Raw genomic sequence first — 56,968 nt, forward strand, 5'->3', positions numbered from 1 at the left:
AACAGCTCGCCGACCGTCTGAGGATGGACCCCGCCGTCCTCACCGGGGACGGTTTCGATTCCCAGCTGGCGGGCTCCGCCGACAGGTTCGCTGACCTGCTGCACACGGTGTTCGCCAGGGAAGGCGGCGCAGACGGAACGGACACGGACGCAGCTGACTACCCCGCGTCCCCGACCATCGGGGCATGGATCTCCCACGCCCGATCTGTGCTCACGAGTGCCGATCCGTACTCTGCAGGACCCGATCTCAGGCCTGTCGTCGACGATCTCTCCGTGGATCCGTTGACGACCACCACTCCGGCCGCGCTGGAGACAGTCGAGCTTCTCGACGCAATGGTCAGGGTCCGGGAGACCCCTGACCGTGCGACCGTGGAAGCCCTCACCGACACCCTCACCTGGACCACGGATGCTCCGGAGATGATCCGCAGGACCGCTCTGGTGACCGTGGTCGCAGGCCTGACCGGTGCCGGTATGCCGGTCGCCGCGCGGGGTGCGGTCACACGGGTCGATCCTCCCCGGATCAGTGCGACCACTGCGATACTGCTCGCCTGGGACAACTCTTACGGCAACGCATCCCCCGGCGGCCTGCCTCCGGTAGCTGCGGCCCGGAGTGCCCGTGACGTGGCCGTCAGTGTCCTCGCCCGTATACGGGACACCCCGGAAGAGATCCGCCGGACCGTCGCAGGCGCCGTGGTGGCGTCCTGTCCCGAGGACGGTCTCGTCAGGCGGTGGGCGCAGCGGCTCTGACGGAGCCTAGTCCTTCTCGACGCGGGCCCACTCCGGGCCGGTCTCCGCCAGCTCCGGATCGAGCTTCGTGAACAGCGGCACCGGCTTGGACAGCGGGGTGCCCGGGGTCAGGTCGGTCCTGTCCCAGTGCGCCTGCTGGTTGGCGTAGGCGCCCATGATGACGGGGTAGGCGCGGCCCTTGGCGGGCAGACCCGCACCGACCGGCTCCAGCGGGGAGTCGTCGGTGACCTCGACGACCTTCGGCTGGGCGGCCCACACACCGGCGCCGCCGAGCAGTTCGAAGATCTTCTGCGCGGAGAACGGCAGGTACGGGGTGAGCAGGGTGTTCGCGTCCGCGACGACCTGCAGGGCGGTGAACAGCACCGTGGACAGCCGCTCCCGGGCGGCCGGGTCGGCGGCAGTGTCCTCGGAACCCTTGGCCGCCTTGGCGAGCTTCCACGGCTCCTGGGCGGCGATGTACTGGTTCGCACGGGCGACGATGCGCATCGCCTCGGAGATACCCGCCTTGAACCGGGAGTGCTCCAGGTACTCACCGACGATGCCGAAGGCCGCGGCGGACTCGTCGAGCAGTGCCTGATCCTCGGCGGTGAACTCGCCGGGGGTCGGGATCTCGCCGAAGTTCTTGTGCGCCATCGACACGGTGCGGTTGACGAGGTTGCCCCACTCGTTGGCCAGCTCGGTGTTGATGCGGCGGACGAACTCGTCCCAGGTGAAGTCGGTGTCCATGTTCTCCGGGCCGGCGACGGCGATAAAGTACCGCAGCGCGTCCGGACCGAACTCCTGCAGGAAGTCTCGGACGTAGATGACCACGCCCTTCGAGGAGGAGAACTTCGAGCCGGACATGGTGAGGAACTCGGAGGAGACGACCTCGGTCGGCAGGTTCAGTTCGCCGTACTCGCCGGCCTCACCACCCTTGGCACCATTACCGGCGTAACCGAGCAGTTCGGCCGGCCAGATCTGGGAGTGGAAGGTGATGTTGTCCTTGCCCATGAAGTAGTAGGACAGGGCCTCCGGATCCGACCACCACTTCTTCCAGGCGTCCTTGTCACCGGTACGCCATGCCCACTCGATGGAGGCGGAGAGGTAGCCGACGACGGCGTCGAACCACACGTAGAGCTTCTTGGCCTCATTGTCCTGCCAGCCCTCGATCGGCACCGGGACGCCCCAGTCGATGTCGCGGCTCATCGCGCGCGGACGCATGTCCTTGAGCAGGTTGAGCGAGAAGTTCAGGACGTTGGGACGCCAGCCCTCGCGGGTGGACAGCCACTTCTCCAGGGCCTCGGCGAACGCCGGGAGGTCGAGCATGAAGTGCTCAGTCTCGACGAAGTCCGGAGTCGCACCGTCGATCTTGGACCGCGGGTCGATGAGGTCGGCCGGATCGAGCTGGTTGCCGCAGTTGTCGCACTGGTCACCACGGGCGTCGGTGGCGCCGCAGATCGGGCAGGTGCCCTCGATGAAGCGGTCAGGCAGGGTACGGCCGGTCTTCGGGTCGATCGCACCGACCGTGGTCTGGCGGATCATGTAGCCGTTGTCGTTGAGCCCGCGGAAGAGCTCCTGCACCACGGCGTAGTGGTTACGGGTGGTGGTGCGGGTGAACAGGTCGTAGGACAGGCCCAGGCCGGCGAGGTCCTCGACGATGATGCGGTTGTAGCGGTCGGCCAGTTCCTGGACCGGCACGCCCTCCTTCTGCGCCTGCACGAGCAGCGGAGTGCCGTGCTCGTCGGTGCCGGAGACCATCAGGACCTCGTTGCCCGACATTCGCTGGTACCGGGCGAAGACGTCCGAGGGGACGCCGAATCCGGCAACGTGTCCGATGTGGCGGGGGCCGTTGGCGTACGGCCAGGCAACGGAGGTGAGGACATGTTTCGACATGTCCCCCACCCTATTGCATCAGGACCCGGCCTGATCGCCCGACCCTGGATTCGTCGCGGTCTTCTTCGCGGTCTTCTTCGCGGTCTTCTGCGCGCTCTTCTCCGCCTTGCGCTCCAGCCGCTCATCCTCGCGGGCCTCCCACGGGCTGCGGGCGGACCCCGGCGGGACCTGGTGGCGGCGCTCACGGGCGAGCCGCAGGGCGAAGGACCGCTTCTCGTTCTCGTCGAGGAACATCGGGTCCTGTGACAGTCCCTTGTACAGCGACACACACATGAAGAGGATGAGGATCACGAACGGGCAGGCGGCGACGATCGTCACCGACTGGAGGTTGTTCAGGGAGTCCTCGCCACCGGACAGCAGGAGCACCACGGCGATGAGAGCGGTCAGCAGACCCCACAGGACAGTCAGCCTCCGGTCTGCGACGAGCTTGCCGTTCTGGCTCATGGTGCCCATCACCGTCGAGGCGGAGTCCGCCGAGGTGATGAAGAAGGTCGACAGCAGGATCATCGCGATCACCGAGCTGATGCCGGCGAGCGGAAGATCGTCGAGCAGGTTGAACAGCATCGTCTGTGCGTCACCGTCACCGTAGATCTCGCTGCCGGATTCCTCCGCGTGGATCGCGGATCCGCCGAAGATGGAGAACCAGACGATGGACACCGCGGTGGGGACCATGAGGACGACCACGACGAATTCACGGATCGTGCGGCCGCGGGAGATCCGGGCGATGAAGGTACCGACGAACGGGGACCAGGAGATCCACCATGCCCAGTAGAACAGGGTGGTTCCGGCGAGCCAGTCACCCATGCCTTCGGCGGAGTCCGCGGTGCGGGCAGACATGCCGAAGAAGTTCTGCAGGTAGTTGCCCAGGGAGGTCGGCATGGTGTTGAGGATGACGACCGTGGGGCCGACGATCAGCACGAACAGTGCCAGAAGACCGGCCAGCACCATGTTGAAGTTGGAGACGTACTGGATGCCCTTACCGACACCTGAGTAGGCGGACGCCAGGTAGCACAGTCCCAGAACGCCGATGATGACCATCATCCAGCCAGTCCCGGGATTGTGCACGATCCCGACCGCGTCCATTCCGGACCCGATCTGCAGGGCGCCGAGGCCGAGGGACGCTGCCGTTCCGAAGACGGTCGCGAAGATCGACAGCACGTCGATGAGCTTGCCGAGCCAGCCTTCGGCCCGACGGATGCCGATCAGCGGGATGAACGCCGAACTGAACAGCTGCTTGCGTCCCAGGCGGAAGGTTCCGTAGGCGATCGAGAGGCCGACGATGGCGTAGATCGCCCAGGGGTGCAGGCCCCAGTGGAAAATGGTGGAGGCCATCGAGTCAGGGACGTTCTTCGACCCTTCGCCGGGGATACCGTTCTCGAAGTAGTTCAACGGATCGGCGACGCCGTAGAACATCAGGCCGATGCCCATGCCGGCGGCGAACATCATCGCGATCCAGCTCGCCGTGTTGAACTCGGGTTCCTCGTTGTCCTGGCCGAGCCTGATACGGCCGAACCGGCTCAACCCGATGAACAGGATGAACAGCACGAAAATCGTGCCGGCGACGATGTAGACCCAGCCGAAATCGGTGACGATGACGTCCAGTGCACTGGACGCGAAGTCGGAAAAACTGTCCGGGGCGATGAGCCCCCACAGGACCACGGCAAGCACGAGGGCGGCCGCGAATCCCACGACCACCTTGTCCACGGGCGCGTGCTTGTCCTCCGAGGGAGGCGGCAGCATGCTGCCCACCACGACCGGTGACAGTTTCTCGGAGCTCAGTTGACTGTCATCGGTGACGATCTCAGGATCCGGCGGCTGCTTCTCTGTGTCTCTTGTCGCGTCAGTCATACCCACCCACTGTGCCAGATGCCGACCCTCCACGTTGACCGGAGTTCACCGGCGGCTCGCGAGCACCGCCTCATAGAGCTCCCGCCGAGACGCACCGTGGGCCTCGGCGACGGTCTTGCAGGCCTCCTTCATCCGGACGCCGGACGCCACCTGTTCCTCGACGAGACCGACCAGATCGGTCGGATCCGCCGGGCCAGACTCCGGAGCCGCGGACAGGACCACGGTGATCTCACCGCGGATCCCGGGCCCCTCCCCCTTCTCCGCGGTGGCGGTCGCCTCGGCGACCCACTGCGCCAACTCCCCCAGCGGCGCCCGGCGCACCTGCTCATAGGTCTTGGTCAGTTCACGGCATACCGCGGCTTCGCGGTCGGGACCGAGCACCTCCACCGCCGCATCAAGCGTGCGGCCCAGCCGGTGCGGGGACTCGAAGAAGGCCACCGCCCGCTTCTCGTCGACCAGGGTCTCCAGCCACCGTCGCCGGTCACCGTCCTTGCGCGGGGCGAACCCGTCGAAGGCAAAGTGCCCCACCCCCACCCCAGACAGGGCCAGGGCGGTGGGCACCGCGGAGGGACCGGGCAGGCAGGTCAACGGGACGCCCGCCTCCTGGGCCGCCTGGACCAGCGGCAACCCCGGGTCCGAGACCGCGGGCATCCCGGCGTCCGTCACGACGAGGACGCGGGCCCCGCCGGCCGCACTCTCGACCAGTCCCGCGGCACGGTCGGACTCGTTGTGGTCGTAGTTCGAGACCACCTTGCCGGTGATCTCCACGCCGAGGGCGTCCGCCAGGGCACGGGTACGGCGGGTGTCCTCCGCGGCGATGATGTCGGCGCTGCCCAGGGCGTCGATGAGGCGGACCGAAGCGTCCAGTGCGGTCCCCAGCGGAGTGGCCGCGAGAATGATCCCGCCGTGGGGGAAGGGTCGGTCGTCGGCGGCGCGGGACAGCAGGTCTGCGAACTCAGGGGTCTCCATGTCCTCCGACTCTAATGCGCCGGGCCCCGACGCCCCGCGTCCGCTTCCTACTAGGATGGCGCCCTGTGAAACCTTCCGTCGCCGTTCCCCGGGTCCGGCCGACTCGGTGGTCGGTGATCCTCACCGTGCTCGCCGTGCTCGGCGCGGTCACCCGGCTGACGGAACTCGGGTACCCCACCGATGAGGGCACCCCGGTCTTCGACGAGAAGCACTACGTCCCGCAGTCCTGGCAGATCCTCCGTGGCGGACTCTCCGGCGGTATCGAGGACAACCCCGCCTACGGCCTGGTCGTCCATCCCCCACTCGCCAAGCAGCTCGAGGCGCTGGGGATGTGGGTCTTCGGCGACACCCCGGTCGGGTGGCGGATCTCGGTCGCTCTGCTGGGCATCGGTGTCATCCTGCTCACCGCGGCGACCGCGCGGCGCCTGGCGTCCTCCACCGGCTACGGCGACTGGGTGGGGCTGTCCGCGGGCCTGCTCGCCCTGTGCGACGGCATCCTCTTCGTCACCGGCCGCTCGGCGATGCTGGACCAGTTCCAGACCTTCTTCGTCATTCTCGCCGCCTACCTTCTGGTCCGGGACCACGGGCAGATGGAGGCCACATTCCGTCGGGTCTTCGCCGAGGGTCGGATCGCCGACAACCCGCTGGGCCCGCGGGCCGGGTACCGTTGGTGGCGGTTCGCCGCGGGACTCGCCCTCGGTGGGGCACTGGCCGTGAAGTGGTCCGGGCTGTACTACATCGCCTTCTTCGGACTCGCCGTCGTCGGTGTCGACTGGTGGCGGCGTCGTCGGTTCGGTGTCCAGCGTCCACTGGCGGGAACCTTCGCCCGGGACTGCGTCCCCGCGTTCGCGTCGGTGGTCATCCTGCCGGCGGTGGTGTACCTGCTCAGCTGGCGCGCCTGGTTCGCCTCGGAGACCGGGGTCTTCCGCCACGAAGTCGAGGCAGGCAACGACCGGATCAGTTCGTGGGGCCTGGACTGGCTGCCGGATTCCTGGCTGAACTTCATCTACTACCACGTCTCCGTCCTCGACTTCCACGAGGAACTGACGAACTCCAACGGCCATCACCACCCGTGGGAGTCGAAGCCCTGGGAGTGGCTCGCCAGCACCCGCGGTCTGCTGTACTACAGCGAGACCGACGGCTCGGGGATGAAGCACGTCGTCCTACTCACCGGCACTCCGGTGATCTGGTTCCTCACCGTGCCGGTACTGCTCTGGGGGCTGTGGTGCCTGGTACGACGCCGCCAGATGGCATGGCTGGTGCCTGTGGTCGGCTACCTCGCCGGGTTCCTGCCGTGGCTGCTCAACGTCGACCGACAGATGTACCTCTTCTACGCGACGAACCTCGCACCGTTCCTCATCATCGGCCTCGCCCTCACACTGGGACAGCTCGCCGGCTGGTCGATCGCCGGTGACCGGCCCGTGGACCCCTCCCCCGGCCTCCGGGCGGCGGTGCGGCGGTTGTGGCTCACCCGGACCGGCATGCTCTTCGGCGTGTTCTACCTGGTGCTGGCGGTGTGGATGTTCCTGTTCTTCCTGCCGGTCTACTCGGGCCTGCCGCTGACCCATCAGCAGTGGCACTGGCGGATGTGGTTGCCCGGCTGGACCTGATCAGTCCCCGTCGCCCGGCCGCCAGGTGGAGTTCCGCTCGGCGTCCCCCGGACTGTACGCCACCGGGCGCGCCCCGAGCCCGCGCAGCGAATCGCGCAGCGGGTTGACCGCGTGGTGGCGCGCCAGCCACACCCCCACCACCGTCACGCAGGACGCCAGGTGCAGCAGCAGGCCGGCGACCGTCGGCACGTCGAGGTAGCCGAGCACCAGGTCACGGGTGGAGAACCCGGCCCCGAAACCCCACAGGGCGAGGAAGACCGGCAGCAGCCCCGGTGCGGCACGCGGCCGCCATGCTCCCCAGATCAGTCCACCCGCCAGGGCAAGGCGCACCGTCGCAGCATCCACGGACAGCCGGGCCAGGTCCGGATCGCCGGAGTTGGCGACCTCTCCACCGGCACCGGCGACCGACGGGGAGTCCGGCACATCGGTGGAGTTGACCAGCAGGACCACCGCCCAGGCGATGTAGAGCACCGCGAGCACCACCAGCACCACCCGACACAGGGTGAGTGGCAGCGACCGGCTACGCAGCCGCTGGGACAGTTCCGGGGTATTCTCCGCCAGCGCCGACATCTGGCGCGCCAGCTCCCCGGCGTCGCGGGGTTGTGGTTCCTCCGTCGGTGCCGCGCTCACCCGCAGTCGGCGGTTCAGGTCGGCGGCTGCGGCGAACCACACCGGGCAGTCCGGACAGGCGGCCAGGTGGGCGTCCACCGCGTCCGGGTCGGTACCCGCCGGCTCCGGTTCACCGTCGAGCCGGGCGGACAGCGCGGCGCGCGCCTCCTCGCACTCCACCCCGGGCCCCTAGGCGAACCGGGACAGTGCCCGGTCCAGGCTGGCCCGCCCCGAGCCGAAGACGACCAGGGTCACGCAGGCGACGCAGAGGACAAGCACGAGTTCCCAGCCGCCGTCACTGACGAAGAGACCGTTGTCGAGGTGGACGAAGTAGAAGGCCGCGACCATGTCGAGGGCGAGGACGCCGGCAGCTGCCGGGGTCAGCAGACCGAGCACGAGCATCGCGCCGCCGAGCATCTCCACGACGGAGACCACCCAGGCAGACAGGGTGGGCTGCGGGATGTGCAGGTTCCCCCACTGGTCGGCGGTGGCGTCGATACCGGTACCGAAGGCCTTGTCCCAGCCGTGTGCGATGAAGATGACGCCGAGGGCCAGCCGCAGCAGGAACAGGGCTGTGTCTCTGAGCGCAGGGTTGTTCATGATGGTGACAGCCTACCCCGGCGGTCTGTGGAAACAGACCGGGCCGGACCGGGGGTCAGACGACGCGGACCGTCGGCTGCCCGTCCCCGGGGTAGCCGTAGTCGTCGTCGTAGCCACTGTCGTATACCTCGTCCTGCACGTCGTCGTAACCGGCGAAGGTGACGTCCGCGTACTCCAGGACGGCGAACTCCGGGTCGTCGTCGTCACTCTCGACGACCACAGCGCCGGGGCGCCGCAGCCGGTCGGGGACACCCAGTTCACGGTCGTCGGTGTTGCGCACACCGAGCCGGGCACGGCGCATCCGCGCGAGCCGACGGCGCTGGAGCTCCCGCTCCGCGAGAGTCTGCTTGCGCAGCGAGTAGAGGTACATGCCGGTCAGTGCCGCACCCGCCAGGGTCACGATCCACAGGGCACCGGACAGCGCGACCGCCCCGATCAGGGACAGGACGGTCACCGCGACCAGCACCAAGAGGACGCGGCGACGACGGGCCTGACGCTGCTCGGCGAGCTGGCGGGACGCCACGGGGTTGTAGATGCCTCGGCCCTGGTGGCTCGCCAGGTAGTCGATGTCGTCCTCGGTGATCTCGTCATCGGAGTAGGCGGCGTCCTCGTCGGGCTCTTCCGCGGTGTCCTTGACGACGAGGAGTTCATCATCGGTGCCCACCGAGACGTCGATGTCGCCGCCGCGGGTGTAGGCCTCGTCCACCACGGTGAAGCGGCGGGCCGGCTCGTCGGGCACGATCTCGGCGACCTCAGCGAGATCGGCGACCTCGGCGACCTCGTCATCGCGCTCATCCTCGGCCACGGTGTCGGACTCAGCGTCGGAGTCCATCTCGGCGTCCTCGGCGGTCTCGGCGTCGGCGACTGTCGGCTCGACGAAGATCTCGTCGTCCCCGGCGTCCCCGTCCACCGGGAGGTCGTCGTCCCCGGCAGCGACCGGGGCGAATTCGCCGGTGTCGACGTCGTCCAGCGTCCGGTACTCCACCACGTCGCCCTCGATGACAGAGGGCACGGGGGGTACCGACAGCGGCGGGGCGGCGTCCGGGATGTCATCGGCATCGTCGCGGGTGTCGTCGATGACCACCTGCTCCGGCTCCGCCTCCACCAGCTCGAGGTCAGCGTCCGGATCGGCATGGTAGAGACTCTCCGCGGGCAGCGGGCGTCGTCGGGACCGCTCGATACCGGTTCCGCCCTCGTGCACCACCCGGGTCTCGGACAGTGCCTTCGACGTCCGGCGGACCGGAGAATGACGGCGGACGAACAGTGTGGTGATGATGAGGAGCCACACCACACCGATGAGGATGACGGAACTGAGGGAGCTGGACACGGGGGACGTATTCCTCTCACCGGGATCACGGACAGTGCGTCTGCACCGGATACAGGTCCGGCCTCAGACAGGGTGCCCCCGAGGGTACGTGTCCTCCACCACTCACGGCGTCAGGCGCGCCGGAGAAAATAAGTAACCGGTGTTGTCTCCCGTGACTCAGGGGGCGGGAAGGACCCCGGACGCCTGCAGTCCGGCCAGAACGCCACCGGAGGTCTCCTCCACGGTCTGTGCGACGAGGAGGTGGTCGCGCCACTGACCGTTGATGTGCAGGTTGCGCTGCAGTCTGCCCTCCTCGCGGTAGCCGGCGCGGGCCAGCACCTTGCGGGACGCCGCATTGCCCTCCAGGACCGTCGCCTCCACGCGGTGCATCCCGACCTGCCGCATCGCATGGTCGGTGCCGAGAGCGACCGCTGCCGTCGCCACGCCACGGCCGCCGAACCCCGAGTACACCCAGTACCCGATCCAGCAGCTGCAGACGACACCGTGCTGGACATTGCCCAGTGTGAGCTGGCCGGCGAACTCACCGTCGACTTCGATGGCGAACGGCAGGACGACACCGTGACGGGCCATGTCGAGCAGACCGCCCACGGTGGAGCGCCACATCTGCGGGGTGTGTGCCTCGTACCAGTCGCCCGGCACCGTCGGCTCCACCGGACGCAGCAGATGCTCGTCGGCGACCCGGTAGCGCGACCAGCGCCTGCCGTCGCGACGGTGCAGCGGGCGCAGCTGCACCTGGCCGGCGACGCAGCGTGCCTTGGGGGTTCGGGCGGGCCAGCCCGGATGCCGGTCGATCACGGTCGCCTCACGACCGGTTCGTCAGGAACATGACGTCGACGATCTCGCCCGGTTCTACCCTGGTGCGGTCCCCCGGCAGCACGACCAGGCAGTTCGCCTGGCCGTGGCTGCCGAGCAGATGGCCCGGTTCCCCACCGCCGACCGCACCGAGCGGATCGACGAGGAACTCGCGGGTACCGCGGTCACGCATGAGCTGACCGCGCAGGTAGCCGGTACGTCCCGGAGCGGACTCGATCGCGGTGATGGTGCGGGCCTGCACGGTCCGCCGCGTGGTCTCCCGGCGACCACGGAGGATCTGGATCAGCGGTCGGACGAGCACCTCGAAGGAGACCAGGGCCGCCGAGGGGTTGCCCGGCAGCAGGAACGTCGGGGTGCGGTCCGCGCCGAGCGTGCCGAAGCCCTGGACCGAGCCCGGATGCATCGCCACCCGCGAGATGTCCGTCTCCCCGAGATCCTCGAGGACCTCCCGCAGCCGGTCACTGGCGGCACCGCCCACGCCACCGGAGATCACGAGGATCTCCGAACGGATGAGCTGGCTCTCGATGATCTCGCGCAGTCGTCGTGGTTCACCGTTGAGGACGCCGACCCGGTTCACGTCCGCGCCGGCCTCCCGGCCGGCCGCGGCGAGTGCATAGGAGTTGACGTCGTAGACCTGGCCGAGAGCCGGGTCGCGGTCGATGTCGACGAGTTCCGGTCCGAAGGACAGCACCGAGACCCGCGGCCGCGGGTACACGAGGACCTTCGAGCGGCCGACGGCGGCAAGCAGTCCGACCTGGGCGGCGCCGATGACGGCACCGTCCTCGACGACGACGTCGCCGGGCTGCACGTCCGAGCCGGCACGGTGGACGAACTGGCCGGAGCTGACCCCGTAGAGAGGTTCGATGCGGCGTCCTGTCTGGGACGCCCAGTCCAGCGGCAGGACAGCATCCGCCAGTGTCGGCAGCGGGGCACCGGTCTGCACGCGGACAGCCTGACGCGGCTGCAGGCGCACGGGACGGTGGGAACCGGCGGTGACTTCACCGACCACCGGGAGCATCGGGGAGGACGCGTCGTCGGAGTCCCCGGACGCGGATCCTGTACCGGATCCGCCGTTGAGGATCTGGCGGATGTCGACCGAGCGAACGGCGAACCCGTCGACGGCGGCCTGGTCGAAGCCGGGGAAAAGGGACTCCGACTCGACCTGTTCAGCGCACCGGAGGCCCAGAGCCTCGGAAATCGCGGTACGCACCGGCTCCGGGGTGACTGCCGCAGCGGTCACCGCCGCCAACTGCTCCTCAACGCTCTTCACGGTCCTCGAACTTTCCTGTGGCCGACACTGTTCCGGTGGACGGTCCGTCCACCTTCTGCACCATCCTAGAGAGGACCGCTACTCGGCGGGCACCTCGGCATGGGACACGGCGTCCGCGGAGAGGCGGTTGCCGAGCCACTGACGCAGGGAGGGGCCGTAGGTGTCGTCGTTGAGGGCGAAGTCGACACAGGCCCGGATGTAGCCACCGGGGTTACCGAGGTCATGGCGTCCACCCTGGTGGATGAAGACATGGACCGGATGACCTTCTTCGATGAGCAGTTCAATGGCGTCGGTGAGCTGCAACTCGCCGCCCTTGCCCGGCTCGATGCAACGCAGGGCGTCGAAGATGGTGCGGTCGAGCAGGTAGCGGCCGGCGGCGACGACGGTTGAGGGGGCGTCCTCCGCATCCGGCTTCTCGACCATTCCCCTGACCTTGCGGACCTGGGAACCTGCACTGTCGTCGGTCTCCTCGAGATCGAAGACACCGTAGTTCGAGACCTCGTCCTCGGGGACCTCGAAGCCGCAGAGCACGGTACCGCCGAACCGGCGACGCACCTCCAGCATCTCGTTGAGGACGCCGAACGGCAGCACGAGGTCGTCCGGCAGCAGGACAGCGAAGCAGTCCTCGTCATCGTCGAGGGCGGACTCGGCGCAGCCCACGGCATGGCCGAGACCCAGCGGCCGGTCCTGGTTGACCGCCACGGCGTCCACCAGGGTGTTCACTGCCTGGACCTTCTCCAGCTGCGCGGTCTTGCCGCGGGACTCCAGCGTCGACTCCAGCAGCTCGTCCCGGTCGAAGTAGGCCATGATCCCCTGCTTACGGGGTGCCGTCACGACCGCCATGCGGGACGCGCCCGCCTGGGCGGCCTCCCTGGCAATGAGTTCGATACCGGGTGTATCGACGACCGGAAGGAGTTCTTTGGGGACCGTCTTGGTCGCCGGCAGGAAGCGGGTTCCCAGACCTGCGGCCGGCACCACGACAGTGCGCAGGCCCCCGTTGTGGAGAGAATTATCAGCAGTCATGGGGAGAAGACTACCGGCCGTACCCGGTCCGGGTGTGGTGAGCACGCCGACGCACCCCCGATTCGACCACGTGTCCGCAGGAATTCTGTGTCCCTTCCCCCGCGCACCACCCCTGCCGCCCTCCTCCGGGGGAGGTAGGGCCGTACTAGTCTTCGGGAGTATGGACACTCCGACCGATACCGCAGACGCCAAGACCGCGCTGCGGGCCCGGATCCGACAGGACCGGACGCGGCGTCTGCCCGACCGCATCGAGCGGGACCGCGCCATTGTCGGGTACCTGACCGCCGAACTGGACCGGCGCGACAATACCGGTGAGGGCACCGGCGGAACCCGGGCCGTCGCCGCCTTTGACCCGCTGCCCGGTGAACCCGGCGGTACCGACCTGCCGGAGGCACTCGCCGTCACAGGACGCGACGTCTGGCTTCCGGTGGTGACCGGTCCCGGAATCCCCCTCCAGTGGGTGACGTGGCGCGGTGCGGAACACACCCGCACCGGTGCCTTCGGTATCCGGGAACCGGTTCCGGTCGACGGAGACTCCCCGGTGACCACGGATCATCTGCTCGCGGTGGTGGGTTCCGTCATCATCCCGGCACTGGCCGTGGGCACCGGCGGTGCCCGACTGGGCCAGGGTGGCGGTTTCTACGACCGCACCTTTGAAGCCTCCACTGCAACCGACGAAAACCATGACAGACTTATAGCTGTCGTGGACCACGAGGAATTCGGCGTCGCCGTCCCCGCGACGGCGTTCGACATCACGGTTGACGTGGTGGTGACCGACTCCGGAACCTTCCGGACCGACATCGCAGACGGTAATGTCTGTTCCTGAACCCAAAATCACCTCTCGAGGAGGACGCACAATGCTCAAGGGCTTCAAAGAATTCATCATGCGGGGCAACGTCATCGAACTCGCCACCGGTGTCATCATCGGTGCCGCGTTCACGGCGATCGTCACCGCGCTGACCGACAACCTGATCCAGCCGCTCATCAACGTCTTCGGCGGCGGCGGCGACGTCGAGGGCCTCGCCTGGCGGATCAAGTCCGGCGACGCGTCGACGACTATCGACCTCGGCGCGATCATCTCGGCCGTGATCAACTTCCTCATCATCGCCGCGGTGGTCTACTTCATCATCGTCATGCCGATCAACAAGATGGCCGAAGCCGCCGCCAAGCGCAAGGGCCAGGACACCGAGGAGGTGGCCACCGCCTCCGAGACCGACCTGCTCATCGAGATCCGCGACCTGTTGGCATCGCAGAGCGGTGTCTCCACCCCCTCCAACGACATCCCCGAAGGGGAGTCGCCGGAGACCGGGCGCCACTCCGCGGAGTAGCACTCCCCTGATGGAATGCACCGGAGGGGCTCACCAGTGCGGCGGGCGCTGCTCGCGCCAGAACTCCTCGCTGAACCACTCCCCCTGACCCCCGGTCACCGCATCACGCGGTGGTCGGGGGTTTTTCCGTACCTGCGGCGGCTGCGGCGACGGAGGCGCTGCCGCGTCGGAACTGCCGTGGGCCCGGCCGAGGACACCGACTCCCCGACGCCGGCGTCGACCCCTCTGATCCCCCGTGCTCCCGGTCACGCCTGGTTCAGCTCACCGACGATGTTAACGGGCCAGCGGACAGAGCGTGGCCATGCCGTCGCGGATCGCCGCACGGGAGGACGCCAGGTTCACCACGACGGTGGACCCGGATACACCCGCGACGCCGCGGGACAGACCACCGTCCATCGCATTGCACGCCATCGCCGAGGACCGCAGCGCCTCGGAGAGTCCCGGAATTCGACGGTCGAGGACATCCCGGGTAGCCTCCGGGGTGAGGTCACGCGGACCGACTCCGGTTCCACCGACAGTGATGACGAGGTCCGCACCACCGACGACGGCGGTCTCCAGCGCCTGGCGGACGCTGTCACGCGAGCAGTCCACGGTGAGCACCGCGTCCACCATGAAGTCCTCCTCCGTGAGGAGTTCGGCGACCAGCTCGCCGGACTGGTCGCCGGGGGCGATCTGGTCGGCGACGAGGACGACAAGGGCGTGGAGCAGCGAGTGGCGCGCGGTCCTGGAGTCCCGTCGGTCCTCCTGCTCGTCGAGACTGAGGAAGACAGAGTCATCGGGTTCGGTGACCTCGGCGTCCAACCTGTCGTAGGAGGCCTGCTCGTCAGCGTCGAGATCCTCCACTCCCCGGACGCGCAGCAGTTCGTCGACTCTGGCTCCGGTGGTGGTTCCTTCAGTCATTTCGGTGGTCCTCCCGACCGTAGTTTCCGTGGTGTTCGCGTGGCGAGCCCTGTTCTACCTGACCATACTATTCGGACGCGGAAAGCGTGACCTTGATCTCATGTTCGTTCCCACCGTGGCCGTCGGTGACGGTGAGAGTCACCTCATCCCCCACATTGTGGGAACGGATCGCGGCGATGAGGCTCACGCCGTTGTCGACCAGCCGGTCGTCGACCTTGGTCACGACGTCGCCGGACTTCAGGCCCGCCTCCTCCGCCGGTCCGCCCCCGGTGACCTCGGCGATGACCGCACCGCCCGTGGTGGTCTCACGGGTGTCGACCTGCGCACCGATCACCGGGTGGGTGGCCTTACCGGTGTCGATGAGCTGCTTGGCGGTGTCCATCGCCTGGTCGGCGGGAATCGCGAAGCCCAGGCCGATGGAACCGGACTCTTCGCCGGTGCCGCCGAGGGTGGCGATGACCGACGGGATGCCGACGAGCTCACCGTTGAGGTTTACCAGCGCACCACCGGAGTTACCCGGGTTGATCGCCGCGTCCGTCTGGATGGCGTCGATGAGCGAGGCCTCACCGCCGGATTCGCCGCCGGCCTGCACCGGCCGGTCCTTGGCGGAGACGATACCGGTGGTGACGGTCGAGGACAGTCCCAGCGGCGAACCGACGGCGACGACCGACTGTCCGACGGCGACGGAGTCCGGGTCACCGATGGTGATCGGGGTGAGGTCCGAGGCGTCCCTCGCCTGGATGACGGCGATATCGGTCTGCGGGTCCGTGGCGACGACCTCCGCCTCGTACTGCTTCCCGTCGTTGGTGGTCACGGTCATCTGGGAGTCGCGACCGTCCGCCTCCGCGACGACGTGGTTGTTGGTGAGGATCATGCCGTCGGAACTGATGATCGAACCGGACCCCTCGGCGCCACTCTGGCCACTGGTGACCTGGATGGAGACGACGCTGGGCAGCACCTTGTCCGCGACACCTTCGATGGTGCCGTCGTCCGGGGTCGAGGAGGTCTGCTCCCGGTCACCGACGACCTGGGTCGAGAAGGTCGTGCCGTCGGAGGAACCGCCGGAACCGGTGTTGTTCATGATGACTCCGGTCACGGCACTTGCGGCGATGCCGACGGCGACCACCATGCCCGCGACGACAGGCGTGGAGAAACGGCGTGGGGACTTCGTGGTCGTGGCGGCACTGTCCGGGCCCTCCGGTTGGACGGCGGTGCCGTCATCCCCGGTGTACCCCGGGTACCCGGGGATGCCGGCGGAACCGGCAGGGCCGAACTGGCTCGGGTACGACTGGCCGGGGTAGGCGGGACGCGACGGCTCCCGACCGTTCTGTGTGCCCTGAACACCCTGGTCACCCTGTGCTCCCTGGGCTCCCTGGGCTCCCTGGCCCCACTGCGCCGCGTAACGGTTGTCACCTGATCCGCCGGTGCTCCCGGTGCCGTTACCATTACCTGCGCTGCCGTTGTCCGCCATCGGACGTCTCCGTTCATCGTATTACTGCCTGTGAAGCTCTGTGTTGACCATACTGGCCCCGCTGACTGCGACAGTTCTCCAGACAACCTTGGAGTTGACCGTGAGCCCGCCGACAGTTCCCCGACCGGAATGACTGTCCCCCGTTATCCCCCGGTTCCCCTCCCCTGAGCATGCCGCCGGTCTGATCCGGCGGACATCTCAGCAGATCAGGGAGTGTTCTCCCGCAGAACGTACCCCACGCCGCGCACGGTGTGGATGAGGCGGTCCTCCCCTTCCGCCTCCGTCTTGCGCCGGAGATAGCCGATATAGACCTCCAGGGCATTGCCCGAGGTCGGGAAGTCGTAGCCCCAGACCTCCTCAAGGATGGTGTTACGCGACAACACCTTACGGGCGTTACGCAGCAGCAACTCCAGCAGGGCGAATTCGGTGCGGGTCAGACTGATCCGGCGCTCGTCGCGGGTGACTTCGCGGGTCTCGGGGTTGAGCGTGAGGTCGAGGAAGCTCAGCGGCTTCGAGTCCTTGGCGACCGCGGCGGCGGTGCGCCGTGAGCGACGGTAGAGGGAGCGCACCCGGGCGAGAAGCTCCTCGAGCGCGAAGGGCTTGGTGAGGTAGTCGTCGGCGCCGGCATCCAGGCCTGCGACCCGGTCGGCGACGTCTGACTTCTGGGAGAGCATGAGTACGAGGACTTCACTGCCGCTGCCACGCAGCGACCGGAGAATCTCAAGGCCGTCGACCTTGGGAAGAATGCCGTCCATGATGACGAGGTCCGGGTTCTCCTTACGGATGAGGGTCTGAGCCTCTTCACCGTCGGTGGCCTGGACGACATCGTAACCGTTGAACGTGAGCGACTGACGGAGCGTGTCACGCACGGACCTATCATCATCGACTACAAGAATTTTCATAGGCCCCATTGTGCACCATGCGCTACCCCACAGCCTCCCCCTGCGCCATCTTTTCAGCGAACCGACAGGAAGTTATCCGGCAGCTGGTCACAAAGGCAGGAAACCCGTTTCACTCTCATTCTCCCTGAAAGAAACCGGGGCCATTCAGATACGGAAAGGCCGCCTTCCGCAGAAGCGGAAAGCGGCGTGACCGGAATACTGCTAGTCGAGTTCGACCAGGCCCAGCTGAGCTGCCTTGACCAGGCGGCGCGGGATCTGGACCTCACGACCCTGGACCTTGACGGTCTGCAGGGCGGTGTTGTCGGACTTCCACTGCGAACGACGCGAGTGGGTGTTCGCACGGGACATGCGGCGCTTCGGAACTGCCATTGTTCTCTACCCTCCTCTACGCGTTCTTCTTGGACGGACGGACACGGGAACCGAACCGTCGCTGGAACTTCTCGACGCGGCCGGCGGTGTCCATGACACGCTGCGCGCCGGTCCAGAACGGGTGGGACTCGCTGGTGACGTCAACGACGATCAGCGGGTACTCGTTGCCGTCTTCCCACTCGACCGTACGGTCGGAGGAGACGGTGGAACGCGTCAGGAACTGGTGGCCAGTGCTGGCGTCCTTGAAGACCACCGGGTGGTAGTCGGGGTGGATATCGCTCTTCATTCTCAATCCCTCAGGGTCGGGCACCAGGTCGGTCCCGCAGGCGGGACGGTGATCCGTCCGTACCGTAGGTCGTGCCTGGGTCGGGTTTGGAGTGTGGGCACACCGCGACCGAACGCGGCAGTGACACAGCGATCCACCATAACCCGCACCACCCCGATCCGTGAAATCCCCGGTACCCTGACCACCGGCGACGCTACCCGCAGACCACGGAAAGCGCCTGCCGGAGTGTGGATCAGTCCCGGATTAGGCTTGGAGCGTCCGATGGGGTATAGTTTCGCCTCGCTGTTGTCTAAGTAAACGTCATCGCCCGATCGACCATGTCCACACAGCGCCCCGGCACGCCTGCTTCCCGTCTAGTTGCGGGCACGTCTTCTGCCGGTCTGGCGCCCGGACCGGACGCGCGGGCGGAAGGAGAAAATACCCATGTCGGCATATTGCCAGGTCACGGGTCGGAAGCCGGGGTTCGGCAAGTCCGTCTCGCACTCGCACCGCCGCACGAACCGTCGCTGGAACCCGAACATCCAGCGTCGTTCGTTCTACGTGCCCTCTGAGGGACGGACGATCACCCTGAACGTCTCCACCAAGGGCCTCAAGACCATCGACCGCGACGGCATTGAATCCGTCGTCGCCAAGATTCGCGCTCGTGGGGAGAAGATCTAATGGCACGTAACGATATCCGCCCCATCATCAAGCTGAAGTCCACCGCGGGCACCGGTTACACCTACGTGACCCGCAAGAACAAGCGGAACAACCCCGACCGGATCACCCTCAAGAAGTTCGATCCGATCGCTCGCAAGCACGTCGAGTTCCGCGAGGAGCGTTAACCCATGGCGAAGAAGTCCAAGATCGCGAAGAACGAGCAGCGCAAGGAGATCGTCGCTCGTTTCGCCGAGCGTCGTACCGAGCTCAAGGCGATCATCAAGAACCCGAACTCCTCCGATCAGGAGCGTGCGGATGCGCAGTTCGAACTGAACCGCCAGCCGCGCGACGCTTCTCCGGTCCGCGTCCGCAACCGTGACGCCGCCGACGGCCGTCCCCGCGGTTACCTCCGCAAGTTCGGTCTGTCCCGCGTCCGCGTCCGCGAGATGGCTCACCGCGGTGAGCTGCCGGGCGTCCGTAAGTCCAGCTGGTAAAGGGGAGCTCACACAATGAAGGCACGCACCAACCACAAGAAGGCGCGGATCGAGCAGTCCCGCCGCCCGAAGAAGAACCCGCTCAAGGCAGAGGGTATCGAGACCGTCGACTACAAGGACTTCGCCCTGCTGCGTAAGTTCATCTCCGACCGGGGCAGGATCCGCGGCCGCCGCGTCACCGGCCTCACCCCGCAGCAGCAGCGTCAGGTCGCCACCGCGGTCAAGAACGCCCGTGAGATGGCACTCCTGCCGTTCCACAGCCGCTGATACCCGCTGACTTCAGCACCGTAGTCCGGTGACACGGACTACTGCTCTCCCGCAGAGCGTTTACACAGACACCTGAACCCCGCCCCGGTTGTCCCCGGAGCGGGGTTCAGTCGTTGGTCGGGTAGCGTGGTGGGTGGTTTCCTACCGCCCCCGATGAAAGGGACAGCTTATGTCAACGCCCTCCGGAACCCCAGAGAACCCGTTCAGTGATGACCGCGGTCAGGAGGACGCCGACCGCTCTGCCGGGGCCACCGGCGGTGCGGGCCCCCTCCCCTCCTACAACGCCTACGCAGGCTCCGGCCCCACCGGCCCGACGAACGCCTATGCCGCGCCCATGGCAGGGAGCGCCTATCCGGGTCCCGGTGCCCGTCTCGGAGCACTCCTCATCGACTTCGTCGTCGTGTGGATCCTCACCGGCGTCATCGCGGTGATCTTCGTCGACTTCAGTTCGATCACACTCGCCGCCCAGATCGGTATGCAGTTCATCTCGCTGGTGATCTGGCTGGCCTACCGGATCGGCATGGAGGTCACGACCGGAGCGTCGCTCGGTAAGATGGCCCTCGGCCTCAAGGTCGTCGACGCCAGCGGCGCGACACTGTCCGCCCAGGACTCCCTGATGCGTAACCTCTGGTACGTGGTGTCCACCGTGGTCGGCATGATCCCGTTCCTCGGCTGGTTGCTAAATCTCGGCGTGTGCATCGCCGTCGGCGTCACCATCTCCAACGACCAGTTCAACCAGTCCTTCTCCGACAAGTGGGGCAAGGCGTACGTCGTCCGCTCCCGGTAACCGCGACATCCCCTGCACCTACGACTCCTACGACCCTGCAGAAAGCACCCAGATGACCAACCCCTTCGCATCCGATGACGACAAGCCGGACGACAGGTCCGCGGACGCGTCCACCGGATCCGGATCCCTGCCCTCCTACAACGCCTACTCCGGCGGGGATGCCCCAGACGACGGTGCACCGCTCACCGGAGCACCAGGCAAAGACGCCTACCCCGGCCCGGGGAAGCGACTGGGTGCGCTGGTCATCGACAATATACTCATCGGCATCATCGGCATCATCCTCATCATGACCATCGCCGGCAGCGACATCTCGGACTACTCCGACAAGTTCCAGGCCTGGCAGGACGCCGGCGAGCCCGGCTCCGCCCCTGTCATGGATGCGGGCAATCTCCTCATCGCCAGCGTCATCACCCTGGTGATCTGGTTCGTGTACCGGGTCGTCATGGAGGTACGCAAGGGGCAGACCCTCGGCAAGATGGCGCTGAAGATCAAGGTTGTCGACGCCGACGGGAAGCTGCTGACCGCCGGGGCGTCCTTCAAGCGCAACTCCTGGTACATCGCCGTCTTCCTGCTGGGGATGTTCGTCGGCTCCATCGGACAGATCGTCTCGGTGATCCTCATCGCGGTGCTCGGGTTCACGATCGCCCGTAGCCCGTACCGCCAGCACACCTTCGACCAGTGGTCGAAGTCCTACGTGGTCAACGCCCGGTAGAAAGCGCGCCCCATGAGCAACCCCTACGGTCCCGACGACAACCAGAACCCCTATGCCCAGGGAGGCGCCCCGCAGGGTGGCTACCCGCAGGGCGGGTTCCCGCCTGCCGGGTACCCGCTCGTCTCCCCCTACCCCGGCGCCGGCGCCCGACTGGGCGCGTATGTCATCGACCTGCTGGTGGTCGGCGTCGTCATGGCGTTCATCGGGGCCATCGTGATGTGGGACGACATCAACACCTGGATCGACGACCTGGAGCGGTGGGACGGGAACGGCGCCGGTCCCGACCTCAACATGGGTGGCTTCTACCTCATCAGCGTCATCAGCATCGTCGTCTGGCTCGTCTACCGCATCGGCATGGAGATCTGGAAGGGGCAGACCATCGGCAAGATGGCGCTGAAGATGAAGGTCGTCGATGTCGACGGTCAGCTTCCGACGTTCCAGGCGTCCTTCCTGCGCAACAGCTGGTACCTCATCAGCACGGTACTGAGTTTCATCCCCGTCATCGGGTGGGTGGCGAATGTCGGTATCCCGGCCGCGCTCGGCGTGACGATCTCCAAGGATCCGTACCGGCAGTCCTTCACGGACCAGTGGGCGAAGACCTACGTGGTGAGCACCCGCCCCACGTTCTGATCCCTGCCCGAGCCGGGCCCCACCACCCGTGGTCTAATGGACCGATGCTCGACGTACTCAGTGGATTCCTCGTGGTGGTCATCGTCATCGCACTGGGATTCCTCGTCGGACGCCGGGACCTGCTCGGCCCGCGGGCCGTCTACACCCTGAACATGTTCGTGTTCTGGATCGCGACGCCGGCGCTGCTCATCAGCTTCCTCTCCCAGGCCGACCTGGCCGACGTCTTCGGCGAGAATCTCGCCGTGGTCGTCCTGAGTTCCGTCCTGGCCGGACTCGTCGGCTTCCTGGGGTTCCGGCACCTCGCCGGACGCAACGTCCCGGACAGTCTCGTGACGCTGCTGGCCTGCTCCTACTGCAACGGGTCAAACCTCGGTGTCCCCCTGGTCACCCATGTTCTCGGTGACCCCACGGCGTCCCTGCCGGTCATCATCTTCCAGACCGCGGTCTACGGCCCGGCTGTCGTCCTGCTGCTCGACGTCTCCACCCGGCGACAGGCCCGGACCGAGGACGGCGGTGCGACCGCCCACCACAGCATCGGACCACTGGTGCGCGAGCTGGTGGTCGGTATCGTCCGCAATCCGCTCATCATCGCCGCCGTCGCGGGCATCATCCTCGCCACGCTGCGCACCACCGCAGACTGGACGCTGCCCGAACTCATCGCCGAGCCGGTCGCCACCCTCGCCGGAGCTGCCGTGCCGGTCGCCCTCATCGCCTTCGGTATGTCGATCGCGCAGGTGCGCGTCCTCGGATCAACCAGTCCGAAGCGCAGTGTGTGGGCCGCGGCCGTGGTGAAGACGGTCATCCACCCGCTCATCGCCTATGCCCTGGCCCGGCTGCTCTTCGACGCCTCGGGGGCCGCGTTGCTGGCCTTCGTGGTCGTCGCCGCGCTTCCCACCGCGCAGAACGTCTTCACCTACTCACAGCGGTTCGGGACGAACACCGTGCTCGCCCGGGACGCCGGTGTGGTCAGTACCCTGCTGTCGATTCCGTCGATTGCTGTCATCGCCCTACTTCTGGGCTGAGAACAACTGATAGGTTAGGGTACGTGAACCGGACGATCCGGTACCTGAACCTTTGAGTTGTCGAGGAGCTCCCCGTGTCCAACCCCTTCGCCGACGGCGATCAGCAGCCGTACCAGCCCCGGGACCCGTACCAGGAGCAGCAGCCCTACGCTGACCCCACCGCACAGGGTTACCCCGGCTACCAGCAGCCCGGCTACCCGGTGAGCTACGCCCCCAAGTCGAAGGTCGCCGCCGCGCTGCTGGCCTTCTTCCTCGGCACTCTGGGCGTCCACAACTTCTACCTGGGATACACCGCCAAGGCGACAACCCAGCTGGTGCTGTTCCTCGTCGGCTGCTTCTTCTTCTGGCTGATTGTCCCGATCCTGTTCCTCATTGTGGTGCCGATCTGGGCTTTCGTCGAGTTCATCATGATCCTCGTCGGTAGTGGCCAGTACCGCGCGGACGCCAACGGCGTCCCGCTGGCAAGCTGACCTGACTGGTCAGCGCCAGAGGATCAGGGCGTCACCCTGGCCGCCGCCCCCGCACAGCGACACGGCGGCCTTACCGCCGCCCCGACGATTCAGCTCATGAGCCGCAGCGACGACCAGACGCGCACCCGAGCAACCGATCGGATGACCCAACGCAATACCGCCACCGTGAATATTGGTCCGCTCCAGCGGGTAGTCCAGATCCCGCAGCGACTGCACCACCACCGCAGCGAACGCCTCGTTGATCTCCAGGAAGTCCAGATCTGACGCCTCCCAGCCGGCCTTACCCAGCGCGGCGGCGACCGCCTGCGCCGGCTGGGAGTGCAGGTAGGTGTCCGGACCCGCGGTCTGACCGTAGGCAGCCAGGGCAGCAAGGACCTCAAGATCGTTGGCCTCCGCATACGCGCGGGTGGTCAGCACGACCGCCGCGGCACCGTCGGAGATCTGCGACGCGGACGCCGCGGTGATCGTCCCGTCGGTGGCGAACGCCGGACGCAGACCCGCCAGCGACTCCTCGGTCGTCCCGGGTCGCACACCCTCGTCGGTGTCGACGATGACAGTACCCTTGCGGGTCTTGACCTCCACCGGGGCGATCTCGTCGGCGAAGGTACCGTCAGCGATCGCGGCCTCGACCCGCTGGTGCGATCTCGCGGCAACCCGGTCCTGCTCAGCACGGGTGATCCCCCGGGTGGTGTTGCCCTCCTCAGTCTCCACACCCATCGCGGTACCGTGCACCGCATCAGTCAGACCGTCACGCTCCAGGGAATCCTGCAGCGCCATGGAACCGAACTTCGCCCCGGCACGCACACCGGCAGCCAGATGCGGCGCATTGGTCATCGACTCCTGACCACCGGCGACCACCACGTCGGCGTCCCCGAGACGCAGCAGACGGGACCCGTGGATCACCGCGTCCAGACCCGACAGGCAGACCTTGTTCACGGTGTCGGCCGGGGTGGAGACCGGCACACCGGCAGCCACCGCCGCCTGCTTGGCCGGGTTCTGACCGGCGCCGGCCTGCACGACCTGACCCATGACCACATGGCCGACAGTCTCAGCGGCGACACCGGCGCGCTCAAGCGCGGTACTGATGGCGGTCGCACCGAGGTCCACCGCGGTCTTCGAGGCCAGGGCCCCGAGCATCTTGCCCTGGGCGGTGCGCGCGGCACCGACGATGACGATGTCCTCGGGGGTGGGGGCGGGCTGGGCGGATGCAGCACTCATGATGGTTCGTCATCCCTTTCTTCGGAAAAAGTACAGGTCAGCGGGGGTTGCGAGGGGCGCTTACTCCCCTCCCATTATGTCTGGATCTAGAATTTCCGTCAGGTGTTCGGGAGAACTGGTGCATCCGTCGCAGCCTTCACCTCCTCCTCGGTCACCCCCGGCGCCAGTTCAGCGATGACGAAACCCTCCGGAGTCCGGTCCAGGACGCAGAGATCCGTGATGACCCGGTCCACCACCCCCGCACCGGTGAGCGGCAACGTAATGTCGGAGACAATCTTCGACCGACCGTCCCGACTACGGTGCTCCATGACCACCACAACCCGCTGCGCACCGACCACGAGGTCCATCGCGCCACCCATCCCCTTGACCATCTTCCCCGGCACAATCCAGTTGGCGATATCCCCCCGGTCATTGACCTCCATGCCACCGAGGATGGCCAGGTCGATCTTGCCGCCCCGGATCATCCCGAAGCTCGTCGCCGAATCGAAGTAGGACGTCCCGGGCATGGCGGTGACCGTCTCCTTACCCGCGTTGATCAGATCGGGATCGGCCTCCCCCGCCACCGGGTACGGTCCGATGCCGAGCATGCCGTTCTCTGACTGGAGGGTGACGTCCACCCCGTCCGGCACATAGTTGGGCACCAGCGTCGGAAGCCCGATACCGAGGTTCACGTACTGGCCGTCCTGCAACTCCTGCGCCGCCCGTGCCGCCATCTCCTGCCTGTTCCAGCTCATCGCGTGGTCTCCTTCTCGATCATCTTGTCCGCTGCCTGTTCCGGGGTGAGTTCCACGACATGGTGGACGTAGATCCCCGGGAGGTGAATGTCGTCCGGGGCAAGCTCGCCCTTGTCCACGACCTTCTCAGCCTCGACGATGCAGACACGGCCGGACATCGCGGCAAGCGGATTGAAGTTCCGGGCGGTCTCATGGAAGCGGAGATTGCCGGCGGTGTCGGCGACCTCGGCGCGGATCAGCGCCACGTCCGCCGTGATCGCATGTTCCAGGACCTGGGTCCGACCGGCGATGTCACGGGTCTCCTTGGCCGGTGAGAGGACGGCGCCGTCAACGGGATCCTCCGATCCCTCGCGTCCGTACTTCCACACCATTCCTCCGTCGGACACCGGGGTGCCGACGCCGGTCGCCGTGAAGAAAGCTCCGATGCCGGAGCCTCCGGCGCGGAGTCGTTCCGCCAACGTGCCCTGCGGGGTGAGTTCCACCTCCAGTTCACCCTCCAGGTACTGGCGGGCGAACTCCTTGTTCTCGCCGACATAACTGGCGACGATCCGGCTGAGCTGCCGGGTCTCCAGGAGCAAGCCCAGACCACGACCGTCCAGGCCGGCGTTGTTGGAGACCGCCTCGAAGTGACCGACGCTCCGCTGCGCCAGTTCGGCGAGCAGCACCTGCGGAATACCGCAGACGCCGAAGCCGCCGACAGCGAGAGTCGCACCGTCAGGGATCAGGTTCACGGCCGCCTGCGCACTGATGAGTTTGGTCATGCTCTTCCTCCGTTGGAGTAGAGACCGAGGATCCCGATGGCCTTCTCCCTCATCTCGACCTTCCGGACCTTGCCGGAGATCGTCATCGGGAAAACCTCGGTGATGTGGATGTACTTCGGGATCTTGAACTTGGCGAGCTTCCCGTCACTGAAGGTACGGATGTCATCGGCGGTCAGCGTCCTGCCGTCCGCGACGGCGTCTTCGTCCAGGATGATCCAGGCCATGAGTTCCTCCCCGTACTTCTCGTCGGGGACGCCGATGACCTGGACGTCGGCGATGTCCGGGTGCTCGTAGAGGAACTCCTCGATCTCCCGGGGGTAGATGTTCTCCCCACCGCGGATGACCATGTCCTTGATCCGGCCGGTGATCTGCACGTAGCCCTCGGTGTCCATGGTGGCCAGGTCGCCGGAGTGCATCCAGCCCTCGGCGTCGATCGCCTCGGCGGTCTTCTCCGGCATGTCCCAGTAGCCCTGCATCACCGAGTAGCCACGGACCAGGAGCTCGCCCTGGGTGCCACGGGACACGGTGGAGCCGTCATCGTCGACGATCTTCACCTCCAGGTGCGGCCCGATCCGGCCGACGGTCTCGACCCGCTTCTCCACCGGGTCATCCGGCATGGTCTGGTGGTTGACCGGTGAGGTCTCGGTCATGCCGTAGCAGATGCCGATCTCCTCGATCCCGAGGATGTCGATGATCTCGCGCATCGTCTTCGTCGGACACGAGGTCCCGGCCATCACACCGGTACGCAGACGCGACAGGTCCAGCTTCTTGCCCTTCTCCTCGAGGTGGTCGAGCAGCTGGAGTTCGGCCATGAACATCGTCGGGACGCCGAGGAGGCTGGTCGCCTGGCCATGATGGGCAGCCTCCAGGGTGTTCTCGGCGTTGAACACCGGGCCGGGGATGATCGATGCCGCACCGTGGGTGACAGCGGCGAGGATCCCGATGACCATGCCGAAACAGTGGAAGAAGGGGACCGGGATGATCACCCGGTCACTGTCGGTGTAGTTCAGCCGCTCGCCGATCATGAACCCGTTGTTGAGCACGTTGTGGTGGGTCAGGGTCGCGCCCTTCGCCATGCCGGTGGTGCCGGAGGTGTACTGGATATTGATCGGGTCGTGCGGGTCGAGGGTCTCGCGCACCGGGTTGAGGTCGCCGATGGCACTGTTGGCGAGTTCCTCCCACCGCTCGGAGCCGAAGAACACGGTCTCCTTGTAGGGGCGGTCGAAGGTGTGGGAGACGGTTCCGATCATGGCCCGGTAGTTCGAGTCCTTGAACCGGCCGGCGGAGAACAGCGCCTTGATACCGGACTGGTTGACCGCGTAGGTCAGCTCGCGGGTCCGGTAGGTGGGGTTGATGCAGACGAGGATCGCCCCGATCTCGGCGGTGGCGAACTGCAGCACCATCCATTCCCAGCGGTTGGGAGACCAGATGCCGATCCGGTCCCCCTTCCGGTACCCGGCATTGTGCAGGCCGGACGCCAGACGCAGAACCTTGCGGTGGAACTCCTGGTAGGTCAGGTGGATATCACCGTAGAGGTCGATGAGCGCGTCATGGTCAGGGAATGCAGCCACGGTACGGGCGAGATTCTGACCGATGGTCTCGGACAGCAGCGGGACATCGGTCGGGCCGACAAGATGTGATTCCGCAGGATCGATGCCGGCGGGATCGGAAAGGCTGATGTCGTGGTGCGGTCGAAGTGTGGAGGTCATGGGGGTCAGCTCCTAGAGAGAATGAGTTCGGCCTGACGACGCAACGGGGCGTCGATCATCTCGCCGTCGACAGCGAAGGCGCCAGAGTTTTCTGCGGCGCCGGCCATGACGCGACGGGCCCAGTCGAGCCGTGCGCGGTCAGGTCGGTAGGCGTCACGGATGACGGGGACCAGACCAGGGTGGATGGCGACGGTACCGGCGAAACCGCTGGCGGCGGCGTCCACCGCCTCAGCCCGTGCCCCGGCGGTATCGGTGGTGTCCGCGTGGATGGCATCGAGTGCGGAAATGCCCGCCGCCGCGGCGTGCAGCAGCACCAGTGAGCGGGTCAGGCGGGGTACTTCGCGGTACCCGCCGGGCTGACCGGAGAGCCCACCGCCCGCGGCCTGTGTTTCATCGACCCCGTAGCGGGACGCGGTGCCGCCGAGCGCGACGGTCAGATCCTCCGCACCCCAGAACAGGGCGTCCACCTGCGGGTGGGCAGCGAAAGACGCCAGATCGAGGACGCCACGAGGGGTCTCGACCAGGGCGATGACGCGGAGACGGGAGGCGTCCGGGCGACTCTCCGACAGTGCGTCAACGGACCGCGCCCCCTCCGCCTTGGGCAGCATAACCGTGGTGAACCCACTGTCACAGACTGTCGCGAGGTCGGCCTCGAAGTCCGGGGTACCCGCCGGGTTGATCCGCACGATGGTGCGCGCGGGATCCAGACTGTCCCCGGCGGCGAGGATGTGTTCCCGTGCCACAGCCCGGTTCTCCGCACGGCAGCCGTCCTCGAGGTCGAGGATGACGGCGTCCGAGCGTTCCGCGGCCTTGGCGAACCGGCCCGGCCGGTCAGCAGGGGCGAAGAGCAGGGCGGGGCCAGGTGGGGTCCAGCGGGTGGTCATGCCGTCTCCCCTTCCCCGTCACCGGTGGGCCGGCACTGCACGAGGGTGTTGCGCACGGCCGTGCACACGATGTCGCCGTGCTGGTTGCGGCCGATGTGCCGCAGCTCGACAATCCCCTGGTTGGGGCGGGACTTCGAGCGGCGGACCGAGAGACACTCCGTCTCGGCGTAGAGCGTGTCGCCGTGGAACATGGGTGCCGGGAAGGTGATCTCGGAGAAGCCGAGATTCGCGACGATGGTCCCGAGGGTGAGCTGGTTGACGGACAGGCCGACCACGGTGGACAGCGTGAACATGGAATTCACGAGTCGCTCGCCGCGGAAACCGGGCTGGGTCGCCGCCCAGGCCGCGTCCAGGTGCAGCGGCTGGGTGTTCATGGTCTGGGTGGTGAACAGGGTGTTGTCCGCCTCGGTGACGGTGCGGCCCGGCCGGTGGAGGTAGGTGGTGCCCTCCTCGTATTCTTCGAGCCACAGGCCGCGCTGTTCAACGGTCTTCCGGGTGTCGGCCATGGTGCTATCCCTCCAGTCCGAGCGAGCGAGCGATGAGCATGAGCTGCACCTCGGTGGTGCCTTCACCGATCTCCAGGATCTTCGAGTCCCGGTAGTGGCGGGCGACGCGCGTCTCGTTCATGAAGCCGGCACCGCCGAAGACCTGGGTCGCGTCCCGGGCGTTGTCCATCGCCGCGTCCGAGGCGACCATCTTCGCGATCGAGGCCTCCCGGCTGAAATCCTCGCCGGCGAGCATTTTCTGCGCTGCGGCACGCCAGGCCTGACGGGCGGTCCAGGCGCGGGCCTCCATCCGGGCGATCTTGAAGGAGACGCCCTGGTACTCGGCGATGGGACGACCGAAGGACGTCCGCTGCTTCGCGTACTCCACCGCCTCGTCGACACAGCCCTGGGCGGCACCGGTGGCCAGTGCGGCGATGGCGACGCGTCCCTCGGCGAGGATGGAGAGGAACTGTGCGAAGCCACGGCCACGCTTGCCCAGCAGGTTCTCCTCGGGGACGACGACGTCGTCGTAACTCAGCGGATGGGTGTCCGAGCAGTTCCAACCGACCTTGTCGTAGGCCGGTTCGGCCGTGAAGCCGGAGGTGTCGGTCGGGACGATGATCGCGGAAATCTCCTTGCGGCCGTCCTCGCGGGTACCGGTGACCGCGGTGGTGGTGACCAGCGAGGTGATGTCGGTGCCGGAGTTGGTGATGAACTGCTTGGAGCCGTTGATCCGCCAGTTGCCGTCCTCGAGCTTCGCGGTGGTCTTCGTACCGCCCGCGTCCGATCCGGCGCCCGGCTCGGTGAGACCGAAGCCGGCGAGTGACTTACCGGCCGTGAGGTCCGGCAGGTACTTCTGCTTCTGTTCCTCGGTACCGAAGCGGTAGATCGGCATGGCGCCGAGGGAGCAGCCGGCCTCCAGGGTGATGGCGACGGACTGGTCGACGCGGGCGAGCTCTTCCAGGGCGATGCCGAGGGCGAAGTAGTCCCCTCCCATGCCGCCGTATTCCTCGGAGAACGGCAGGCCGAACAGACCCATCTCGCCCATCTGGGCCTGGATGTCGTAGTCGAAGGTGTGGTTGCGGTAGTTCTCCGCCATCTTCGGGTCAACGACCTCGTGGGCGAATTCCTCGACGGTGCGTCGCAGTTCGACGAGTTCCGGGGTCAGTCCGTCATCGGCGGGGTTGGATCGGCGGGTGGTTGCTGCAGTCATGATGATTCCTTTTCTCTGTACTTCTGGTCAGGCGGGGACGGTGGCGGGGAGGGCGGCGGGGACGGTGGCGAGCACAGTGCCGGCGCCGACCTTGTCACCGGTGGCACAACTGAGGTGCACGATCCCGTCGTGGGCGGCGGTCAGGGCGTGCTCCATCTTCATGGCCTCGAGGACGACGAGCGGTTGGCCGGCGGTGACCGTGTCCCCGTCGGTGACCCAGACGGCGACGACGGTGCCCGGCATGGGGCTGAGGACGTCGTCCTCACCGCCGGCGGCGTCCGCGGCGTCCCGGTCCAGGCCGAGCGGACGGACCACCCAGGTTCCGTCAGGGCCGGACACGGCAACCGCCTGACCTGCCCCGTCGGGGACGGTCCGGGAGGTCCACCGCCGGGAGGCGGCCGGGTGCCCGTCGCCGGACGCCACGGTGAGGACGCGGACCGTGTCCTCACCGTCAGCGGCGACGGCCAGCACCTGTGCCATGACTGCCGGTGGTGCCGTGGTCTCCGGATCCACCGGTCGGACCGAGAGGGTCAGGTCGGTGGTCCCGGACAGTTCGAGGTCGGACGGGCCGGTGCCGGGCACGGCGACCCGGGACCGGAAGGGGGCGTGGTCCGCACCGGCACGCCATCCGTCGACCGCAGCCCAGGCGCCGTGCCGACCTGACCGGTGTGCGGAGTCACGGGCGGTGTCCTGCAGTGCCAGGGCGGCGACGACGAGGGCTTCGGAAGGCGTGGGGGGAACGGTGTAGTCCCCGACGATCCGGTCGAGGAGGCCGGTGTCCAGTGCCCCGGCGCGGACAGCGTCGTCGGCGAGGAGGTACCGGCTGAAGTCGATGTTGGTGCCTTCACCGGCGTCGGAGCCGAGTCCGCTGAGCAGTGTTCCGGCCAGCGCGGCGTCCAACCTGCCGATGGCCTCGGCACGGTCGTGACCGGAGGCGATGACCTTGGCGAGCATCGGGTCGTAGTCCGAACCGATCACCTGACCGGCGCGGATGCCGGTGTCGACCCGGATGCCGGGGGCCGTGGGCCAGCGCAGCGAGGTGACGGTACCGCCGGTGGGCAGGAATCCGGCCGAGGGGTCCTCGGCGTAGACGCGGGCCTCGATCGCGTGGCCGGTCAGGGTGATGTCCCCCTGGGACACCGGCAGCGGCTCCCCCTGAGCGACGCGGATCTGCAGTTCGACCAGGTCGAGACCGGTGACCAGTTCGGTGACCGGGTGCTCGACCTGCAGGCGGGTGTTCATCTCCATGAAGAAGAAGAGGTCGGGACGCTTCGCCGAGACGATGAACTCCACGGTTCCGGCGCCGCGGTAGCCGCAGGAGCGGGCGGCGTCACAGGCCGCCTCGCCGATGCGGGCCCGGGTCTCCTCGTCGAGCAGTGCGGAGGGCGCTTCCTCAATGACCTTCTGGTGGCGACGCTGCAGCGAGCACTCACGCTCGCCGAGGTGCACGACATTGCCGTGGGCGTCCGCCATCACCTGGACTTCGATGTGGCGGGGGGTGTCCACGAAGTGCTCGATGAACAGGGTGTCGTCGCCGAAGGAGGACGCCGCCTCCCGGCGCGCGCCGACGAGGGTGTCGGCCAGATCATCCGGCGATGCGACAACGTGCATGCCCTTGCCGCCGCCACCGGCCGAGGGCTTGATGAGGACGGGGAATTCCACACCCGCTCCCCCGTCGGTGCCGGTGACTCCGGCGATGAGTTCGGCGTCGGTGAGCCCCGGGCGGGAGATGCCGGGCACGGTGGGCACGTCACGGGCCTCGACGGTGGCGCGGGCTGTGATCTTGTCACCCATGCCTTCGATGGCGTCCGCCGGCGGGCCGATGAAGACGATCCCGGCGTCCTCGCAGGCGCGGGCGAAGGTGGCGTTCTCGGACAGGAATCCGTAGCCGGGGTGAATCGCGCCGGCCCCGGACGCGAGCGCCGCGGCGATGACGCGGTCGATGTTGAGGTAGGACTCGGCGGCAGCGGCCGGGCCGAGCCGGACGGCGGTGTCCGCCAGGGCGACATGCGGGGCGTCCGCGTCGGCGTCGGAGTAGACGGCGACGGAACGCAGGCCCATGTCCCGGACGGTGCGGATGACGCGGCAGGCGATCTCGCCGCGGTTGGCGATGAGCACGGTATCGAACATGGTCTTCTGTCCTCTCACATCCGGAACACGCCGAAACCGGCGGCGGTGGTGTCGGTGGTGGTGTCCCGCGGGACCCGGGCGCAGACGCCCAGGGCCATGGCGAGGACGCGGCGGGTGTCGGCGGGGTCGATGACCCCGTCGTCCCACAGTCGGGCGGTGCCGTACCAGCAGCTGGACTTCTCCTCGAAGAGGTCCCGGATCGGACGCTCGAAGTCCTCCCGGTCGGTGTCCGTCCACTCCCCTCCCTCGCGGGTCACCTTGGCCCCGCGGACGGTGGACAGCGTCATCGCCGCCTGCGGTCCGCCCATGACGGAGACCTTCGAGTTCGGCCAGGTCCACAGGAAGCGCGGTGAGTAGGCACGGCCGCACATGGCGTAGTTGCCGGCGCCGAAGCCACCGCCGGTGATGACGGTGAGCTTGGGGACGGTCGCCGTGGCCACTGCGGTGACCATCTTGGCGCCGTGCTTGGCGATGCCGCCCTCCTCGTAGGACTTTCCGACCATGAAGCCGGTGGTGTTCTGCAGGAAGAGCAGCGGGGTGCCGCGGTGCTCGCAGAGCTGGATGAAGTGGGCGGCCTTCACCGCTCCCTCGGCGAAGATGACGCCGTTGTTGGCGATGACGCCGACGCGGTGGCCCTCGATCCTGGCGAAGGCGGTGACCACGGAGTTGTCGTACTCCGCCTTGAATTCGTGGACGGAGCCGGAGTCCGTGATGACCTCGATGACCTCGCGGGCGTCGTAGGGGGTCTTCAGGTCGGTGGGGACGATGTCGTAGAGGTCGGTCTGGTCCCGGGAGGTGTACGGCTCGACCGGGGCGGCCGGGTCGTCCTCCGGCAGGGTGGCGACGATGTCGCGGATGCGCTGGATGGCGTCCGCGTCATCGGCGGCGAGGTGGTCGGTGACACCGGAGACCCGGGAGTGCATGGCACCGCCACCGAGTTCCTCGGCGGTGACGTCCTCGCCGGTGGCGGCCTTCACCAGCGGCGGACCGGCGAGGAAGATGGTGCCCTGGCCGTCGACGATGACGGTCTCGTCGGAGATCGCCGGGACGTAGGCGCCGCCGGCGGTGCAGGAACCCATGACGGCGGAGAGCTGCGGGATTCCGCGGGCGGACATCCGCGCCTGGTTGTAGAAGATCCGGCCGAAATGGTCGCGGTCCGGGAATACCTCGTCCTGCTGCAGCAGCATAGCGCCACCGGAATCCACCAGGTAGATGCAGGGCAGCCGGTTGGCTTCGGCGATCTCCTGGGCGCGCAGGTGCTTCTTCACCGTCTCCGGGTAGTAGGTACCGCCGGAGACAGTCGCGTCATTGGCGGCTATGAGACAGAGGCGCCCCTCGACGAGTCCGATACCGGCGACGATGCCGGCTCCGGGGACCCGACCGTCGTACATGTCCTCGGCGGCCAGCGGCGCCACCTCGAGGAAGGGGCTGCCGGGGTCGAGCAGGGAGTTCACCCGGTCCCTCGGCAGCATCTTGCCGCGGGAGAGATGGCGCTCCCGGGCCTTGTCCCCTCCCCCGCGACGGGCGCGTTCAATGCGGTCGCGGAGTTCGGCGGTGAGATCGGCGAACCCGGTGGTCGGTGCCGTATCGGTGGATGCCGTCACAGTCGTCACGGTGGCGTCCTTCCTGGTCATCATTTCCATGTTGGAAAGCGAATGTTTCGTCGCTGCAGCGAGTGTATATGACACAGGTCACATCGGATAGCAATCACACTTGATTGTTTTGGACTTGCACGTCGTTCCGGTGTTCCACCTGGCAATGGTCAGGAAAGAACACCCTTATACGGGGGTGGCGCAGGGGGCACCACGGCAATATCCGATCATCACTGACTGGTGGTGTTGAAATACCGGAACATACTCCCCCCCTCTGGACCGTTACAGGAACAGGTCGATCTCCAGCGGCTCTTCACCGCCGTAACCGGACACGTCCGCGACGCCGGCAGACCGGAACACGTCGGAGTCGACGAGCGTATACCCGCTGACCATGCCTCGCACCGACATACCGAACTTGCCGACGACATAGGCCGGGTAGCTGCCGATCCACTCCTCCAGATTGACCGGCGGCGACAGGGTGAGAATGCGCGCGTGGTCGGACTCCCACAGATACGGCAGGACCGCCCGGGTCAGTGCGAGAGAACCGCGGATGTTGATGTCCAGCACGAGGTCCAGCCGATTCAACGGCAGGCCCTTCGTGGGGTGGAGGTTGATCGAACTGGCGTTATTCAGGTCGATGTCCGCACCACCGGACTGCTCGACAGTCTCATCGACGACACGGGCAGTATCCTCACCTTTCCGCACGTCACCGACGACGGGGGCGCGTGACCACCCGCCTCCTCGATCAATTTCGCAGCGGAGAACATCGTCCCCGGAATGCGGAGGTCAGGCTCTGCTGTCTTGGCGAGCATCGCAACACTGGCGCCGGGCCGGGCGGCGGCCAGGGCAATCTCACGGCCGATACCGCGGGACCCGCCCGACATCACGATTGTCCGGCCCGCCAGCGCCTGGGACGCCGGCACGGACAACGGAGGGCCAGTCGTACCTCCACGCAACGGGTCGATGGTCGCAGTGGTGGTGGCCGGGGACGGAGGGGAGAAATGAGTTCATATCAGGCGCGGTGACTCCGTGAAATTCGATTCTTCTGTTGTTGTGTTGTGAAACGCAGCACAGTATCGGATTGCCCCTAACCAGTCAATGCTGACTGTTTTCGTCGCTGTCCCTCTCGGACAGAGGCCGACCTACTGCTACCCTGTTCCACGACATGCAGCCCCGTCCGCACAGAGGCGACAGGAGGAGTCCGTGCCACGCACCCCCCAGCAGGACCGCAGCCGCGAGACCCGGCGGAAGCTGCTCGACGCCGCTGTCACCGTGCTCTCCGGACAGGGTGCAGCGGCGACGACCGTCAGCGCCGTGGCCAGTGAGGCCGGCGTGTCCCGCGGAGCGGCACAGCACCATTTCGCGACCCGGGACGTCCTCATCGAGGAAACCGTCACCGAATTCTTCAACGCTCTCACCCATCAGCTGCGGACTGCCGTTGCTGACCTGCCCACGGGGCCGGACGGAGCCTCCACCGAGGATGTCGTCAGGCTGGTGGCAGAATCGTTTGCCAGCGATTCCTTTCGGGCTGCGCTGCACGTCTGGTCCGCCGCTGCCGGTCCTGAGGGCGAGCTCCGGGACCTGATCATCGCGGCAGACAGCCGCTACGCCAGGGAAGTCCACCAACTCATGGGATTGGCCCTGGATGCCGACCTTTCCGACCATGCCACCCGGGAACTGCTGCGGATGACAGTCGACCTGGCCCGCGGTCTCGGCCTCGGTGCCGTGCTCGTCGATAACTCCGAGCACCGCCGGCGGGTCATCGACCGCTGGGCGGGCATCCTCTCTGACGGCATCGTCCGGAACGACTGAACCCCACTACAGTCGGGGCATGCTGTCCCGACCACCCCACGCCGCCACCGTCGTCGGCTCCGGACCCAACGGTCTGGCCGCCGCGCTCGTGCTGGCCCGGGCCGGGGTGAAGGTCACCGTGGTCGAGGCCGCGGACACGGCCGGAGGGGGTCTTCGCAGCAGCACCGATACCCACGGCGTGCGCCACGACCACTGCGCCACCACCTTCCCCCTCGCCCAGGCTTCCCCGTTTTTCGGGGAGTTCGGACAGGCTTTGGCCGGTCACGGGCTGGAGCTCGCCACCGCACCGGTGGACGCCGTACACGTCCTCGACACCACCCGCTCCGCGACACTGCACACCTCGGTGGTGGACACCGCTGCCGGACTCCCCGGAACAGACGGCCGCATCTGGCAGGCGTTCTTCGGACCTCTGGGAGACCGGGCTGACCGGGCGGCCAAAGTCACCGACGAGTTCCTGCGCCCGATACTCCATGTTCCCCGACACCCGCTGCTCTTCGCCGGGTTCGGGGTACAGGCCGGGCTACCGGCGTCCTGGTCCTGGGGACGCTTCCGTTCCCCCGAGGCACGCGCGTTACTTGCCGGGATCATGGCGCACGCGTTCACCCCGCTGAACCTGCCCGGGTCTTCGGCCGCGGGCACCTTGCTCACCGTCGCCGGCCACGCCCACGGCTGGCCCGTCGCCGTCGGCGGATCACAGTCCATGGCGGACGCCATGTTGGCTGAACTGGCCGCCCTCGGAGGTTCGGTGGTGACCGGGATGCAGGTCACCGACGTGTCCCAGGTCTCAGGGGCGGATGTTCTTCTCCTCGACACCTCCGTGGAGGACGCCGCCCGGATCCTCGGCGACCGGGTCCCGGACCGTGTCGCCAGGTCCTGGCGCAGGTTCCACCGTGGCCCCGCGGTGGCGAAGGTCGACTACACCATCGAGGATGGGATCCCCTGGTCCTCGCCGGATGCCCGGCGCGCCGCCACCGTCCACCTCAGCGGCACCGCCGACCAGGTCGCCGCGGCGGAGAAGGACTGCTGGCAGGGGCGACTCCCCCGACGTCCTTTCACCCTCGTCGGTCAACCCTGGCTCGCGGATCCCGGCCGCACCGTCGTCTACGACAACCGGCAGCTCAACCCGGTGTGGGCCTACGCCCACGTTCCGGCCGGATGGACCGGAACGGCACAGGACACCTTTGACCTGGTCACCGCACAGATCGAGGACGCCGCCCCCGGCTTCCGTGACCACGTCGTGGACTGGTCCGCGTCCGACCCGGCGGGAGTAGAGGCCACAGGACGAAACAATATTGGCGGGGACATCTCCGGCGGGGCCAACGACCTCGTCCAACTGCTGGCCCGTCCCCGGCTGCTGCGTCCCTATGACACCGGTGTCCCCGGCGTGTTCCTGTGTTCCTCCTCCACTGCACCGGGCGGCGGAGTCCACTTCATGTGCGGGATGAACGCAGCGGACCGCTGTTGTCCCGGTGCAGGTGCCGGGCGATGACCATCCGCTGGATCTGGTTGGTCCCCTCGAAAATCTGCATGACTTTCGCCTCACGCATGTAGCGCTCCACCGGGAAGTCGCGGGTGTACCCCGCACCACCGAGAACCTGCACCGCATCAGTCGTGACCTTCATGGCACTGTCGGTGGTGACGAGTTTGGCCACGGACGCCTCCTCGGCGAAGGGCTCCCCGAGGTCCTTCAGCCTGGCGGCGGCGAGCATCGTCGCCCGCGACGAGGTGACGGCCGCCTCCATGTCCGCAAGCAGGAACGCCAGCCCCTGGTGCTCGATGATCGGCTGGCCGAAGGTCTCCCGCTCCTGCGCGTAGTCCACCGCCGCGTCCAGCGCACCCTGGGCCAGCCCGGTCGCACACGCAGAGATGCCCAACCGACCCGAGTCGAGTGCGGCCAGGGCGATCTTCAGTCCCTGTCCCTCCTCGCCGATCCGTTGGTCGGCGGGGATACGGACATCGTCGAAGGTCAGCGCCGCGGTCGGTGACCCGGTCAGCCCCATCTTCCGCTCCGGTGGCCCCGCCGAGAACCCCGGTGTATCCGCCGGGACCAGGAAGCAGCTGATGCCCTTCCCGTCACCGGGCTCGCCACTGGTCCTCGCCATGACCGTGTAGAAGTCGGCGAAGCCACCGTTGGTCACCCACGCCTTGGAGCCGTTGAGCACGTACGAGTCTCCCTCCCGTCTGGCCCTCATCGCCAACGCAGCGGGGTCAGATCCGGCATGCGCCTCCGACAGACTGTAGGCGCCGACCTGCGTACCGCCGAGCATCTCCGGCAACCACCGTTGCTGCTGCTCGCGGGTACCGAAAGTGGCGAGCGGGAAACAGCTCGGTGTGTGGACGGAAACTCCCACGGCCACTGAGGCCCACAACGCCCCGATCTCCTCCAGTGTCTGCAGATACAGCTCGGTCGGCATCCCCGCACCACCGAGCTCCTCGGGGTAGACCATGCCGGGCACGCCGATCTCACCGAGCATCCGGAACGCGTCCTGCGGAAACTGCCTCGCCTCCTCGATCTTCGCGACCTGCGGGGCCAGCCGGTTGGTGACCACGTCCCGCACCATCTCGATCACGGCGAGGTGTTCCTCGTTGTCCAGGATCCGTCGTGCCGGCATCGTCACTCTCCCTGTCCGGTTGGCGCGCTGTGAGGTTCAGGATACGGATCCCGTGCTACGGTCAGACCCATGGGAACTCTGATTCACTAGATCCGGACGCCGCGTCGAGGACATCCTCCGTGGTGGGTCCTGAGCACGCCGTCGCCGTCTGAACGGGGATGCGTGTCGGTCCCCGATCCGATTCCGGTTCTCTCCTGGGGAAGAGAACCACCTGCAGCGTGTCTCCGCACGCCGAGGAGTTCACCATGTCCCGACCATCATCCACTGCGTCCCTGCGCGAACTCACCGTGACTTTCACCGACCGGACCGTGCTCGACCGGGTCGACCTCGTTGTCGGCCCACAGGACCGTATCGCCGTCATCGGCGACAACGGATCCGGGAAGTCCACCCTGCTCAGCGTTCTCGCCGGCACTGTCACCCCCACCTCCGGCGACCGGGAGGTGGACCTGCCCGGCGGCTTCGCCGTGGCCGAACAGGGCCCCGTCTTCGCCGCCGACGCCACTGTCAGCCAGGCGATCGACCACCTCCTCCACGACATACGGACGCTCGAGAGGGCGATCACCGAGGTCACCGGAGCGCTCGAAGTGGCGCCCGCCGCGGAGCTTCCCTCGCTCCTGGACCAGTTGTCCGAGCTCAACGACGTTTTCGAGTCCCGCGGTGGCCCCACCCTCGACCGCCGGCTGGACGCCGCCCTCGACCAGCTCGGTCTCGGAGCGCTGGGCCGCGCGCGTCCGGTCGCTGAACTCTCCGGTGGTGAGCGCGCCCGACTGTCACTCGCCGCCGCCCTGTGCTCCGGCGCTGACCTGCTGCTGCTCGACGAACCGACCAACGATCTCGACGAGGACGCCGTGCGTTGGCTGGAGCGTCAACTCGACACCCACCGGGACGCCCTCATCGTGGTCACCCATGACCGGTCCTTTCTGGACCGGTTCGCCCGCGACATCATCGAGATCCGGGACGCCCACCTCCACAGGTACGGTGACGGATACCGCGGCTATCTCCGGGCCCGGGACGCCGAGCGACTCCGGATCCGACGGGAGTACGAGCTCTGGTGCACTGAGCTGGCGCGTGCTGACAAGCTCGTCGTGACGAATGCACTGCTCAGCTCCGAGATCCCCCGAAGCCGGGAGAAACCCGGCTTCGGCCACGGCGCCTTCCGCACCCGCAGCGCCGACCACGGCGCCACCGGCCGGATCCGGCAGGCCAAGGCCCGGGCAGCACAACTGAGGTCGGCACCCGCCGAGGTCCCCACTGACCCGTTGTCCTTCGCTCCGCGGACATGGCCGGCGCTGGGCTGGGCGATCCAGACACCTCGATGCCGCTGGTGACACTCCTCCCCGGACATCTGGAACTGCCCGACGACATGCCGCCGCTGTACCTGGACTCCACTCTGGAGATCCGGCCCGGTGACCGCTGGCTGGTGACCGGACCCAACGGAGCGGGCAAGACCACACTGCTCCGCGTCCTTGCCGGTGAACTCGGCGATCCCCGGCACCGGCAGACCTCCGCTGGGCTGCGCGTCTCGTGGCTCCGGCAGTCACTCGCGACCCCGGACGGCGACGGATGTACCGCCCTCGTCGACACTTTCGCACGCGCCAGCGGCATGTACCGGGAGGACGCCACGGCCGCACTCGGCACACTCGGTCTCTTTCCTCCGGATGCCCTGACCGGAGCGGTCGCTGATCTGTCCGTCGGGCAGCGCCGACGTCTCGAACTGGCGGTCACTCTCACCGCACCCGGTGACCTGCTCCTGCTCGACGAGCCCACCAACCACCTCACCTCGGAGCTCGTCGAACAGCTGGAGGAGGCTCTGGTGGACTTCCCCGGTGCAGTGGTCACCGTCACCCACGACCGACGGTGGCTCGAGAACGCACGGACACAGGGTGGACAACGGGAGTTGCACGTCAGTTCCGGACGCGTGACGCCCGCCGACTGAGCAACAGCCCGACCACCAGCGTCACACCCCAGATGAGGAACAGCGGGCCCCACAGCCAGGCGTGGCCGACCATCCCGTCGTGGTCGTAGCCGCCGTCCGGTTCCACGATCCCGGACAGGACGAGGTTGCCGGCGACGGTGTTGATCCCGCCCCACAGGATGAGCAGCACCGCCCCGGCCCAGCTCACCGCCCGGAGCAGCCGGGGCCACAGGGACGGTTGAGTCGGCGTCCGCAACAGGAGCAGCGGCAGCAGGGCGGCGAGGATCTTCACTGCGCCGACCGGCAGCAGCGCCGCGGCATTGTCCTCCCACTGCTCGACGAGGTCCTCTCCCAGTGTGTCCACCAGCCATGAGCCGCCGACGCCCCAGTAGAGGCTGAACGCACCGTGGACCACGCCGGCGACGGCCGCAACGGACAATGCCGTGCGTGCCGCTGTCGGTGATGTCCGGATGGTGTCCATGCTCCGAGGCTAACTCCCGGTTCACCGTCGGAACGGGGGTGGTCACTACTCCCGGTGCAGCGTGAACATGAACGGTTCATCCAGTGCACGGAAGTCCATGGCACCGAAGAGGGTGTCCTCGTCCACGCGTCGGATATGGTCGTTGACCGGCAGTGCGTCGTAGACCATCGTCCCGGAGACCACCCCGCGGTACTCCACCATCCGAAGCCGGGCTGCCGGCTTCCCGGTCCTCGCCACCGGCAGCAGAGCCCGCACCGCTCTCCCGAGCTTCAGCCGACGCAGCACCGGAGCCGTCCTCATCGCCAGGCCCATCGGAACCAGCGCCGGATTGACCGCGAACAGCCCGCGGCGTCCCGCCATGACCAGCGGGTGGGCGTCCTCGGCAGAGTAGTACCGCTTGCCGTGCCAGCCCGAGAGTTCGAGGACGCCGTCCAGCGGATTGCCGGTCGACACCTCCGCTCCGTGCCAGTTGCCCAGCATGTCCTCGACCTGCACCGGAGGCAGGGAATCGAAGAGCGCCAGGGCATCAGCGGTGCTGGTGCCCTGGCGCTCCATGGTGCGCAGTGCGGTGACGGGATCCATGCCCGCCACCGTAGGCGAAACTAGTGGGCGAAGTGACGCTCACCGGTGAGGTACATGGTGACACCGGCCTTCACGGCGGCGTCGATGACCTCCTGGTCGCGGACGGAACCGCCCGGCTGTACGACAGCGGTCACGCCGGCCTCGGCAAGTGCCTCGAAGCCGTCGGCGAAGGGGAAGAAGGCGTCGGACGCGGCGACCGCACCGACCGAACGCTTCTCGTCGCCGGCCAGGGTGTTGGCGCGTTCGACGGCGATCTTGGCGGAGTCGACACGGTTGACCTGACCCATGCCGACGCCGACGGTGGCACCACCCTTGGCCAGCAGGATCGCGTTGGACTTCACCGCGCGCACGGTCCGCCAGGCGAACTTCAGGTCGGCGAGGGTGGCCTCGTCGGCGGCGTCACCGGCGGCGAGGGTCCAGTTGGCGGGGTCGTCACCGGCGGCGTCGACCAGGTCGGTCGCCTGGACGAGCAGGCCGCCGGAGACGTCCTTGTGGTCCAGGGAACCCTCGCGGACCGGGACCTCGGTGGCCAGGATACGGATGTTCTTCTTCTGGCTCAGCACCTCGATCGCGCCGTCGGCGTAACCGGGGGCGACGATGACCTCGGTGAAGATGCCGGCGACCTGCTCTGCCATCTCGACGCTGACCTCGCGGTTGACAGCGATGACTCCGCCGTAGGCCGACACCGGGTCGCAGGCGTGGGCCTCGCGATGGGCGGTGGCGACATCGGCGGCGACGGCGATACCGCAGGGGTTCGCGTGCTTGATGATCGCCACACAGGGATCCTCGTGGTCCCAGGCCGCACGCCACGCGGCGTCCGCGTCGGTGTAGTTGTTGTAGCTCATGGCCTTGCCGTGGAACTGCTCGGCGTTGGCCAGACCGCCGGTGGCGCCCGGGGTCGTGTACACCGCGGCGGCCTGGTGCGGGTTCTCGCCGTAACGCAGGGTGTGGGCCCGCTCATGGACCTCACCGATCCACTCGGGGAACTGCGCGAACTCGCCCTCGGCGGTCTGCTCGGTCAGCCAGGTGGCCACGGCGACGTCGTAGGACGCGGTGTGGCGGAATGCCTGGGTGGCCAGCAGGGTACGCTCACGACGGGTGTACCCGCCGGCATTCGCCGCATTGATGACGTTGGTGTACTCGGCCGGGTCGGTGACCACCGCGACCGACGGGTGGTTCTTCGCGGCGGCACGCACCATCGACGGGCCTCCGATGTCGATCTGCTCGACACAGGCGTCGAAGTCTGCACCGGAGGCGACCGTGTCGGTGAAGGGGTACAGGTTCACCACGACGAGGTCGAAGGGCTCCACACCGAGGTCCTTCAGCTGCGCCAGGTGGTCGTCCTTACGGGTGTCGGCGAGGATGCCGGCGTGGATGCGCGGGTGCAGCGTCTTCACACGGCCCTCGAGACACTCCGGGAAGCCGGTGAGCTCCTCGACCGGGGTGACCGGCACGCCAGCGTCCGCGATGCGGGAGGCGGTGGAGCCGGTGGAGACGATCTGGACGCCGGCCGCGTGCAGGCCCTGCGCCAGCTCTTCCAGACCGGTCTTGTCGTAGACGCTGATCAGGGCGCGCTTGATCGGGCGCTGCCCGTTGTCGGGGGTGGTTTCAGTCATTGATCCAGACCTTTCGTCCGTCGATGGTGTAGCCGTACCGGGCCGTGCGGTGCAGGACGTCAACGATCAGCCGCCGTTCCACCGTCTTGATCCGTTCGTGGAGTGACGCCCGAGTGTCCCCGCGCAGAACCGGGACCTCCCGCTGCGCGATGATCGGGCCGGTGTCCACGCCGTCGTCGACGAGGTGGACGGTGGACCCGGTGAGTGCCACGCCGTAGGCCAGCGCGTCCTCCACCGCGTGCGCCCCCGGGAAGGCGGGCAGCAGCGCGGGGTGGGTGTTGATGATCCTGCCACGGAACCGGCCGACGAACTCTGCCCCGAGAATGCGCATGAACCCCGCACTGACGATGATGTCCGGACGGCGGGACGCCACGGCGTCGGCGATGCGACGGTTCCAGGCGTCCCTGTCGTAGCCGGGCTCATGGTCGGGGTTGTACGCGACGAGGAAGGTGTCCAGTCCGGCAGCGGCGGCACGCGCCAGGGCGTGGCACGGGCGGTCGGCCCCCACCGCGACGATCTCGACCGAGTTGTGGAGGGTGTCGATCATCGACTGCAGCAGTGTGCCTTCACCAGAGGTCAGGACGACCACCCGCAGGGGTGCTGTCGGGTTCAGTTTCCCCTGCACGGGGACCTCCGGGGGCGTGGACTCACTCACGCCCGTCTACTTTACGGGGTGCGGTCCGCGCGGGGAATGCCGGGGCAGGAGGCAGGACGCCGCGACGGGAGCGTCACTTGTCGTCTTCTGTCCCGTCGGCCTCGTCAGAGACGTCGTCCGGGTCATCATCCGGGTCCTCTTCGGCGGTGCCGTCCCCTTCGTCCCCCGGCTCCTCCGCCTCGTCAGATGCCTCGGTCTCAGGCGCGTCGTCGGACGTGGGCTCTTCCTCCGCGTCCTCCTCCGTGTCCTGTTCCTCTGCAGCCTCTTCCTCATCGTCGGAAGAATCGTCATCGGCAGACCCGGCAGAGATGTCCTCCTCGGCAGCAGACTCTTCGACGTCCTCCGCGGCCTCGTCGTCCACGTAGTCGTCCGCAAAGTCACCGGCGGACTCTGTGACGCGGCGTCCTGACCAGGCGACCCAGCCGAACACGACGAGGGAGGGCAGCACCATCCAGCCGAGGAACAGCAACGGTGTCAGCCACAGCAGCGGTCCGGTCGACCCGTAGTAACCGAGCTCACCGCCCGCGAACCAGGCGATGAGCAGGCCGGCGACAGCGGCACACAGCCCCGCACCCATCGCGGTGAACAGTGGTGACTCGATGAAGCGGCGTCCGGCGAACCAGCGGTAGACCGTCACCACGGCGGCGACCGCGGGGATGAGCAGCCACACCGGCCCCAGCGGGATCGAGTCATTCGGCATGACGGCCAGCACCGGCAGCGGCGGCATGTTCGCGTTCGTCACCGCGAACAGTGAGGCACTGCCGTCACCGATGTGCATCTCGCCGCCCATGATCACCGACGTCGCGCCGACCGCCAGGTTCGGGAAGTAGACGAGACTGAGCAGCGTCAGGCCGAGCACACCACCGGCCCCGCCGGCGATGTCGTACGCACGACCCACCGCAGCATGGTTGACGAGCAGACCGATGGCCGCCACGGCCGCCCCCACGAGCAGCAGCACCTTGAAGAAACGGTCGGCCAGCAGCACCGACTCGACCGGCCACGTCGGCATGCCCCGACGCAGCAGCAGGGCACGCCAGATCTTCGGCCCCAGTCCGGCGATGACCACGGCACCGTTGAGCAGCACCGTCGTCAGCAACGCGAGGAAGATATTGGGTGGCGCGACATCGAAGACCTTCGAGGCGTCCCACACCATCAGCCAGGCGATGAGTGTGAACACCGCCGGGACGAGGATGCCCAGGACGGCGACGGTACGGATACCGCGCACCGTGACGGTGGTCCCGCAGGTCGTCCGGATCCGGCGGGAGTGCGCGACGAAGATCAGGAGTGCAGGAAGTAAGGGTGCGGCACCGAGAGACGCCCCGCTGATCGTCACGGGGGCGAGATTGGACAGCAGCCACGCTGACCCGATGTAGGCGGGGACGGCACGGAAGGTCGTGCCGATCGCCAGGACCACGGCGATAACGAGTGCCACGGCCACGGTCACGCCGTGGTTGAGGAGAATCCCCGGACCGAAGCGACGGATGTGCGGCCCCCAGACCGACCAGAAGGCACCGAAGCGCCCCTGGGAAGCAGGACGCCCCGACGCCCGCGCAGCGGCGCGTTGACGCGGATCACGGGGGTCTGCACCGTGGGCACCGTCGACGAACCCCTCTCCGCCCCGTGTCACGTCCCGGGTCACACCACGGGTGGATGCGCGGGACGTGTCACGGGCGGTGGTGGATGAGCGGGAGGCATTCCGGGAGGAACTCCGGGCGCTCCCCCGTTCCGGGCCGGAGGTGCCCGCCCGTCGGCGCCGCTCCTCCGACCCGCGACCGGTGTTACGTGACCGGGGACTGGGACGGTGGCTCTCGTTGTTCACCCGTCCCATTGTGCCTGCCGAGGGTCTCATCGTCGGGGAAGGGCACACCAGGGATTTCGGACACTCTGTCAGATACCCCCGTCACATCAGTCACAAATGCGTCATGAACTGCCCGTACAGGGTGGAACCACACCCGAGTCACCCCCGCACACTCCTCCCCCGATGTTGCTGAACCGTGATTTTTCGCCCGAAGAGGTTGCTCACGGACCATGTCCGCATTAGAGTTCAACCTCGTTAGATAACGATCCGGTCACAAATGAGCGACTGGAACGTAACAAGCCCAGGGTGGACGGCCCTGAACGATCACATGGAGACACTGCAGACAATGACTGAAGCGCAGCAGCACACCAGCCACCGGAAGTTGGACACCTCGGCCAAGCGTCGGATGGCTTTCGCCGCCGTCGCCGTGACCGGAGTCGCCACCGCCGGTGCCGCGGGTGCAGGTGCCGCCACCGTCCAGTCCGCAGACCGGGACGACGCCACCGTCGCCCTCGCGTCCGACTCCAAGGTTCTCGCCCAGGGTTCCTCCGAGGCCCCGGCCGCGGAGTCCGCAGCCCAGATCCTCGCCGCCCCGCAGGACCTCAACTTCGACAACCTCAATGCGCAGCTGACCAGCGCCCTGGACTTCAACGCCGCGCGTATCGCCCAGGACCTCCTCAACCGCACCCCGCAGACCGTCAAGCCGACAGACGGTACCTACACCTCCGGCTACGAGATCCGCTGGGGCACCATGCACAAGGGCATCGACCTGGCCGCCCCGCTGGGCACCCCGATCGTCGCCGCCCAGTCCGGCACCATCATCGATGCCGGCCCCGCCTCCGGCTTCGGCAACTGGGTCCGCATCAAGCACGATGACGGCACCATCACCGTCTACGGCCACATGCAGACCATCGACGTCACCGTCGGCCAGCAGGTCTCCGCCGGCCAGAAGATCGCCGGCGTCGGCAACCTCGGCTTCTCCACCGGCCCGCACTGCCACTTCGAGGTCTACCCCGACGGCGTCAACCCCGTTGACCCGCAGGGCTGGCTCGCCGAGCGCGGCGTCCAGATCTAGTCTCCGCTCCCCCGGACAGCCTGACTGTCACAGGCGTCTACCACAGAAAAACCCCCGCATCCCGGTGAGGATGCGGGGGTTCTCTGCTGTTCCGTGGAGACTACTTCTCCCAACCGATGTTCTGCACGGGAACCTTGGCGAAGCCGAGTGCGCCGTAATTCGCGAGGCCCGGGGTGACGGCCCAGATGTCCGGACCGTTGAAGGTCGGCATGATGCCGTACTCGGCGAAGGCCTCCTTCTCGAGCTCGTTGGCCTTCTCGATCTGCTCGTCCGGGTCACCGATCTGCTGCAGGTCGCGGATCTTGGCGTCCAATTCCGCAGAACCGGTACCGGACTTGTTCAGCTCGGACTCCGAGTTGTAGATCTGGTCGAAGTAGGCGACACCGAAGGGATCGGTGGAGCTGAACCCCATCTGGAAGATGTCGAAGTCGCGCTCCGTGGTCACCTTCGAGAAGTCGGAGGACGGACGCTCCTGGATGGTCATGTCCACCCCGATGTCCTTGAGCATCTTCTGGATCGCGGTGGCCTGGGCCTTCTGCGCCGGGTCATCGCCGAGCAGCACGTACTTCGGGGAGAGCTTCTCCCCGTCCTTCTCACGGATGCCGCCGGAGCCCTCGGTCCAGCCGGCCTCGTCGAGCAGTTCCTTGGCCTTCTCCGGGCCGAAGGAGACCTCTGCCCCGAAGTTGTCGTCGTAGCCGTCCTGGGTCTGGAAGAGGACGAAGGAGCCGGGCAGATCCTCGGTGTAGTTCAGACCGTTGAAGCGGATCTTCGCCAGCTGTTCACGGTCGATGCCGGTCATGATGGCCTCACGGACCGCGACATCCTCCAGCTGCGGGGACTTGCCGTTGAGGGTGACCAGGTAGTTGGAGGGACGCAGTGCGGTGCGGATGTCTGCCTTGCCTTCACCCATGTTCGAGGCCGTGGCGAAGCGGTCCTTGGTGGCCACCCGGGTCGCGTCCAACTCACCGGCCTGGAAGGCGTTGAGGCTGGCCTGGTCCTCCAGGTAGCGGTAGGTGATCTTGTCCAGCTTGCCCTCGTCGCCCCACCACTTCTCGTTCTTGACGAAGGAGACCTCACCGGTGTTGAAGTCGGCGCGGTCGACCTTGTACGGGCCGGCACCCCACTCCGGGTTCAGCTTTTTGAGGTAGGCGGTGTTGAAGGTGTCCGCGTCCTTCACCTGAGGCGGCAGGACGTAGTTGAACAGTCCCTCCCACCACGGGTACTCCTGCTTGAAAGTGACGACGGCCTTCTTGTCGTTGTCGCCCTTGGTGACCGAATCGATGAGCACGTAGCCGTCGGAGCTGGAGATGTTGTAGCCCTCGGCATCGCCCTTGTTGGCCTTCCAGGTGTTCTCGAAGGCGGTCCAGTCCAGCGGCGTGCCGTCGTTGTACTGGGCCTTGTCATTGATGGTGTAGGTCACCACGGTCTTGCCGTCCGCGGTCTCCTCGGAGACATCGGTGAGGTAGTCCGGGTTGGCCTGGAAGTTGCCCTCGGCGTCGAAGAGCACCATCTGCGGATTGTAGAAGTCCCAGACGTAGTTCGTGTACAGGTTGCCGTCGGCCTGGAAGGGATTCTGCTGCTCGGACAGTTCCTCGAGCCAGAGGGTGGCGTCGCCACCGTCCTGGATCTCGTCGCGGTCCTTGTCGTTGATGTCGGATGCGGCCACAGAGCCGGAGTCGCTGGCCTCGGGGCCGTCGTCGTCGCTGCCGCCACAGGCGGCGAGGGCGAGCATGGTCGCCGTGGAGATCGCGAGGACGCTACGGGTGCGCCACCGCCGTCCACGTGTCGGTGCGGAGGTGTAGAGCTTCATGGTCTTCTCCTCGTGTCAGAAGGGGGATGAACGGACGTCAGGGCATGGTCAGACCGGGTGGGCCGCGCCCGTCCCGGTTCCTGTGCTGCGGTCGCATGACATGTCCGGCTCTACGAGCCGCTGTTCTGCAGGGTGGTGGCCGCCCGCTCGTGACGGGCACGTTCGACAGCCGGGTCAGGGACCGGGATCGCCGAGAGCAGCTTCTTCGTGTACTCGTGCTGCGGGTGGTCGAAGACCTCGTCGGTGTCTCCCTGTTCCACGAACTCGCCCTTGTACATCACCGCGACGCGGTCCGAGAGGTGCCGGATGACCGAGAGGTCGTGGGCGACGAAGAGGAAGGAGATGCCGAGGCGTCGTTTGAGGTCGTTGAGCAGGTTGAGGACGCCGGCCTGGATCGAGACATCCAGTGCGGAGACCGGCTCGTCGAGGACGATGAGCTTGGGGTTGGTCGCCAGTGCGCGGGCCAGGCCGATGCGCTGGCGCTGACCGCCGGAGAACTGGCCGGGGAACCGGTCGGGCTGGTCGGGGTCCAGGCCCACCAGCCCCATCATCTCGGTGACGCGGTCGTCGACATCCCCCTCGTAACCGAGGGAATGCAGTGGCTCGGCGATGATCTCCTTGATGGTCATCCGCGGATCCAGCGAGCTCATCGGGTCCTGGAAGACGATCTGGATGTCCTTGCGGACCGCGCGGCGTTCACGGTTGCTCATGGACCCGGCGTCCTTCCCACCGAGGAGGATGGTCGTGTCCTCCGGCGGGGTGAGGTCCATGATCTAGAGCAGGGTGGTGGTCTTTCCGGAGCCGGATTCTCCGACGATGGCCATGCACTCCCCCGCCCGGACCTCGAAGGTGAGACCCTTGACGGCGTCCACCGTACCGATGCGGCGCTTGACAAGGGCACCCTTGACCAGGGGGAAGGACTTGTGGAGATTGGTTACTTCCAGGGTCTGGTCGCGCTCCTCACGCGGGACACCGGCGTACATGTCCGCCGGAAGTGTGGGCGCGGCGAAGAGATCCTTGCCGTCGAGCTTTCCGCCGGAGATCTCCTCGGAGCGGATGCACGCGGTGGCCCGTTCCGGGGCGTTCGCCAGGGCCGTCAGCTCCGGCTCACCGTCGAGGCAGGCGTCGGTGGCCACCGGACACCGCGGCGCGAAGGTGCAGGCGTGGGGCAGGTCGACCAGGGACGGCGGGGTGCCGGTGATCGGGGTGAGCGATTCGGTGGCCGGCCGGTCGACCCGCGGCGTGGAGCCGAGGAGACCGACGGTGTAGGGCATCTTCGGTTCGGTGAACAGGGCGTCCACCCCTGCCCGCTCGACCGGTCGCCCGGCGTACATCACCATGACGTCGTCGGCGGTGCCGGCGACGACGCCCATGTCGTGGGTGATCATGATCGTCGCCGCGCCGGTCTCCCGCTGGGCCAGTCGGATGACGTCGAGCACCTGGGCCTGGACGGTCACGTCGAGCGCGGTGGTCGGCTCGTCGGCGATGAGGACGCGGGGGTTGTTCGCGATCGCGATGGCGATGACCGCGCGTTGGCGCATGCCGCCGGAGAACTCATGCGGGAACGATCGGACACGCTTGTCCGGTTCCGGGATACCGACCAGGTCGAGCAGCTCGACGGCCTGCTTCCAGGCCGCAGACTTCGACACGTTCTGGTGGCAGAGGATCGCCTCGACGATCTGGTCGCCGACGGTGAAGACCGGGGTCAGGGCAGTCAGCGGATCCTGGAAGATCATGCCGATGCCGTTGCCGCGGATGTCGCACATCTCGCGGTCGGACATACCGACGAGTTCGCGGCCGTCGTAGGTGATCGACCCGGTGATCTTCGCGTAGTCCGGGAGCAGGCCCATCGCGGCCATGGAGGTGACGGACTTGCCGGAGCCGGACTCGCCGACGATGCCGAGGGCGCGGCCCCGGTAGAGGTCGAAACTGACGCCACGGACGGCGTTGACCGTGCCGGCCTCCGAGGGGAAGGAAACGGAGAGGTCACGGACCGAGAGGACGGGGGTGTCTGTGCTGGTGCCGGTCATGCTCGGCCTCCTGCCGAAGAGTTGGGGTCGAGGGCGGCACGCAGGCCGTCGGAGATGAAGGCGATGGACACCGTGAGCAGGGTCAGCGCTCCCGCCGGGAACCAGAACTGCCAGGGAGCGGCAGTGAGGTTGCCGGTGCCGACCTGCAGGAGGGTACCGAGGGAGACATCCGGCAGTTTCACACCGAGGCCCAGGAAGGACAGGCCCGTCTCGCTGGCGATGGTGGAGACGACAGCGAGGGTGAACTGGATGACCAGCAGGGAGCCGATGTTCGGGATCATGTGGCGGACAATGGTGCGGGCCCTGCTGACGCCCATGTAGCCGGCGGCGCGGATGTAGTCGTTCTCGCGGACCGACAGCGCCATCGACCAGATCACGCGGGCCGCCATCATCCAGCCGAAGACGATGAGCACCAGGGTCAGGGCCTTCCAGTCACCGCCGGAGCCACCGACAATGAGTGCGATGAAGAGGAAGGACGGCACGGCGAGCAGCAGGTGGATGATCCACAGCAGGAGTTTCTCGACGCGTCCGCCGTAGAGCGCCATTCCGGTGCCGATCAGGGCAGAGATGATCGTGGTACCGAAGGCGACGAGCAGGGCGATGGTCAGCGACCGGCCGAGGCCGTGGACGGTCTGCGCGAAGAGGTCGTTGCCGGCGTCCGTGGTACCGAACCAGTGTTCACCGGAAGGCTCGGTCGAGAGGTTGAGGAAGTCGGGGTCACTGTAGGACCACTTCGTCAGGTGCGGCCCGACAACGGCGGCCAGGACAAGGAAGACGAAGATCACCACGCCGACGACCGCCATCCTGTTCCGCAGGAACCGGCGGACGTAGAGCATGGTCTTGCTGGTGCCGCGGCGCTTCGCCACAGTGACCGGGGGCTCCTGCGGGTCCGGGGCAGAGGCCGCGTCCTGGAGATTCTGGATGGTCATGTCAGTTCACCCGCACTCTCGGGTCGAGGATGACGACAAGGATGTCGGAGAGCACCGCACCGAGCGCGGTGGCGACCGCCCCGAAGGCGGCGACGGCGACGGCTCCGTTGACGTCGTTTCTGGTGATGGTGTCGATCGTGTACTGACCCATGCCGTTCCACCCGAAGATCTTCTCGGTCATGATGGCTCCGACGAAGATGCCGGGGATGGAGAAGGCGACGTTGGTGTCGACCGGGATCAGCGAAGTCCGCAGCGCGTGACGGCGGATGGCCTTGCCGCGGCCCAGGCCCTTGGCCCGGGCAGTACGGACGTAGTCTGCACCGAGATTGTCGAGCAGCAGGCTGCGCTGCAGCATGTGGTAGGTGGCGTAGGTGATGATCACCAGGGAGATGGTCGGGAGAATCAGATGCTGTGCGACGTCGACGAGCACGGGGAAGAACCCGTGGACGTCGGAGTTCCTGGATCCGGTGACGTAGAAGATGCGGCTGTCGGAGGTGTCGTTGATCCACCGGCCGACAGTGACCACGGCGACGGAGACGACGACGACGTGGAGGTTCAGGGTGACGATCGAGATACCCTGCCAGACACGATCACCGACCTTGTACTGGCGGGAGGCGGTGTAGACGCCGACGGCGACACCGATGACCACGGAGAGGATCGTCGCCAGCAGCAGCAACTGGGCGGAAGTCCACATCCGGTAACCGACCTGCTCGTTGACGGAGTCTCCGATCGGAGAAGTCCCCCAGTCCCAGTGGAGGACCACCCCGGTGATCCAGGACCACCACCGTTCCAGCAGAGGCTGGTTCGGGCTGAGGTTCAGCGGTGTGAGAATATCGTCGATCTGTTCCGGCGACATCGGAGGACGCCGACCGACATAATTCGACCGTGGATCAAGGAAGGTAGCGGCCAGGAACCAGGCGAGATTCGTCGCGATGACGATCACGCCCAACCAGGTGGCCACGCTCTACAGAATGTATCTGAGCATGTTGTGGGCAGTCTTCCGGGAGAGGCTGGAATGTGGTGGGCCGCGGTCAACGGCCTGTCGACGGTGGTCACCCGCCATTCACACCCCAGCAGATTCAGTGTGTTCCCTGGAATCTAGCAGCAAATCCACATACTGACACCCCCAAACACGTAAATACCCGGTTACCTATTTTTTCAGTACTGTTACCCCCGGATTCGAGATACCTTGTCCGTTCCGGATTCGGCTCTAGAGCTTCTCCATCGGGACTCCACCGATCAGCATGAGCCGAACCGTTCCACTGGCTCCGAAGTCGATGGTGGCGGTGGCGCGCACCCCGGACCCGTCGACGGTCTTGACCGTGCCGAGCCCGTACTTGTCGTGGTTGACCCGGTCCCCCACGGCCAGTTCCAGTGGCTTCCCGCCGGACAGTGGCGAGGACGGTGCCTTGCGCCTGGGGGCGGGAGAGGACGACTGGCGGGAACCGTAACCGGACCCGCCGCCGTAGCCGCCACCGAAGCCTCCACCACCGAAGCTCGTACCGTCGGCGTAACCACCGGAGGTCGACGACCCCCAGCCACCACCCCAGGACGGAGTCGGCTCCTCACGGATCCAGTCGATGAGTTCACCGGGGATCTCGTCAAGGAAGCGCGAGGGCGGATTGTTGGCGGGCGTCCCCCAGGATGACCGCGTCACCGCGCGCGAGAGATACAGCCGCTGACGGGCACGCGTGATGCCGACATAGGCCAGACGCCGTTCCTCGGACAGTTCGGTGGGATCGCCCAGTGCACGCTGGTGCGGGAACTGGCCGTCCTCCCACCCGGTGAGGAAGACCACCGGGAATTCCAGCCCCTTGGCGGTGTGCAGGGTCATCAGCGTGATGAGTTCCTGCTCCTCACCGGGAATCTGGTCCGCGTCCGCGACCAGGCTGACGCGTTCCAGGAATGCCTGGAGGCTGCCCGGTGCCGGCTCGCCCTCGGAGAGCACGGCGTCCGCGGCAGCATCTGCGTCAGATGCAGCGCCACTCTCCTGCTGCGCCGCGGTACCACCTGCAGTGTCCGGCATCGCCTCATAGGCGGCGAGATTCGCGGCCTCCTGGGAGAACTCATGGCCGACGGAGACCAGCTCATGGAGGTTGTCGAGCCGGGAGCCGTCCTGCGGATCGTTCGATTTCTCCAGTTCCGTGGTGTAGCCCGTGCGGTCCAGGACGTCACGGATCACCGCGCCCAGATCGGGGATCTCCAGGGAGGATCCGTCGGACGCCTCCATGACATGGCCGGGCAGATCCTCGCGCAGACCGTCCATGAGCTCCAGGAACCCGGCGATGGCGTTGCGTCCCCGGGAACTCAGGCCCGGCACCTCGCCGGCCGCCGCGGCACGCAGACCACCGGCGAAGCTGAGGTCCATGTTCTCGGCGTGCACGCTGACCTGCGAAATCGCCCGGTCGCCGATACCGCGGCGCGGGGTGTTGATGATGCGGCGCAGGCCCATCGTGTCCTCGGCGTTGTCGAGGACCTTGAGGTATGCCACCACATCCCGGATCTCCCGTCGTTCGTAGAACCGCGTACCACCGACGACCTTGTAGGGCAGGCCCGAACGCACGAGCACATCCTCGACCACGCGCGAGGAGTTGTTCGTCCGGTACATCACCGCGATATCGCCGTAGGTGGCGTCCCCGTCGTCGACGAGCTGGTCGATGGTCTGGGCGATGAACCGGGCCTCGTCATGCTCGTTGTCGGCGACGTAACCGCCGATCAGCGGGCCGTCACCCGAATCCGTCCACAGCTTCTTCTCGCGGCGCCCCTGGTTCCGGGCGATGACGGCGTTCGCCGCCGAGAGGATGTTCTGGGTGGAGCGGTAGTTCTGTTCCAGAAGGATCGTCTCGGCATGCGGGTAGTCGCGCTCGAACTCCTCGATATTCCGGATCGTCGCACCACGGAAGGCGTAGATCGACTGGTCCGCGTCACCGACCACGCACAGTTCGCCGGCACCCGGCCCCTCCCCCACGAGCGTGGAAACCAGCACGTACTGGGCGTGGTTGGTGTCCTGGTACTCGTCGACGAGCACATGGCGGAACCGGCGGCGGTAATGGTCTGCCACCGCCGGGTTGGCCTGCAGCATCCAGACGACCTCGCCGATGAGATCGTCGAAGTCCACGGCGTTCGATTCACGCAGCCGCGCCTGGTAGTCGCGGTAGACCAGGGCGATCTGCTCGCGGTGCCGGTTGCCGTCCTCCTGCGTCTCCTTCAGCGCCTCGGCCGGCCCCTGCAGTTCGTTCTTCCAGTTGGAGATGATGCTGAGCACCGCGCGCGGAGCGAACTCCTTGAGGTCGCAGTCGTGGTCCTTGAGCACCATGGTGATCAGACGCTTCTGGTCATCCGAGTCATAGATGGTGAAATTGGTGTTCAGCCCCTCGATGAGCTGAGCATTCGCCCGAAGGATACGGACACACAGGGAGTGGAAGGTGGACAGCCACATCCGCTCGGCGACCGGGCCGACCAGATCGGTGACACGTTCGCGCATCTCCGCGGCGGCCTTGTTGGTGAAGGTGATCGCCAGAATCTGCCAGGGCGCGACACCGTGGGCGAGCAGCCACGCCACCCGTCGGGTGAGCACACTGGTCTTGCCGGAACCGGCGCCGGCGACGATGAGCAGCGGCGACCCGTGGTGGACCACGGCGGCACGCTGGGCCGGGTTCAGCCCGGCAAGCAGCTCCTCTTCACGGGCTGCCAGCCCGTTGCCACCCCCGGTGCGCAGGGACGCCGGAGCGGTCGCCCGCTGCGGCGCGGACGTTGCACCGGCACTCCCCGAGGTCATGTCCGGGGAGTGCGGCTCCGGCGGCAGTTCGGGCAGTGGGGCGAGGTGGGCGACCGAGACAGCGAAGTCCGCCGCGAAACCGTTGAGCAGGTCACCGGCGTCGTCCGGGGGCAGGTCCTCCTCCGGCGGGGCGTCCCATCCTGCGTCCTGCCCGGACTCGTCCGGAAAGGCGTCCTCAGGGAACGGGATCTGCCCGTCGAAGGGGTTGTCGGACATGCCCTGGTTCACTGTGCGGTGCTCCTCGTCAGCTGTATTTCACGGCCCTGTGTTCGGGTCTTGTCCACCCTACAACCCGTGCGGACGTAGAATTACCGACCATGAGCGAACCTTCGAAGGGGCCGGAGAATGAGGCCGTGAACTCCGCCGCCGAATCGACACTGAGCAGCGGTACCGATGATCCCCTGTCGGACGCCGAGATCCAGGCCTACCGCCTGGAGATCAACGAGCTTGACCGCACGATCATCGAGGCGGCGGCGCGCCGCTCCGAGGTGTCCCGCATCATCGGGAAGACGCGCAAGGCGTCCGGGGGCACGAAGCTGGTCTACGCACGCGAGACCGCGATCCTCAACGAGTACCGGGACGCCCTGGGCCAGGAAGGCGTGGCCATCGCCAACGCCCTGCTGCAGCTCGGCCGCGGCCGACTCGGGCAGTAACCGCCCGGTCCCCCACCGGACTCGCGGTCGGTCCTGTTCAGGCCGTAGTTCAGGCCAGGTGGAATCCGGCGCCGACACCACCGGCGGCGTCCATCTCCGCGGCGACGGAGTCCCAGGTGGAGACGAACACGGGGGAATGTGCCGCGCCCTGCAGCGGGGTCACGCAGGCCGGCACGGAGGACAGGCCGCCGCTGAGGACGCCGACCAGACGGTTGCCGGCGTAGACCGGAGCCCCGGAGTCGCCGTGGGCCGCGCACAGGTGGGTGGCCAGGTCATCGCCGACCTGCATCACGGCAGGGCCGCAGCTCGTGCCGGTGGTGATACCGGTCTTGCACACGGTGGTGGGGGCACCGCCGCCGAGCGTGGAGAGCGAGGCGTTGTTGTAGGTGTTCGTCACCCGGGCGTTCCCGTTGAGCAGGATGATGCCGTTGTCCTGGGCGCCACCACGGACATAGGTGCCGATGAGGGTGCCGTCGGGGTCGTCTCCGGAGCGGACCTCGTCACCGGCGACACCGCAGTGGCCGGCGGTGATCGCCACGGCGTTGCCGGCGGCGTCGTAACCGGCGACGGCCGCGGTACACAGGGATTCCCCGACGACCAGCGGGGTCGAGGGGCCGACGAGGACCGAGGGACGGATGGACTCCGCCTCATCGGGGACGCCGGGCGAGGTGAAGTAGGCGCCGGGCACCCGGTGAGGGCCGGGTTCACCGGTGACGGTGAGGAACGCGTCTACGGGGTCGATGGTCTGAGCTCCGGCGGTGGCCGGGGAGGCACCGAACATGCCCGCAGCCAGCAGCGCGGAGGCGCCGACGGCGCGGCGTCCTGCCGGACGGGAGGAGGAGAAGACGGAACGCATTGCGGAGAGTGCCCGGTAGGGGCGGAAGTGACGCGGCATGCCCTCAATCTACCGCCATTGTGATTTCCCACCCCTACCCCCGAATTTTCGGGGCATACAGACCACCCCCGAATGGGAGGCACATGCCCGTTCGCGACCGTTTATGACCATTTACCCCTGAATACCGGCAATTATCCCTTGACTCACCACACATTCCCACAGATAATCACCCCTGAGAGCTTTCCATCAAGGAAGCACTCGTCTGCCCACTGACCGGAACGGAGGTCACGCCCGGTGTACGCGACACTTCGACAGGACATCATCGCCGAGGAGATCAACTCCCACGGCGCCATGACTGTCGCCGAACTCGCGGAGAAGCACGGCGTCTCCGCCGAGACCGTCCGCCGGGACCTCGACGTGCTGGAGAAGTCCCGGCGCGTCTCCCGGGTCCACGGCGGCGCGGTGCCCTGGCTGCAGGGACAGCGCCGCACGGGAACGGGCACCAGCAGCAGCGGTACCGAGACCGCCGTCTCCGAGCGGCAGACTTCCGCACGTGAGGCCAAGGAACGGATCGCCATCGCCGCCGCTGGACTCCTGCCGACGACCGGTTCCGTGATCGTGGACGCCGGCACCACCACGGTGCTGCTGGCCGACCCGATCCTCAACCACCCGGACCTCGCCGTGGTGACGAACTCGC

At 67.2% G+C, this 56,968-nt stretch carries 54 protein-coding genes and 2 pseudogenes (1 of these 56 running past the window's edge); 20 read left to right on the plus strand and 36 right to left on the minus strand.

What is annotated here, in order from left to right; all coding sequences use genetic code 11:
• Window positions 1-23: 23 nt before the first annotated feature.
• Window positions 24-746: an XRE family transcriptional regulator gene (locus CVA01_RS01235; protein ID WP_141327997.1), complete on the plus strand. Its 723-nt coding sequence runs from the start codon at window positions 24-26 to the stop codon at window positions 744-746.
• Window positions 747-752: 6 nt separating this feature from the next.
• On the opposite strand, the gene metG is transcribed toward CVA01_RS01235, so the two are convergent.
• From metG to rsmI, 3 genes are read right to left on the minus strand one after another with little or no spacing between them, the layout of a single operon-like run.
• Window positions 753-2,618, minus strand: coding sequence for a methionine--tRNA ligase (gene metG / locus CVA01_RS01240; RefSeq protein WP_141327999.1), 1,866 nt, complete (start codon window positions 2,616-2,618; stop codon window positions 753-755).
• 18 nt (window positions 2,619-2,636) lie between these two features.
• Window positions 2,637-4,466 (minus strand): BCCT family transporter, encoded by a 1,830-nt coding sequence (locus tag CVA01_RS01245; RefSeq protein WP_373862651.1) that lies wholly within the window; start codon window positions 4,464-4,466, stop codon window positions 2,637-2,639.
• A 45-nt stretch (window positions 4,467-4,511) separates the two neighbouring features.
• Window positions 4,512-5,435, minus strand: a complete 924-nt coding sequence (rsmI, locus tag CVA01_RS01250; protein ID WP_141328001.1) for a 16S rRNA (cytidine(1402)-2'-O)-methyltransferase — start codon at window positions 5,433-5,435, stop codon at window positions 4,512-4,514.
• 65 nt (window positions 5,436-5,500) lie between these two features.
• Here rsmI and CVA01_RS01255 point away from each other — a divergent pair, with 65 nt between their 5' ends.
• Complete coding sequence (locus CVA01_RS01255) at window positions 5,501-7,045, plus strand: dolichyl-phosphate-mannose--protein mannosyltransferase (protein ID WP_014010569.1); 1,545 nt, start codon at window positions 5,501-5,503, stop codon at window positions 7,043-7,045.
• Here the strand turns inward: CVA01_RS01255 and CVA01_RS01260 are convergent, their stop codons facing one another.
• The 6 genes from CVA01_RS01260 to CVA01_RS01285 all read right to left on the minus strand — a co-directional run bounded on the left by CVA01_RS01260 (window position 7,046) and on the right by CVA01_RS01285 (window position 12,687).
• Window positions 7,046-7,834: a zf-HC2 domain-containing protein gene (locus tag CVA01_RS01260; protein WP_014010570.1), complete on the minus strand. Its 789-nt coding sequence runs from the start codon at window positions 7,832-7,834 to the stop codon at window positions 7,046-7,048.
• A 9-nt stretch (window positions 7,835-7,843) separates the two neighbouring features.
• Window positions 7,844-8,254, minus strand: coding sequence for a DoxX family protein (locus tag CVA01_RS01265; protein ID WP_141328003.1), 411 nt, complete (start codon window positions 8,252-8,254; stop codon window positions 7,844-7,846).
• 55 nt (window positions 8,255-8,309) lie between these two features.
• Window positions 8,310-9,581 (minus strand): divisome protein SepX/GlpR, encoded by a 1,272-nt coding sequence (gene sepX, locus CVA01_RS01270; protein ID WP_141328005.1) that lies wholly within the window; start codon window positions 9,579-9,581, stop codon window positions 8,310-8,312.
• Window positions 9,582-9,737: 156 nt separating this feature from the next.
• Complete coding sequence (locus CVA01_RS01275; protein WP_141328007.1) at window positions 9,738-10,376, minus strand: GNAT family N-acetyltransferase; 639 nt, start codon at window positions 10,374-10,376, stop codon at window positions 9,738-9,740.
• A gap of 7 nt (window positions 10,377-10,383) precedes the next feature.
• On the minus strand, window positions 10,384-11,664 hold the full coding sequence (gene glp / locus CVA01_RS01280; RefSeq protein ID WP_141328009.1) for a molybdotransferase-like divisome protein Glp: 1,281 nt from the start codon (window positions 11,662-11,664) through the stop codon (window positions 10,384-10,386).
• Window positions 11,665-11,742: 78 nt separating this feature from the next.
• On the minus strand, window positions 11,743-12,687 hold the full coding sequence (locus CVA01_RS01285) for a UTP--glucose-1-phosphate uridylyltransferase (RefSeq protein ID WP_141328011.1): 945 nt from the start codon (window positions 12,685-12,687) through the stop codon (window positions 11,743-11,745).
• Between the two features lie 160 nt (window positions 12,688-12,847).
• Here CVA01_RS01285 and CVA01_RS01290 point away from each other — a divergent pair, with 160 nt between their 5' ends.
• The gene (locus CVA01_RS01290; RefSeq protein WP_141328013.1) at window positions 12,848-13,513 is read left to right on the plus strand and encodes a 5-formyltetrahydrofolate cyclo-ligase; all 666 of its coding nucleotides are present in this window, start codon (window positions 12,848-12,850) and stop codon (window positions 13,511-13,513) included.
• Between the two features lie 31 nt (window positions 13,514-13,544).
• Window positions 13,545-14,015, plus strand: coding sequence for a large-conductance mechanosensitive channel protein MscL (mscL, locus tag CVA01_RS01295; RefSeq protein WP_141328015.1), 471 nt, complete (start codon window positions 13,545-13,547; stop codon window positions 14,013-14,015).
• A 273-nt stretch (window positions 14,016-14,288) separates the two neighbouring features.
• Here mscL and CVA01_RS01300 read toward each other — a convergent pair whose 3' ends face one another.
• The 5 genes from CVA01_RS01300 to CVA01_RS01320 form a co-directional block, all read right to left on the minus strand.
• Entirely contained in the window at window positions 14,289-14,915 is a 627-nt protein-coding gene (locus CVA01_RS01300) for a MogA/MoaB family molybdenum cofactor biosynthesis protein (protein WP_141328017.1), read from the minus strand.
• Between the two features lie 67 nt (window positions 14,916-14,982).
• The gene (locus tag CVA01_RS01305; protein ID WP_141328019.1) at window positions 14,983-16,386 is read right to left on the minus strand and encodes a S1C family serine protease; all 1,404 of its coding nucleotides are present in this window, start codon (window positions 16,384-16,386) and stop codon (window positions 14,983-14,985) included.
• A 206-nt stretch (window positions 16,387-16,592) separates the two neighbouring features.
• On the minus strand, window positions 16,593-17,288 hold the full coding sequence (locus CVA01_RS01310) for a response regulator transcription factor (protein ID WP_141328021.1): 696 nt from the start codon (window positions 17,286-17,288) through the stop codon (window positions 16,593-16,595).
• Window positions 17,289-17,489: 201 nt separating this feature from the next.
• Window positions 17,490-17,657 (minus strand): 50S ribosomal protein L32, encoded by a 168-nt coding sequence (gene rpmF / locus CVA01_RS01315; RefSeq protein WP_014010581.1) that lies wholly within the window; start codon window positions 17,655-17,657, stop codon window positions 17,490-17,492.
• A 16-nt stretch (window positions 17,658-17,673) separates the two neighbouring features.
• Entirely contained in the window at window positions 17,674-17,943 is a 270-nt protein-coding gene (locus CVA01_RS01320; protein ID WP_014010582.1) for a type B 50S ribosomal protein L31, read from the minus strand.
• 423 nt (window positions 17,944-18,366) lie between these two features.
• Here CVA01_RS01320 and rpmB point away from each other — a divergent pair, with 423 nt between their 5' ends.
• From rpmB to CVA01_RS01365, 9 genes are all read left to right on the plus strand, one after another.
• On the plus strand, window positions 18,367-18,603 hold the full coding sequence (rpmB, locus tag CVA01_RS01325; RefSeq protein ID WP_014010583.1) for a 50S ribosomal protein L28: 237 nt from the start codon (window positions 18,367-18,369) through the stop codon (window positions 18,601-18,603).
• Entirely contained in the window at window positions 18,603-18,767 is a 165-nt protein-coding gene (gene rpmG / locus CVA01_RS01330) for a 50S ribosomal protein L33 (protein ID WP_005279910.1), read from the plus strand. Before rpmB ends, rpmG begins: the two co-directional genes overlap by 1 nt.
• Window positions 18,768-18,770: 3 nt before the next feature.
• Complete coding sequence (gene rpsN, locus CVA01_RS01335; RefSeq protein WP_141328023.1) at window positions 18,771-19,076, plus strand: 30S ribosomal protein S14; 306 nt, start codon at window positions 18,771-18,773, stop codon at window positions 19,074-19,076.
• A 15-nt stretch (window positions 19,077-19,091) separates the two neighbouring features.
• Complete coding sequence (gene rpsR / locus CVA01_RS01340) at window positions 19,092-19,343, plus strand: 30S ribosomal protein S18 (protein ID WP_141328025.1); 252 nt, start codon at window positions 19,092-19,094, stop codon at window positions 19,341-19,343.
• A 169-nt stretch (window positions 19,344-19,512) separates the two neighbouring features.
• Window positions 19,513-20,130 (plus strand): RDD family protein, encoded by a 618-nt coding sequence (locus CVA01_RS01345; protein WP_141328027.1) that lies wholly within the window; start codon window positions 19,513-19,515, stop codon window positions 20,128-20,130.
• A 52-nt stretch (window positions 20,131-20,182) separates the two neighbouring features.
• On the plus strand, window positions 20,183-20,842 hold the full coding sequence (locus CVA01_RS01350) for an RDD family protein (protein ID WP_141328029.1): 660 nt from the start codon (window positions 20,183-20,185) through the stop codon (window positions 20,840-20,842).
• Window positions 20,843-20,854: 12 nt separating this feature from the next.
• Complete coding sequence (locus CVA01_RS01355) at window positions 20,855-21,472, plus strand: RDD family protein (RefSeq protein WP_141328031.1); 618 nt, start codon at window positions 20,855-20,857, stop codon at window positions 21,470-21,472.
• Window positions 21,473-21,516: 44 nt separating this feature from the next.
• Window positions 21,517-22,494, plus strand: coding sequence for an AEC family transporter (locus CVA01_RS01360; RefSeq protein WP_141328033.1), 978 nt, complete (start codon window positions 21,517-21,519; stop codon window positions 22,492-22,494).
• Between the two features lie 74 nt (window positions 22,495-22,568).
• Complete coding sequence (locus tag CVA01_RS01365) at window positions 22,569-22,964, plus strand: TM2 domain-containing protein (RefSeq protein WP_141328035.1); 396 nt, start codon at window positions 22,569-22,571, stop codon at window positions 22,962-22,964.
• Window positions 22,965-22,973: 9 nt separating this feature from the next.
• Here CVA01_RS01365 and CVA01_RS01370 read toward each other — a convergent pair whose 3' ends face one another.
• The 10 genes and pseudogenes from CVA01_RS01370 to CVA01_RS01415 all read right to left on the minus strand — a co-directional run bounded on the left by CVA01_RS01370 (window position 22,974) and on the right by CVA01_RS01415 (window position 34,574).
• Window positions 22,974-24,182: an acetyl-CoA C-acetyltransferase gene (locus CVA01_RS01370; protein ID WP_141328037.1), complete on the minus strand. Its 1,209-nt coding sequence runs from the start codon at window positions 24,180-24,182 to the stop codon at window positions 22,974-22,976.
• A 98-nt stretch (window positions 24,183-24,280) separates the two neighbouring features.
• On the minus strand, window positions 24,281-24,916 hold the full coding sequence (locus CVA01_RS01375) for a 3-oxoacid CoA-transferase subunit B (RefSeq protein ID WP_014010592.1): 636 nt from the start codon (window positions 24,914-24,916) through the stop codon (window positions 24,281-24,283).
• Entirely contained in the window at window positions 24,913-25,677 is a 765-nt protein-coding gene (locus CVA01_RS01380) for a CoA transferase subunit A (RefSeq protein ID WP_141328039.1), read from the minus strand. The genes CVA01_RS01375 and CVA01_RS01380 overlap by 4 nt, the downstream gene beginning before the upstream one ends.
• Window positions 25,674-27,386, minus strand: a complete 1,713-nt coding sequence (locus CVA01_RS01385) for an AMP-binding protein (protein WP_141328041.1) — start codon at window positions 27,384-27,386, stop codon at window positions 25,674-25,676. Before CVA01_RS01385 ends, CVA01_RS01380 begins: the two co-directional genes overlap by 4 nt.
• Before the next feature lie 5 nt (window positions 27,387-27,391).
• Window positions 27,392-28,270: an HpcH/HpaI aldolase/citrate lyase family protein gene (locus CVA01_RS01390; protein ID WP_014010595.1), complete on the minus strand. Its 879-nt coding sequence runs from the start codon at window positions 28,268-28,270 to the stop codon at window positions 27,392-27,394.
• Entirely contained in the window at window positions 28,267-28,776 is a 510-nt protein-coding gene (locus CVA01_RS01395) for a MaoC family dehydratase (protein ID WP_141328043.1), read from the minus strand. Before CVA01_RS01395 ends, CVA01_RS01390 begins: the two co-directional genes overlap by 4 nt.
• 4 nt (window positions 28,777-28,780) lie before the next feature.
• A complete protein-coding gene (locus tag CVA01_RS01400) occupies window positions 28,781-29,968 on the minus strand; it encodes an acyl-CoA dehydrogenase family protein (RefSeq protein ID WP_244938081.1) in 1,188 nt (395 codons plus the stop codon).
• A gap of 27 nt (window positions 29,969-29,995) precedes the next feature.
• Complete coding sequence (locus CVA01_RS01405) at window positions 29,996-32,098, minus strand: acetyl/propionyl/methylcrotonyl-CoA carboxylase subunit alpha (RefSeq protein WP_141328045.1); 2,103 nt, start codon at window positions 32,096-32,098, stop codon at window positions 29,996-29,998.
• Window positions 32,099-32,112: 14 nt separating this feature from the next.
• Window positions 32,113-33,735: a carboxyl transferase domain-containing protein gene (locus tag CVA01_RS01410; protein WP_373862652.1), complete on the minus strand. Its 1,623-nt coding sequence runs from the start codon at window positions 33,733-33,735 to the stop codon at window positions 32,113-32,115.
• Window positions 33,736-33,972: 237 nt separating this feature from the next.
• Window positions 33,973-34,574: pseudogene (locus CVA01_RS01415) on the minus strand (SDR family NAD(P)-dependent oxidoreductase).
• 319 nt (window positions 34,575-34,893) lie between these two features.
• Between CVA01_RS01415 and CVA01_RS01420 the strand changes: the two are divergent.
• The gene (locus tag CVA01_RS01420) at window positions 34,894-35,502 is read left to right on the plus strand and encodes a TetR family transcriptional regulator (protein WP_141328049.1); all 609 of its coding nucleotides are present in this window, start codon (window positions 34,894-34,896) and stop codon (window positions 35,500-35,502) included.
• Window positions 35,503-35,521: 19 nt separating this feature from the next.
• Window positions 35,522-36,991: a phytoene desaturase family protein gene (locus CVA01_RS01425; protein WP_141328051.1), complete on the plus strand. Its 1,470-nt coding sequence runs from the start codon at window positions 35,522-35,524 to the stop codon at window positions 36,989-36,991.
• Here the strand turns inward: CVA01_RS01425 and CVA01_RS01430 are convergent.
• A complete protein-coding gene (locus CVA01_RS01430) occupies window positions 36,933-38,114 on the minus strand; it encodes an acyl-CoA dehydrogenase family protein (RefSeq protein WP_141328053.1) in 1,182 nt (393 codons plus the stop codon). The genes CVA01_RS01425 and CVA01_RS01430 overlap by 59 nt on opposite strands.
• 218 nt (window positions 38,115-38,332) lie before the next feature.
• On the opposite strand from CVA01_RS01430, the gene CVA01_RS01435 reads away from it, so the two are divergent.
• Together CVA01_RS01435 and CVA01_RS01440 are read left to right on the plus strand one after the other, a co-directional pair.
• Window positions 38,333-39,442 carry an ATP-binding cassette domain-containing protein gene (locus CVA01_RS01435; protein WP_170209650.1) on the plus strand — a complete coding sequence of 370 codons (1,110 nt, stop codon included), beginning with the start codon at window positions 38,333-38,335 and terminating at the stop codon, window positions 39,440-39,442.
• A complete protein-coding gene (locus tag CVA01_RS01440; RefSeq protein ID WP_170209651.1) occupies window positions 39,439-40,050 on the plus strand; it encodes an ATP-binding cassette domain-containing protein in 612 nt (203 codons plus the stop codon). The genes CVA01_RS01435 and CVA01_RS01440 overlap by 4 nt, the downstream gene beginning before the upstream one ends.
• Here CVA01_RS01440 and CVA01_RS01445 read toward each other — a convergent pair.
• The 5 genes from CVA01_RS01445 to CVA01_RS01465 all read right to left on the minus strand — a co-directional run bounded on the left by CVA01_RS01445 (window position 40,019) and on the right by CVA01_RS01465 (window position 45,191).
• A complete protein-coding gene (locus CVA01_RS01445; protein ID WP_141328059.1) occupies window positions 40,019-40,510 on the minus strand; it encodes a DUF3995 domain-containing protein in 492 nt (163 codons plus the stop codon). The two genes, CVA01_RS01440 and CVA01_RS01445, sit on opposite strands and share 32 nt — an antisense overlap.
• Before the next feature lie 45 nt (window positions 40,511-40,555).
• On the minus strand, window positions 40,556-41,092 hold the full coding sequence (locus CVA01_RS01450; protein ID WP_014010606.1) for a DUF4334 domain-containing protein: 537 nt from the start codon (window positions 41,090-41,092) through the stop codon (window positions 40,556-40,558).
• A 20-nt stretch (window positions 41,093-41,112) separates the two neighbouring features.
• Window positions 41,113-42,708: a bifunctional phosphoribosylaminoimidazolecarboxamide formyltransferase/IMP cyclohydrolase gene (gene purH, locus CVA01_RS01455; RefSeq protein WP_141328061.1), complete on the minus strand. Its 1,596-nt coding sequence runs from the start codon at window positions 42,706-42,708 to the stop codon at window positions 41,113-41,115.
• On the minus strand, window positions 42,701-43,363 hold the full coding sequence (gene purN, locus CVA01_RS01460; protein WP_174775586.1) for a phosphoribosylglycinamide formyltransferase: 663 nt from the start codon (window positions 43,361-43,363) through the stop codon (window positions 42,701-42,703). The genes purH and purN overlap by 8 nt, the downstream gene beginning before the upstream one ends.
• A 73-nt stretch (window positions 43,364-43,436) precedes the next feature.
• Window positions 43,437-45,191, minus strand: coding sequence for a cell division protein PerM (locus tag CVA01_RS01465; protein WP_244938083.1), 1,755 nt, complete (start codon window positions 45,189-45,191; stop codon window positions 43,437-43,439).
• 316 nt (window positions 45,192-45,507) lie between these two features.
• Between CVA01_RS01465 and CVA01_RS01470 the strand changes: the two genes are divergently transcribed.
• Window positions 45,508-46,236, plus strand: coding sequence for a M23 family metallopeptidase (locus tag CVA01_RS01470; protein WP_141328065.1), 729 nt, complete (start codon window positions 45,508-45,510; stop codon window positions 46,234-46,236).
• 100 nt (window positions 46,237-46,336) lie between these two features.
• Here CVA01_RS01470 and CVA01_RS01475 read toward each other — a convergent pair whose 3' ends face one another.
• From CVA01_RS01475 to CVA01_RS01495, 5 genes and pseudogenes are all read right to left on the minus strand, one after another.
• The gene (locus CVA01_RS01475; protein WP_141328067.1) at window positions 46,337-48,046 is read right to left on the minus strand and encodes an ABC transporter family substrate-binding protein; all 1,710 of its coding nucleotides are present in this window, start codon (window positions 48,044-48,046) and stop codon (window positions 46,337-46,339) included.
• A gap of 110 nt (window positions 48,047-48,156) precedes the next feature.
• Window positions 48,157-50,076: pseudogene (locus tag CVA01_RS01480) on the minus strand (ABC transporter ATP-binding protein).
• Window positions 50,073-51,005 carry an ABC transporter permease gene (locus CVA01_RS01485; protein WP_141328069.1) on the minus strand — a complete coding sequence of 311 codons (933 nt, stop codon included), beginning with the start codon at window positions 51,003-51,005 and terminating at the stop codon, window positions 50,073-50,075. The pseudogene CVA01_RS01480 and the gene CVA01_RS01485 overlap by 4 nt, the downstream one beginning before the upstream one ends.
• 1 nt (window position 51,006) lies before the next feature.
• Window positions 51,007-51,966: an ABC transporter permease gene (locus CVA01_RS01490; RefSeq protein WP_141328071.1), complete on the minus strand. Its 960-nt coding sequence runs from the start codon at window positions 51,964-51,966 to the stop codon at window positions 51,007-51,009.
• Between the two features lie 249 nt (window positions 51,967-52,215).
• Window positions 52,216-54,999, minus strand: coding sequence for a UvrD-helicase domain-containing protein (locus tag CVA01_RS01495; protein WP_244938084.1), 2,784 nt, complete (start codon window positions 54,997-54,999; stop codon window positions 52,216-52,218).
• Window positions 55,000-55,100: 101 nt separating this feature from the next.
• Here CVA01_RS01495 and CVA01_RS01500 point away from each other — a divergent pair, with 101 nt between their 5' ends.
• Window positions 55,101-55,436, plus strand: coding sequence for a chorismate mutase (locus CVA01_RS01500; protein WP_174775587.1), 336 nt, complete (start codon window positions 55,101-55,103; stop codon window positions 55,434-55,436).
• A 49-nt stretch (window positions 55,437-55,485) separates the two neighbouring features.
• Here CVA01_RS01500 and CVA01_RS01505 read toward each other — a convergent pair whose 3' ends face one another.
• On the minus strand, window positions 55,486-56,331 hold the full coding sequence (locus tag CVA01_RS01505; RefSeq protein ID WP_014010617.1) for a S1 family peptidase: 846 nt from the start codon (window positions 56,329-56,331) through the stop codon (window positions 55,486-55,488).
• A 234-nt stretch (window positions 56,332-56,565) separates the two neighbouring features.
• Between CVA01_RS01505 and CVA01_RS01510 the strand changes: the two genes are divergently transcribed.
• Window positions 56,566-56,968 carry the 5' portion of a DeoR/GlpR family DNA-binding transcription regulator gene (locus tag CVA01_RS01510; protein ID WP_073883280.1) on the plus strand. It continues 392 nt past the right edge of the window, so only the first 403 of its 795 coding nucleotides appear in the window; its start codon is at window positions 56,566-56,568; its stop codon lies beyond the right edge, outside the window.

The organism is Corynebacterium variabile (assembly GCF_006539825.1).
Taxonomy (GTDB): domain Bacteria; phylum Actinomycetota; class Actinomycetes; order Mycobacteriales; family Mycobacteriaceae; genus Corynebacterium; species Corynebacterium variabile.

Coding starts and splice junctions, on each gene's coding strand:
- CVA01_RS01235 (WP_141327997.1), top strand. CDS start 24: ATGGACCCCGCCGTCCTCACCGGGGACGGTTTCGATTCCCAGCTGGCG.
- metG (WP_141327999.1), bottom strand. CDS start 2,618: ATGTCGAAACATGTCCTCACCTCCGTTGCCTGGCCGTACGCCAACGGC.
- CVA01_RS01245 (WP_373862651.1), bottom strand. CDS start 4,466: ATGACTGACGCGACAAGAGACACAGAGAAGCAGCCGCCGGATCCTGAG.
- rsmI (WP_141328001.1), bottom strand. CDS start 5,435: ATGGAGACCCCTGAGTTCGCAGACCTGCTGTCCCGCGCCGCCGACGAC.
- CVA01_RS01265 (WP_141328003.1), bottom strand. CDS start 8,254: ATGAACAACCCTGCGCTCAGAGACACAGCCCTGTTCCTGCTGCGGCTG.
- CVA01_RS01285 (WP_141328011.1), bottom strand. CDS start 12,687: ATGACTGCTGATAATTCTCTCCACAACGGGGGCCTGCGCACTGTCGTG.
- CVA01_RS01290 (WP_141328013.1), top strand. CDS start 12,848: ATGGACACTCCGACCGATACCGCAGACGCCAAGACCGCGCTGCGGGCC.
- mscL (WP_141328015.1), top strand. CDS start 13,545: ATGCTCAAGGGCTTCAAAGAATTCATCATGCGGGGCAACGTCATCGAA.
- CVA01_RS01300 (WP_141328017.1), bottom strand. CDS start 14,915: ATGACTGAAGGAACCACCACCGGAGCCAGAGTCGACGAACTGCTGCGC.
- CVA01_RS01305 (WP_141328019.1), bottom strand. CDS start 16,386: ATGGCGGACAACGGCAGCGCAGGTAATGGTAACGGCACCGGGAGCACC.
- CVA01_RS01310 (WP_141328021.1), bottom strand. CDS start 17,288: ATGAAAATTCTTGTAGTCGATGATGATAGGTCCGTGCGTGACACGCTC.
- rpmF (WP_014010581.1), bottom strand. CDS start 17,657: ATGGCAGTTCCGAAGCGCCGCATGTCCCGTGCGAACACCCACTCGCGT.
- CVA01_RS01320 (WP_014010582.1), bottom strand. CDS start 17,943: ATGAAGAGCGATATCCACCCCGACTACCACCCGGTGGTCTTCAAGGAC.
- rpmB (WP_014010583.1), top strand. CDS start 18,367: ATGTCGGCATATTGCCAGGTCACGGGTCGGAAGCCGGGGTTCGGCAAG.
- rpmG (WP_005279910.1), top strand. CDS start 18,603: ATGGCACGTAACGATATCCGCCCCATCATCAAGCTGAAGTCCACCGCG.
- rpsN (WP_141328023.1), top strand. CDS start 18,771: ATGGCGAAGAAGTCCAAGATCGCGAAGAACGAGCAGCGCAAGGAGATC.
- rpsR (WP_141328025.1), top strand. CDS start 19,092: ATGAAGGCACGCACCAACCACAAGAAGGCGCGGATCGAGCAGTCCCGC.
- CVA01_RS01345 (WP_141328027.1), top strand. CDS start 19,513: ATGTCAACGCCCTCCGGAACCCCAGAGAACCCGTTCAGTGATGACCGC.
- CVA01_RS01350 (WP_141328029.1), top strand. CDS start 20,183: ATGACCAACCCCTTCGCATCCGATGACGACAAGCCGGACGACAGGTCC.
- CVA01_RS01355 (WP_141328031.1), top strand. CDS start 20,855: ATGAGCAACCCCTACGGTCCCGACGACAACCAGAACCCCTATGCCCAG.
- CVA01_RS01360 (WP_141328033.1), top strand. CDS start 21,517: ATGCTCGACGTACTCAGTGGATTCCTCGTGGTGGTCATCGTCATCGCA.
- CVA01_RS01370 (WP_141328037.1), bottom strand. CDS start 24,182: ATGAGTGCTGCATCCGCCCAGCCCGCCCCCACCCCCGAGGACATCGTC.
- CVA01_RS01375 (WP_014010592.1), bottom strand. CDS start 24,916: ATGAGCTGGAACAGGCAGGAGATGGCGGCACGGGCGGCGCAGGAGTTG.
- CVA01_RS01380 (WP_141328039.1), bottom strand. CDS start 25,677: ATGACCAAACTCATCAGTGCGCAGGCGGCCGTGAACCTGATCCCTGAC.
- CVA01_RS01385 (WP_141328041.1), bottom strand. CDS start 27,386: ATGACCTCCACACTTCGACCGCACCACGACATCAGCCTTTCCGATCCC.
- CVA01_RS01390 (WP_014010595.1), bottom strand. CDS start 28,270: ATGACCACCCGCTGGACCCCACCTGGCCCCGCCCTGCTCTTCGCCCCT.
- CVA01_RS01395 (WP_141328043.1), bottom strand. CDS start 28,776: ATGGCCGACACCCGGAAGACCGTTGAACAGCGCGGCCTGTGGCTCGAA.
- CVA01_RS01400 (WP_244938081.1), bottom strand. CDS start 29,968: ATGACTGCAGCAACCACCCGCCGATCCAACCCCGCCGATGACGGACTG.
- CVA01_RS01405 (WP_141328045.1), bottom strand. CDS start 32,098: ATGTTCGATACCGTGCTCATCGCCAACCGCGGCGAGATCGCCTGCCGC.
- CVA01_RS01410 (WP_373862652.1), bottom strand. CDS start 33,735: ATGATGACCAGGAAGGACGCCACCGTGACGACTGTGACGGCATCCACC.
- CVA01_RS01425 (WP_141328051.1), top strand. CDS start 35,522: ATGCTGTCCCGACCACCCCACGCCGCCACCGTCGTCGGCTCCGGACCC.
- CVA01_RS01430 (WP_141328053.1), bottom strand. CDS start 38,114: ATGCCGGCACGACGGATCCTGGACAACGAGGAACACCTCGCCGTGATC.
- CVA01_RS01445 (WP_141328059.1), bottom strand. CDS start 40,510: ATGGACACCATCCGGACATCACCGACAGCGGCACGCACGGCATTGTCC.
- CVA01_RS01450 (WP_014010606.1), bottom strand. CDS start 41,092: ATGGATCCCGTCACCGCACTGCGCACCATGGAGCGCCAGGGCACCAGC.
- purH (WP_141328061.1), bottom strand. CDS start 42,708: ATGACTGAAACCACCCCCGACAACGGGCAGCGCCCGATCAAGCGCGCC.
- CVA01_RS01465 (WP_244938083.1), bottom strand. CDS start 45,191: ATGGGACGGGTGAACAACGAGAGCCACCGTCCCAGTCCCCGGTCACGT.
- CVA01_RS01470 (WP_141328065.1), top strand. CDS start 45,508: ATGACTGAAGCGCAGCAGCACACCAGCCACCGGAAGTTGGACACCTCG.
- CVA01_RS01475 (WP_141328067.1), bottom strand. CDS start 48,046: ATGAAGCTCTACACCTCCGCACCGACACGTGGACGGCGGTGGCGCACC.
- CVA01_RS01485 (WP_141328069.1), bottom strand. CDS start 51,005: ATGACCATCCAGAATCTCCAGGACGCGGCCTCTGCCCCGGACCCGCAG.
- CVA01_RS01495 (WP_244938084.1), bottom strand. CDS start 54,999: ATGTCCGACAACCCCTTCGACGGGCAGATCCCGTTCCCTGAGGACGCC.
- CVA01_RS01500 (WP_174775587.1), top strand. CDS start 55,101: ATGAGCGAACCTTCGAAGGGGCCGGAGAATGAGGCCGTGAACTCCGCC.
- CVA01_RS01505 (WP_014010617.1), bottom strand. CDS start 56,331: ATGCCGCGTCACTTCCGCCCCTACCGGGCACTCTCCGCAATGCGTTCC.